This is a genomic window from Pseudomonas sp. C6002, assembly GCF_013385805.1.
Taxonomy (GTDB): domain Bacteria; phylum Pseudomonadota; class Gammaproteobacteria; order Pseudomonadales; family Pseudomonadaceae; genus Aquipseudomonas.
Genome location: NZ_JACAPH010000011.1, coordinates 1 through 57,098 on the forward strand (window position 1 = coordinate 1; position 57,098 = coordinate 57,098).

The following is a 57,098-nucleotide window of genomic DNA, read 5'->3' on the forward strand; positions in this document are numbered from 1 at the left end:
GTAAATCGGCAAGGATGCCGATTTAGCCGCGCCGGGCCATGGATGGCCCGTCGCGGCGGCCCGCGGAGCCGTGCCGGAGTGCGGGCATGCCGAGCCTAGGCGAGGCACCGAGTGGTGGGGCAAAGCGTTTTTTGGTTACTTTTTTAGGCGTTTGTAAAAAAGTGACCCGCTGTAAGAGCGGAACCATAAGTAGCCGTTACCGAAGAAACGGATATGTACTCAATCAATCAAACCACTCCCCCCGCTCAAGAAACGTATTCCGAATCATCTCCACCACCCACCCCACCTCCAGCGGATGCCGCACATCAGCACTCACCCCCATCCAGACCTGCCGCTGCATCCCCTCCAGAAACACCCCATCCAACGCCGTCAACCCACGATCAAAACAACTCATATACCGCGGCAACAACCCAATACACGCACTGCACCGAATCATCTCCAGCATCAGCGGATACGCTTCCACCCGCACCACCCCCGCCAGCCGCTGCTCCACCAGGCTATTCCACGGCCGCAGCGCCTCCACCTGCCGGTCCGGCTGCCACTGCACCAACATATAATCCGCAAGGTCTTCAATGCTGTCCGGCCGCACTGCCAACCGCGAATACCGCTTGGCAATATGCGGCGAATAATCCAACCGCGCCAACACCTCCGGCGCCCCAATGGCAAAACTCGGCCCCGCCCCCGGCGAATCCATCCCCGACAACCACACCACCACATCCGCATCCAGCGCCTGCAACCCCAACTCGCTGTCGATGGAAATGATCTCCAGCCGCACACTCGCATTGCGCCGCAACAGCGCAATCAGGTCCCGCCCCAGAATGTCATGCAGGATCGACTCGGCAACCGCCAGCCGAATCAACGGTTGCTCCAGCACCGGCAAGCGTCGCTCATGCGCCAGGGCAATCAACTGCGCCTGCAACTGCTGCCCTTCACGACTCAGGGCCAGGACATTGCCCTGATAGCTGAACAGCGAACGCCGCAGTTGCTCTTCCAGCTGCGCCAGGCGCTTGCGCAACTGCGTGGCCTTGATATTGAGGCTGCGAGCCGCCTGCATGAAACACCCACAGCGGGCGCTGATCAGGAAATACTGCGCCACCTCGGGCTCGATCGCGGCCGCCAGGGCCAGCCAGGCCTCGCGGGATTCGGTCGACGCACGATAAGGCGCGACGCCGTGGGGTACAGCCGGTTCAACAAATACCATGGGAGACTCCCTGTCTTGTGGGTACTGTGCATCCAATGCGGTGATACGGTTTTACTCCAGCACCTTGTTCAGCTCGGCGCCGTCGATACTCAAGGTCGCGGTATTGAGCATGCCTTCCAGGTAGGCCTTGGCAATCTGCTCCTGGCGTTGCGCACGCAAGGCCTCGGTCAGGCGGCCACGCAGTTCATCCAGCGTGGCCGTGCGCGCCGGTTGTTGCCCAGTGAGTTTGAGCACGTGAAAACCCGCCGCACTCTGCACCGGCTCCGACACCCCGCCCGTCTTGAGCCGCGCCACCACACCGCGCATTTCAGGCACCAATTGCTGCAATGGCTGCATCCCGGAATCGCCACCGCGCCGGGCGCTGTCGGGGTCCTGGGAATACTGGCTGGCCAGGGCGGCAAACTCGCCTGGCGAGGCCTGCGCCTTGCGGCTCAACTCCTGGGCCTGGCGGCGCACATTGTCGACGGTTTGCGGGTCGCTCACGGCCAGGAAAATCTGGCTGACCTGGTACAACGGCGGCGTCACCCATTGTGCCTTTCCGCTGTCATAGGCTTGCTGCAATTCAGCGGCGCTGGGGTAATCCGTCGGCACCTGGCTGACCGACAACATGTAGTCGCGAAACACGATCTGCTCGGTGGCGGCGCGGGTTTGCTGCTCCACCTCCGGGCGCTGCCGCCAGCCCTGGGCATCGGCCTGTTCAAGCACGGCCTTTTGCGCCAGGCGCGAACGCAGCCAGGTTTCCAGGGAGCCACGGTTGCCACGCAACTGCTCGCGGGTTTCCACCGGCAAGGCGGCCAACACCGACTTGAGTTCGGCGAGGTCGATCTGCTGGTTACCCAGGCGCGCCACCGCCGGCCCGTCCTTCACGGCCACCGGCGCCGGCTGCTGGGCTGCGACCGGGTCACTGCCCGGCCGCAGGCTCAACCCCACCGCGACCGCCAGCACCACCAGGGCGCCAGCGCCGACCACCAGGGTTGGTTTCTTCACAGGGCAGGCGCCTCTTCACGGGCATCGACGGCAGGCGCGGCGTCGGCCTGGGCTTGAAGCTGGGCGGCTTGCTGGCTGTATTCACGCAGGTAGACGATGAACTCCTGCAGCAGGCGGTCCCACAATTCCAGCTGATTGCGCAAGTACGGCGCACCCACGCCGGCGGCCACCACGTCCATCTCCATCAGCAGGAACTCACCCTGCAACGACAACCGCGCAAAACGTCGGGAAGCGTTCCAGACCTGGGCCAGCCCCTCGGGCAATTCGCCCTGCACCCGCAGCGCGCAGCTGTAGGTGAAGTCCACATAGCTGCCCTGCTCTGCCGCCGGGTTGCCGAAACGCACGGCGAAGCCGATGCCCTGGCTTGCGCTGAGCAATTGCACGATGCCGTTCTGCTCGGTCTGGTTGACTCGGTAGCCGGCTTCCTGCAGCAGCTCGGTCAAGGCTTGCGGGGTCACGCTGGTGATCAGTTGTACGTCGCTCATAGGGGTATCTTCTTTGTCGATCAATGATTAGTGACGGTCTGTGGAGCATCGAACCGATTAAGGTAAAGGCCGTCACCAAAACCCTGGGCGAGTTCCTCGAACTTGACCCGGGTGCTGCTGGCGAACGGTTGGCGGATGCTCATCACGTCGGCCACGTCGATTTTTTCGTAGGCCGTCAGCAACTGCTGGGCCACGTCGTACATCTGTTGATTCTTGACTGAACATTGCTGCACTTGTGTGTCACGTTCCGTGAGTTGCGCCTGCAAGCGTGCGCGCTCGGTTTCTTTGCCCCGGGCGATTACCAGCAAGTCTTCATAGGCTTTCTTGAACTTGCCCACCTGCTCATTGCTCGCGGCCACCTGGGCCTGGGCCTGGCTGTGCAGACTCTGTTGCTGGCCCACCAGTTGCTCGGCCACGCCACGGGTCTTTTCCAGTTCGGCGGTCAGTTGCTTGACCTGCGCCTGGGCCTGCTTGGCCTGGGTTTCGGCGGCGATGCGTGCGGCACTGGCCTGGGCCTGCTCGCTTTGCAGCGCCTGCAACTGCTGGGTGGTGCTGCGCAGCTGAGTGCGCAGGCGCTCCTCCATGCCTTCAGCCGAAGCGCCGGTGGTAACGAGCAGTAGAAGCAGGCCGCAAATTCGCGTGTTCATGAGCTTTCTCCGGCGCATCAGAAGCGCGTGTTGAGTTCCAGTTGCATGACATCCACTTCAAACGGCGCGCCATACACTTCGGAGGCGCTGAGCCAGCGGGCACTGGCGTAGATGTTCTTGTCGAGGCCGTAGTTGGCACCGATGAAATAGCCCTTGGCGTTGGTGCCGCCAAGGTGGAACGAGGAGTCGTTGAAGCCGTCCGGCAAGGCATCCGGCTGGATGTATTTGTAGCCGGCCAGCACGTTCCAGTCGCCCTTCTTGCGCATCTCCAGCGCACTGCCGAGGGTGAACTGCACCAGCAGCGCATTGCCGCCACTTTCAAACTGGCCGTCGCTGTTGAGGTTGTTGACGATCTGGCCTTCGCTGCGCTTGAGCATCTCGCCCTTGTCGTAGGCCAGGTTGTGGATGAAGTTGGTCTGGCTGCGCAGCTTGAGGTCTTCCGGCAGCTCGCTGTCCCACGCCAGGTTGAGGTCCAGCACATTGAACTTGGACGCCAGGCCGACGAATTGCGGTTGCGGGGTGAGGCCAGGCGTTGCCGGGTTGGGGGTGATGTCTCGCAGCAGGAACACGCTGTTGCCCTTCTGCATGAAGGCCAGGCGCGTGCCATCGGTATCGCACGCCGGCTGGCCGGCCCACGGCGAGCAAGGGCTGGAGCGTTCGCCCTGGATATCGCCGAAGTGGTAGTAGGCCATCGAGCCCTTCAGGCTGTTGCTGCGGTTGATCTTCCAGTCGGCGCCGATCTGCCCGCCGAACAGCCATTTGTTTTCGCTCTCGTCCTTGTCGAAGCCGTTGGTGGTGGCGGTGTCGGGGCTGTATTCCACCGGGAACGCGCCGAGGGTGCCGAACAGGCCCCAGTCGCTGTTGAGCTTGTGGTTGAAGATCGCCGCCACACCGTCGAAGTTGAGGTCGCCGGAATACATCATGTCGGTGGAATAGAACGGGTTGGCAAAACGTCCGGCGGTCAGGGTCATGTAGTCGGTGGTCTTCCAGGTGAGGTAGCCCTGGTCGAGCCAGATGTCTTTCTTGCCGAAGCCGCCGCCCAGGGTCTGGGTGGTGGACACCGGGTTGTTGTCGTTGCCGGTGCCGAGGCGGATGCCGGCGGTCCATTCCGGCGAGATAACGGCTTTCATGCCCAGGCGGGCGCGCAGGCGGAACAGGTTCTCGCGGTCTTCGCGGGTGTTGAGCAGCGGCGGCAATTTGGTGTTGGTGTTCTTGTTCACGTCGTAGGGGCCGCTGTCGTTGAGCTTGGCGTAATCGACGATTTCATTGCTGTTGTTGCCCGAGAAATAGCGCGACTCATCCCGCAGGCGAATATCGCCGTCGAAGCTGATGCGCGAGACCCACTCCGGGAACGTGTTGGGCTGGGCCCAGTTTTCCTGCTTGGCGGTGGCCATGACCTCGGCCTTGACCTGGTCGCGAATCTGGTCGCGCACCGCGGCCGGCACGTACTGCACCCGCACATCGCCGGGGGCCGCCTCTGGGCCTGTCGCTACCGCCGTGGCGGTGCTGGCCTGACGTGCCTGCTGAGCCTCTTTTTCAGCCTGGGCGATCAGCCCGTCGGCCTGTTCCTGCTTGAGCACACCTTGCTGCACCAGCAGGCGGATCAGGTTGATCGTGGCGTTTTCCGAAGGCGCGGCGGCGGCCGTCGCCTGGCCGACCAGGGTCGCGATGACCATGCCGACCGCCAGGGTCAATCGATTCACGTGGGAAATCATCTGCACACAACTCCTGTAGAAAACTGCAAAAAAGGGTTCGATCAATCCGGGCGCCGGCCCTTGAGGGACAGGCGTACCGGCAGGGTCATTGAGGCGGGTGTGCGTTCCTTCAGCCGCGGTGTGGCACGCAATGCGGCCAGCACCTGGGCGTCGGTGTCGGCGTCGCCGCTGGACTTGGCCAGCTCCACGCGCGTCACCTCGCCGTCTGCGCTCAGCCACAGGTCGGCCTGCACCGTGTAGGCCTTCTTGCGCAGCTCCGGGTCTTCCCGCAGCAGGCGCTGGAACACCCCGGCCAGGTACTGCTTGAACGTCCCGGTACCGAGCCCGCCACCACCGGAACCGGCCATGCCGCCGCCCTTGCCGGCACCGATGTTGAAACCGTCGGTACCGGACTGAGCGTCGCCGTCGATCTGCATCGGGTTGGCCAGGTCGTCTGCTGGCGAAGGCGGTGCCTCTTCCTCGGGCTTGACCTCGTCGGGGGTCGGCGTGGGTTCCGGCTCGGGGATTTTTTCCTGCACCTCGGGCTCCGGTTCCTTGGGTTTTTCCGGCGGCGGTGGTGGCGGTGGTGGCAACGGAATAATCGTCGGCACCTTGGGCGCTTCACGGCGCACGCCACTCATGTCATTGGCCCACTGCCAGAGAAACCAGGCAGCCACGGCGCCCAGCAGCAGGCCAATGCCCCACTTCAGCGGGCGCAATGGCGGCTTGTTCTTGAGGGGCGTCGGCGCGATCGGCATCTGTGCGGTCATGACTCAGCCCTGGCTCGGTTTGCCGGTGACCAGCCCGACCTGGGACAGCTCCAGGCGACGCAGCAGGTCGAGTACTTCGATGACCTTCTGGTACTGCACCATGGCGTCGCCGCGCACGATCACCGGGAAGTCCGGGTTCAGCGCTTTCTCGATGCGCAGGCGCTCTTCGAGTTCAGGCAAGGTCACCGGGTAAGCGTCGAGAAACACCTGGCCGCCATCGTTCACCGAGATGGCCTTGGTCTTGGCCTCGGACAGCGATACCGAAGCACTGGCCTTGGGCAGGTGGATCTGGATCCCCGAGACCTGGGCGGTGGCGGTGAGGATAAACATCACCAACACCACCATCAGCACGTCCACCAGGGGCGTGATGTTGATGCTGTCGACGGGTGCGTCATCGTCATCGTCGTGGGAGGCATTCACGGAAGCCATGCTGATTCTCCTCAGGCCGGGACGTGGGCGTGGTGGTCGCGACGGTGCGCCGCTTCACTGTGCTGGCTCTCGCCGTGCATCTCCGCCAGGCGGGTGATGAACTCGTCGACGAACACGCGCATGTCGGCGCTGACTTCCTTGTTGCGGGTAATCAGGCGGTTGTAGCCAAACAGCGCGGGGATCGCGACAAACAGGCCCATGGCCGTGGCCAGCAAGGCCGCCGCCATACCCGGGGCGATGGCGTTGATGTTCACGTCGCCGGCCATCGCCGTGCCGAGGAACACCACCATGATCCCCAGCACGGTGCCGAGCAGGCCGATATACGGGCCACCGGCAATCGCGTTGGAGAGGGTCGACAGCTTGGCGCCGAGTTGCTGGTTTTCCCGGGTACGCACGCCGTCCATGGAGCAGCGGATGGCTTCGATGGTGGCTGCCGAGACCGACGAGGTGTCGGCGCCCTGGGCGCGGCGAGTGCGGATTTCCTTGACCGCGACCCGGTACAGGCGCCACAGCGAGGAATGGGTCAGGCGCTCGGCCAGCAACGCGTCGTCGTAGTACATCTCCAGGCGCGTACCGATCTGTGCGAATTGCTCGCGGAAGATATCGTTGGCAGCACTCACGCGACTGACCTGGCGGTTCTTGCGGAGCATGATGAACCACGACTGGAACATCATCCCCACCAGCACCAGGATGATCACCCAGGCATCCACCGGCACCGCCTTGAGCAGGAACCCCAGGCTGCCGAAGCCGAAGCCCGACTGTTCTTCATCCACGCCATAGGCCACCAGTTTCGACTCGGCGCCCTGGGCCGTGGCATCAGCCAGCAACAGGGCTGCCGGGCGCGCGACCTTGGACAAGCGCAGTTCGTCCATGGCCCCGGTAAACGGCAGGTGCCCGCCGGCGGCTTCCGGCAAATCGGCACCGATGGCCAGTGGCGAATTGAACGCCGGCATCGCCACTGCGAGGGTCGCGGTCTCACGGCCGTTGACGTACAGCGAGACCTTGTCGCCCTCGGCGGTGAACGCCAGGTGCTGCCATTGGCCGGGGTTCAGCGGCTGGGTCGAGACGGCGCGCTGGCCGTCGATTTCAATAAACGGCATGCCCTGGTTCAAGCCCAGCAACAGGCTGTGGGCGCCCTCGCGACGGGCCACCACCACTTGCTCGCCGCTGGCCTGGTCGACCCGCAACCAGGCGCTGAAAGTGAAGGCGCCGCCCGCTGCGTGTTGCAGCGACGGGCTGGCTGGCAGCAGCAACGGCTGGCCACTGAACTGCAAGGCCCGGCCGATCACGCCGTCGATGCTCGCACCGGTGGCGTTCACGACAGTGTTGCCGTAGGCCGTGGTGTCCCGGGGCGGCGTGCCGTTGGCGCCGTCGAAGTGGTAGAGCGCGGTGTAGTTCGGGTCGAAGGTCAACTGGCCGTTGGCGGTGGCCGGCGCCTTCTGGTTGCCGTAGTACATCCACAGGTCCTGGCGCTGGCCGCCTTCGACCTTGGGCACATCGACCCAGATCAGCGCCATGCCCATCAGCGGGTCGAAGCTTTCGATCTGGTGGTTGAACACGGTCTTGTCATCGGCGCTGACAAAGCGCAGGTCGGCGCCGTCGTCCTTGACCCCGTCAAAGCTGAAGTTGCCGGTGTGCAGGCGCACCAGCAGCGCGGTGCGGCCCAGGGCCTGGCTGATGGCTGCGCCCTGGGAGGTGGTGTCCACCGTGATCTGTTTACGGTAGTGCCAATCGTCCTGCCACCAGGCATGGGCGGTGGCCGGGAGCGCGAAGCCCAGGCAGATCAACAGGCTCAGAAATAGGCGTTGCATGTCAGGAGTCTCCGAAAAAAGGGGTCAGAAAGTCGCCTGCACACTGAAGTGCAGTCGCGAGTCCTGTTTCTGGGTATTTGGGCCTTCAAGCAGCGGGTAGCCCCAATCCAGGCTGCCGGACAACCACTTGCTCAAACTGGCACGGGTGCCGAGGCCGACACTGGCCAGGCTGTATTCGTCTTCCTGCTCGGGCAGCGGGTCATGCAGGCGCAGGCGTGCGCCTTCGGCAAACGCATAGAAGCGCCACTCCTGCACGTAGCTGCCGAGGAACTTGGCCAGGGACGGCGTGCGCAGCTCCTGGGACAACAGGTAGCCTTCGTCGCCGGTGCGCTCGGCGGCGAGATACCCGCGTACCGACGTAGCGCCGCCAGCGGAATATTGCTCGTTGGACACCAGCGGCCCCGAGGCCAGCTGGAAGCCGGCCTTGGACGCCGACTGCCAGTCGTTGCCGAAGGTGTAGGTGTAATTCAGGTCACCCTTGAGCACCGCAAAACTCGGGCTGGCCTTGTCACGCTTGTACTGGAACTCCTCGGCGTCGCTGCCGTAGCCGAAGAACGCGCGGGTACCCACCACCAGGCTCAAGCCCAGCCCCAATTGCGACTGCTCGGTGTAGCGGTAGCCGTTGTAGCCGAAGGTCAGCGGTGCGTACTTCAGCGGGATATCGTCCGTGCTGCCGCCAAACTTCATCTGCTCCTTGAAGTCCTTGAAGTCGACCCCGGCAGAGAACGAATTGGCCCAATTGCCACTGGCCGGCAGGCTGTAGATCGCCGACACGCCGTAGGAATGGCCCTTGCCCAACACGTTGCTGCCGCCGATGGTGGCGATGTTGCTGTCGGACTGATAACCGGAGAACTGCAGGCTCCAGCGATCAGTCAGCGGCGCGGTGTAGGAGCCCGACCAGACCTTGGCGTTGTCGCTGTCCTGGGGCGCGGTGAAGTAGGTCAGGGAAATGCTGTGGCCCAGTTGCCAGAGGTTGTCGTAACCCAGGGTCGCGACGCTGCGCAGCTCCTTGGTGTCGGCGCTGTAGTCGTTGTTCAGGCCGAGGCTGGCGTGCCAGGGGTTCTGGTCTTCCACCTGCAGGTCGACGTCCATGGTGCCGGGGCGTTGGCCTTCGCGGACCAGCGGCGTGACCTGCCGCCCGGCGCTGCGATTGAGGCCGGCGAGTTGGGTTTGCACGCTGGTGAAATCCGGAACCGCGCCCTCCTTCAAGCCGGGTACTTCGTCGCGGATTTCCACCGGCGAATAGTGCTTGGCGCCGACCACGCGGACGCGCCCGACCTTGGTTTCGCTGACCTGCAGGTAGACGATTCCGTCATCGACCTTCTGCTCCGGCAGTTCGACGAACACCGACTGATAGCCGCGTGCCTGATAGATCTTCTGCAAGGCATCCCGGGCGCCTTCGATGTCGGCGAGGGTCTTTTGCGGGCCGAGAAACGGGTACACCGCCTCTTCGATCGCACGAGCGTCGAGCACGGTGTTGCCGCGCACGAAGTACTCGTTGACGTCCACCAGCCGTGCCGGAGGCTCGGGCTGGGTGCCCTGCTCTTCGGCCTGTAGCGGTTGCGCCAGTGCACCCAGCGTCAGCCAGCACAGCGCCAGCGTTGATTTGAACAGATGCTCCACACCGCCCCCTGGTCTACTAAGAATGATTGCCGTCGCCGTTTGCCCGGCGTTTGGCCTGTTCAATTGCTGGATATCGAGGTGTTGCCGTGCCGGGCGAGCCAGGTGTGCAGCAGGGCGAAGTTCAGGGAGAACTCCGGCATGTGCAGCAAGGCGCCACAGAACACTTCACCGATGATTTTCTGGATCAACTGCACCGCCTGCGGGTTGTTCAGGAACGTGGCGATGTCGCGTTGCAGGAGGTTGATGCCCCAGACTTTCTGGTTCAGGTCGAGGCCGACGAACCAGCGGAACAGCAGGTTGTAGTTGAGTTGTTCGTGCAGTTGCTGTTCGTTGGGGACTGAGTACAGGAGTTGCAGCAGCAGGATCTGCAAGACGGTCTGGGGGGCGATCTGGGTGCCGGGTTGGGCCTGGAGCAGGTCGCGGTGGAGGTCGAGGATGTCGTCGATCTGCGGGCGCAGCAAGACCAGTGAATGGCCTGCGGGGATGTAGCTGGAGACTTCCTTGAGCGCGCCTTGCCAGTCGTCCTGGGAGACGATCCATACCCACGGTGCGCCATAGCGGTAGACCGAGACCGGTTTTTTGCGTGCGGCTTCGACGATCTTTGACAGGCGCTGGTCGAGCTCCTGCATGCCGACTTTCGAGTAACGTTCCATAGTTCCCATTCGCCCCACTCCTGGCATCCTGCTTGCGGCTCTGACGTCGCCTTTTTTGGCGGTGTTGAGCGCGTTACATAGCCAAGACGGGGGTCGCTGGGGACTACCGAACTTTTGTCATAAAAGCTTCTTTTTTGGGGCGGGGTGAGGTGGGCATATCCGTTGCTGCGGTCAGGGCTGGTATTGGTTCCGCTCTTACAGCGGCTCACTTTTGGAGTGTTGTGAAGCAAAATCAAAAGTTAAAGCGGGCACGGTTCAAATGTGGGAGCTGGCTTGCCTGCGATGGCATCGCCTCGGTGTATCTGAAAAACCGAGTTGTCTGCATCGCAGGCAAGCCAGCTCCCACAGAAAAGCGGAACCACGGAGTGCGGGCATGCCGAGCCTAGGCGAGGCACCGAGTGGTGGAGCAGAGACCTTTTGGTTACTTTTGGCTGGGCCGGCATTCCGGGCGTTTGCCAAAAGTGACCCGCTGTAAGAGCGGAACCATAAGCGGCCGTTACCGAAGAAACGGATATGTACTCAAACCAAAGACCCCGGCAACGGCAGTTCATAAGACTTCTTAACCGTCCGCACCACCAAAGTAGACGAATAAGTACGAATCGGAATATCCCGATAAATCTCTAAAAACCGATAGATATAATCAGTGTACTCAGTGGCATCCCGAAACTTCGCCACCATCACAAAATCAAACTCCCCGGTCAGCAGATAACAGTCCTGAATCTCCGGATGACTCGCCAGGATATGCTGCATCTTGCGGTCGATATCATTGCTGTCCCTATCAAGCTTGATCAGGAAGAACGCCGTAACCTGAATCCCAAGCTTGCGCTCATCCAGCACCGCCACCTTGGCCTTGATAATCCCGACACTCTCCAACCGCCTGATACGCCGGTAACAACTGGTTGAAGACAGCCCGACACTGTCACTCAACAACTCCAGACTCTGACTGCAATCCCTTTGCAATTTCCCCAGAATCTTCAAATCCATGGCATCTGTCATTTTTTCCATATCTTCCTTGAAAAAACTGCAATGAATCCACCGTAAACACCCACCAATTTGCACAAATCCTGCGCGGTGGCGCACTAACATCAATCCAGCTTAGCAGCCCAGCCAAATCAGGCACCGGGGCCGCATGAGAGGGATCTTATGATAGTCGCGAAACCGACATGGGCCACCGATATCCACGGCCTATTCAGCGCCCCCTACTGGATCCCCCAAGAGCAACGCGCCGCCGTCGCCGCCTCCTGGGTGGGCTGCATGAACGCCTACTTCGTATTCCTCGAAGACCCCGCCTCCGTCAAGACCTGGTCCGAAACCATCTACCAGCACCTGGCCTCCCGCAGCATGCCGCTGACCCTCGACCAGCAGCAGTTCTGGCCCATCGACGCGCTGGAAACCTTCAGGCTGTGGGTCAACCAGGGCTGGCGCCTCACTCCCGCCTCACCGTTCGACGAGGCAGAACGCATCCCCCCACCCGACCTGCCTCACCCGGTCAAACGCGTGCGCCAGGACATTCGCGCACTGACACAGGAACAACTGAACCTATACCGCTCACGCCTCGATGACGTAATGCAGGTGGCCAACGCCGACAGCGGCTCCCCTTGGCAGCGTTACGCCTATATCCACACCAACTGGTGCCTGCATTACCAGGAAGCGTTTGCCCTGTGGCACCGGGCCTATCTGCTGTACCTGGAAGCGCTGATCGACTGCCCCATCCCCTACTGGGACTGGATGGCCGAAGACGCCAGTGTCGACGGCAGCCCCCAGGCCGGCTTGCCCCAGGCGTTTCTCGATGAAACCTACGTGCACCCGCACACCGGCGAGGTTCGCCCTAATCCGTTGCGCTACGCCGCTGCCAAGGACGGTTGTTCGAAGGTCTGTGAAAAAGCCAGGGTACCCGGTGTGGACTGCCGCTTCGTGCAACGCAACCCGCTGTTCTACACCCAGGGCGAGACGCAGCGCGTCGAACGCACCCAGTTGTACGGCATGAGCCGGATTTTCCAGCAACAGGTGGTCGATGCCCTGAAGTTCAACACCTTCAGCCAGCCCCAGGGCGTGCCAGGTTATCCCTGGGCGAACATCCCGGTGTTTGATCCCCCCCAGGAAGATGACCTGTACCCCAACCGCGCGCTGAATTTCGACGGGCTCTACGAGCAGCCCCACGACAACTATCACGGCTGGATCGGCGGCGACATGGCCGACAACGCCTACACCGCGTTCGACCCGGTGTTCAGCTCCTACCACGCCAATATCGACCGGATGCTGGAGGTCTGGATCCGCGCCCACCCGGCAGCGCAGTACACCACCCAGTGCCTGCTCCAGCCGTTTGCCGGCAGCAAGGCCGACGATGTCACCTTCACCAGTGCCGACGCCTGGCGCTACACCACCCTGGGGGACATGGCCCAGGACAGTCGGCATATCGGCTATGACTACGGTGTGCCCGTCGCACCGCCCTTTGGCACCCGCCGCCCGGCCGCAAAAGCCTGCTGCCAGCAAAGTTCGACGCCGATGCAAGCGCAGGAACAAACCGCAAGCCTGGGCCCGTGGGTGGTGTTCGACCATGTGCGCTGCACCCACGACACCTACCTGATCGACGTATTCCTCAACCAGCCCGACGCCACGCCGCAGCAGGTGAGCGCCGACAATCCGCACTATGTCGGGCGCTTCAGTCGCATCGGCATGGGCCTGGTGGATGACAAGGGCCGCTGCATCACCCATGGCGTGTCACGCGCGCTGAATGCCGCGCGCACTGCTGCCGCATTGAACCTTCGCCCCACTGACACCACGCAGTTATCCGTGGTGGTGACCCATCTCGATAGTGCCCGGGTGTTGACGCCGCAAGAGTACGCGCCGCTGCCTGGCTTTATCGCCCAACTGGTGTGGGACGACCCGCGCCAAACCGTCGCCGGCCCTGCTCCCAGTGCCGGTTGCTGCTCCGTTTCCACCACAACAACACCTGGAGAATCGACATGAGCACACCCTTCAAACAATTCACCTCTCCCGCCGGGCAAGCTCCCAAGGACTACAACAAGCTGGGCCTGGAAAACCAGTTGCCGCAGTTTGAAACCGACTGGAACAACGACCTCACCGGCTGGACCCAGTCCGCGATCATCGGCAACCCGTGGTCGGGCCTCAATGACGCGCCGCGCTCGGGCTATTACAACCCACTGGTGGAAGGCTACGGCCCCACCACGCCGCCGGCGATTACCTGGGCGCCCTTCCCCAATCGGCTGTGGACGTTTTTCTACAACAACGGCACGGCGGTGATTCCACAGTTGGGCGGCAAGGCCATGTCCATGCAACAGGTGATGGAGCTGACCGACAACGGCCAGATTACGATCAACAACACCCTGTACATGCTCTACGACCCGAACAAGCAAGGCACCCTGCTGCAACTGCCCGTCACTCGCTGCCCGAGCATCGACTGGCAAGGCAAGTACAAGGATTTCTCGCCCTCTGGCCCCCGTGGCTGGCTTGACGAATATTGCGAGTGGTCCATCGTGCGCGATGCCGACGGCAACATGCGCAAGATCACCTTCACTTGCGAAAACCCGGCGTATTTCCTGGCCATGTGGCGCATCGATCCGACTGCTGTACTGGGGCTGTATCGCGACTACATCGACCCACAGGTGCAACTCGAAGACCTGTACCTGCGCTACACCGCCGACTGCCCGACCGGTAAGGCCGGCGACCCGGTCATCGACCCCACCACCGGTCAACCGGCCTACGACACCGTCAACAAATGGAACGCCGGCACCGCCTGTGTGCCTGGCCAGTACGGCGGTGCGATGCACCTGACCTCCGGCCCCAACACCCTGAGCGCCGAGGTGTACCTGGCTGCCGCGGCGACCATCCTGCGGCCATTGAGCAGCAGCCAGAATTCCCAGGCGTTGATCTGCTGCGCGCAATACGGGCAGAACTACCGCAACTCCGATCCGCATATCGGTTTCTCGGCCAACAGCGTGGCAGTGAATAACCGGCTCTCCCTGACCAACCCCATCGGCCTGTACCTGCAACAACCCACCGACTTCTCGGCGTGGAAAGGCCCCCAGGGCCAGGACGTCAGCCAGTACTGGAAAATCACCCGTGGCACCGCCAAGTCCGCCGCCAACGGCTCCGACCAGATTCTGCAAGCGGTGTTTGAAGTGCCGGTCAGCGCCGGGTTTTCGATCAACGACATCACCATCAGCGGCCAGCCGATCGACTACGTGTGGGTGATTGCCCAGCAGTTGCTGGTGGGCCTGAGTGTGACAACCACGCCCATCAGCCCGACACCGGATTCCTGCCCGTGCGTGACGGACCGGGTCAACGGTGTGCAACCCTGGCCGGTACAGCTGCTGCCGCTGGACCTGTTCTACGGGCAGTCACCCACCGACCTGCCGGCCTGGCTGGCACCCGGCACCAGCGGGCAGTTTGCCCTGGTGGTGCAAGGCGCCGACCTCAAGACCACCGCCGAGACGGCGCGGGTGCAATTCTCCAATCCTGGGGTGACGGCGCAGGTCACAAAGTTCCTGCCGGATGCCTCGGCCATCCCCGGGCAAACCAACTCCGGTGGCACCCAGGGCTACCTGCTGACCATCACCGTAAGCCCCACTGCCGCACCGGGGCTGGTGACAGTGCGCGCCCTCAACCCGAGCGAAGCCGATAACCCCAGCGCGGCGGAACACCCATGGGAATCCGGATTGGCGCTGGTGCCTGGCGCCTGACTGATACAGCCCATCAGCCGCACCCACCCAGGGTGCGGCTTTACCTGCTTGCAAGGAGCGCGATGATGTCCAGGTTACGCTTGAGTGTTTTATCGCTGCTGACCAGTGTGGTGCTGAGCCTGTTCGCCATGCAGGCCGCCTACGCATCCCCCACTTCCGACGCCGACGCTTGCGTGCAGCAACAGTTGGTGTTCAACCCGAAAAGCGGCGGCTTCCTGCCGATCAACAACTTCAACGCCACCGGCCAGAGCTTCATGAATTGCTTTGGCTGGCAGTTGTTCATTGCCCTGAACTGGCCGGTGAATCCCGGTTGGCCAGCCACGCCTGCCCTCGCGGGTGAGCCGGACATGAACAGTACCCTGGCGCAATTCGGCGTACCGACTGCCTCCGGCCAGCCGATGAGCGTGGCGCCGGTATGGGCCAGCTACAAGGATGCCAACGATATCTTCCTGCCCGGCGCGCCCGCGCCCACCGGCTGGGGCGTGCAAACCCTGGTGCCGTCCAATTGCAGCACCCAGGGCAGCCTCAGGGCGATGTCGGTGGGGGCGCGCAAGTTCATGACCGCCACCTCCGAAAGCGCGATCAACGCGCGGCATGGGTTTCACCTGTCCAGCGGCACCCTGGCCTCGATTCCGGACCCGATCATGGAAGCCTCCGGCGGCTGGCTGACGGACCAGTCGCAGAACCTGGTGTTTTTTGAACGCAAGGTGGGCAAGGCCGAGTTCGACTACATCGTCAGCAAAGGGCTGTACGACGCGGCCAACCAGCTGAAAGTCGCGCAGAACCTCGACAACCAGAACCCCGGCGGGCTGTCCTTGCCCATCGGTGAACCCATGCGCTCGCTGCCGCCCAACCCGGTGCCGCAGGAGCAACTGGGAGCTCTGGAGGTCAAGGCAGCATGGCGAATCCTCACCGGCAAACCCGAGCTCTACGGGCGTTACCTGACCACCGTCGCCTGGCTCAAAAACCCGGCCACCTTGCAGTGCACCCAGCAAGTGGTGGGCCTGGTGGGCCTGCATATCATCAACAAGACCCAGGCCTCGCCCAACTTCATCTGGACCACCTTCGAGCAAGTGGACAACGTGCCGGAACCCGACCAGGTGCCGCCACAACAAACGCCGCCCGACAGCTTTGCCTTCAATAACCCGAACTGCGGCACCGGCCCCGAATGCACGCCGAACGTTGCGCGTATCCAGTGCAAGCAGCAGCATCCGGACCGCGACTGCACCGAGCCGTTTCCACGGGACCAACCCGTGCAGACCACCCGGGAACATCCGCTGCCCACTGAACTGCAGGCGCTTAACGGCGCGGTGCAGGCCAATTTTGCCCAGCAGAGCCAGGGCAAGTCGGTGTTCCAGTACTACAAACTGATCAACGTACTCTGGACCCTCACCCCCAACCCGCCCACCCAGCCGGAACCGGGTGTCAGTGCGCAAGTGCCGCTGTCCTACGGGCCGTTTATCAGCCAGGGCAACGTACCGGTGGCCAACACCACCCTGGAGACCTACGTCCAGGGCGATAACTGCAATGCCTGTCATCAGTACGCGACCATCGCCGGCAGCTCGACCCTGGCCTCGGACTTTTCGTTCCTGTTCAACAGTGCCGATTCGGCCAGCAAGAAAAGCCTGGTCAAGCGCGTAAAAGCCTTCCAGACCCTCAAGGACGGTTCACCCTGAACTCGACTGTTCAGACCACTGCTCAAGGTTTCTCGGTGCTGTAAGGCCTTGAGCATTTGGTCCTTGCGCTAGCTCCTGCTGGTTAAAAGAGGCGCCCCTTATCAAGTAACGCCCGAAATGTCCGACAGCCCCCCGCATCTACCCGGTAAGACCGCTCTCGAGGGATATCGTGTGACCACCCGCCGGCCACTCATGACTTTTGGTAAAGAGTCCTTTTCGGATTCAGCGGTTTTTCCGAAGGAACGAGAGGCCGATACTCGACTCCATTGTTCACATCACTTCAGGAGTCACTCATGTCCATTCCCGCATTCGGCCTCGGCACGTTCCGCCTGCAAGGCCAGGTCGTCATCGACTCCGTCAGCACCGGCCTGGAGCTGGGCTATCGCGTCATCGACACCGCACAAATCTACGAAAACGAAGCCGACGTCGGCCAGGCCATCGCCGACAGCGGCATCCCAAGGGACGAGCTGTTCATCACCAGCAAGATCTGGATCGCCAACTTCGCCGAAGGCCAGCTGATTCCCAGCCTCAAGGAAAGCCTGCGCAAACTCCAGACCGACTACCTGGACCTGACCCTGATCCACTGGCCATCGCCGGAAGACCAGGTACCGGTCGCCGAGTTCATGGGCCAGTTGCTGGAAGCCAAGCGCCAGGGCCTGACCCGTCAGATCGGTATTTCCAACTTCACCGTCGACCTGATGAAGCAGGCAATTGCCGCCGTCGGTGCCGAGCACATCGCGACCAACCAGGTGGAACTGCACCCGTACCTGCAAAACCGCACCGTGGCGGAGTTTGCCAAGGCCCATGGCATCCAGATCACTTCCTACATGACCCTGGCCTACGGCGAAGTGCTGAAGGACCCAGTGATCCAGCAGATCGCCGAACGTCATCAGGCAACCCCGGCGCAAGTGACCCTGGCGTGGGCCATGCAACTGGGTTACGCGGTGATCCCGTCCTCGACCAAGCGCGCCAACCTGGCCAGCAACCTCAAGGCTCTGGACCTGACCCTGAGTGACGCTGACATGGCGCAGATCGCCGCCCTGGAGCGTGGCCATCGGCTGACCAGCCCCAAAGGCATCGCGCCGAACTGGGACTAAGCCGCAGGGCTGCCGGACAACTCCCGCAGCCACGGCAACACCCGCAACCCGTCGGTGGCTGACGGCGGGTCGATGATGTCCATGAAGTGTTCGAGGTTGATGCTGTCCGGCGTACCCGGCAGGCGCACCAGCAGGGTTGGTGCGGCGGCCGGCGTGCCCAGTTCGCGGATATCGTAGACCAGCACATGGCGAATCTGCGGGTGCTGTTCCTGGAAGGCAAGCACCCCGCCGTCGCTGTCTGCCAGCCCGGCGTTGATGATCAGCACATCGAACGGCCTGGCCGGAATCGCCGTGAGGATCCGCACTTCTTCGAACGTCTGCACCGGAACGATGCGGTAGTAGCCCAGTTGGTTGAGCATTTTTTCGATGTACAGTCGTTGCAGATGCTGTTCATCGGCGATCAGGAGGGTCAGTGCTTTGTTTGGCATGGCGAACACCTGAGCAAGAAGCGCTCGTGAAGGACTGGACGCACTATTTTCCAGACATATTCCGAAGACTAAATAAGGCTTGTTCCACCTTCACGTAGGAGTTGTCCCAAACAGCTCAATACCCCTCCGCACCGGTCAAGTCTGATTGCAATACCCCGACAGCGCGTGGTGCAGGTGCGCGAGCGCTTCATCCATGCCATCGACGGCACTGGCCAATTCGTCGCGGGCCTGACGTTCACAAACGCTTTCCAATACCTCGCAGCAAACCATCAGTGCATGGGCCTTGACCATCTTTGCCCCGCCCTTGGTGCGATGGGCCAGGTCATGCAGGCCGGCAAAGTCTGCCTTGCGTTGCAGGTTCACCAGCTGCCCATGGTCTGCCTCAAGGCTGTCGAGCAAGGGCGCCAGCAGCTCCTTCACCGCGTCGATATCCCCGCCGGTCAGTTTCTCAAGGTGGCTCAAGTCAAAGTCTGCCGCCAGTTCATCCGTGGTGCCGGGCGCCACCGAAGGTGTGGCCGTGCGCCGCGCCAGGGCCGAATGCAAATCCTCAAGCCCGGTGGGTTTGAACAGGCAGCCATCCATGCCCGCCTGCCGGCAGCGCTCGGCTTCCTCGGGCTGGGCGTTGGCGGTAAACCCCAGCAACAGGCACGGCGCCAGGCCACGCTCGCTCTCCAGGGTGCGGATATCCCGCGCCAACTCATAACCGTCCTTGAACGGCATATTGCAGTCGGTAATCACCCCGTCAAAATGCCCGGACAGCCACAACTCAAGCCCCTCGACGCCATCTTCGGCGGTGGTGATCCGGTGCCCCAGGAAGCTCAATTGCCGGGCCAGCAGCAGCCGGTTGGCCGGGTAGTCATCCACCACCAGAATGTTCAGCGCGTGGGCCGGCGGAGTTTCCACGGCAACCGGTACGGGCGGCATCAGCGTGGTGTCGGCGACTGCCAGCTCCAGGGTGACATCCACCCGAGTGCCCTGCCCCAGCAGGCTGCTCAATTGCAATTGTCCCCCCATCATCTCGCACAGGTTGCGGCTGATGACCAGGCCCAGGCCCGAACCGCTGCGCGCCGATTGCGCAGTGTTGCTGCCCTGGATAAACGGGTTGAACAGGCGCTTCTGGTCTTCGACACTGATGCCGATGCCGGTGTCTTCCACCCACAGCCTGAGGTTCAAGTAGCCGCTGGCAATCGCCGACGAGCCGGACGCGCCAAGCCGCACCCGGCCGTGAGGGGTGAACTTGATCGCGTTGCTCAAAAGGTTCGACACCACTTGCTTGAAGCGCATCGGGTCCACCAGCACGTACCGATCAATCAGCGGGTCGAGCTCCACCTGCAGTACCAGGCCCCTGGCCCGCGCCAGCCCCTCGAAAACCCGCGCCACCGACGCCAGCAACTCGTGCAGGTTCGAAGGCTCGAGGGTCAGGGACAGGTGGCCCGATTCTATACGCGCGATATCGAGGATATCGCCGATCAATTCCAGCATGCCCCGTGACGCATCGGCGGCCACCTCCAGCGCATCGCGGTCGGCCCGGTTCTGCTCGGCGGCTTTCAGGGCCAGTTCGATCATGCCGATCACGGCGTTCATGGGCGTGCGAATTTCATGGCTCATGGTCGCGAGAAACGTGGTCTTGGCGCGGTTGGCCGCGTCGGCATCCTCCTTGGCCTCCTGCAACTGGCCGAGCAGTTGCTGCCTTTCGCTGACATCCACCCAGCCGGCGATCATGCCCACCACCTGCTCATTACCGTCGCGGTACGGCAGCATCCAGTGGTAGATGGTCAGGACCGCACCGCCCGGCACCTTGAGCACGCGGTCCTGGATCTGTGGCTCGCCCCGCTCCATCAAGCGCAGGTAATCCTGATGAAAAGACTCGGCCTGGGGGCGATTGCCGGTGTCGGTCTCGACCACGGTTTTACCGGTCACGTCCTCCAGCTTGAAACCGAACACATCAAGGTAAGCGCTATTGCATGCCATCAGCCGGCCCAGGCGATCACGCACATAAATCGGATGGGGCGTGCCGTCGATCAGCACGCCCATAAAGCGCATCTGATCACTCAGCGCCCGTTCGGCCTCGACGCGCTTGCGTATCAGCTGACGCAGATAAATCGCCCAGCCGAGGGTGATCAGCAACAGCAGCGCCGCCAGGCTGAAACCTTGAATAATCGCATTGCGGTGCCGCGCCCAGTAGCTGTCTTCAACCAATACCTCGCTACGCCAGTGGCCAGCCAATTCGTCCATTTCCTGGGGCGTAATACTCAGCAGCGCCTTGTCGAGGATCGAATACAACTCCAGTTGGCTGCGGTTGACGCCAAAGGCTATGCGGGCCGGCTCGGACCCGACCGTGCTGGTGATCCGCAACCGGTCACGGTACTCGCGGGCAATCATGTAGCGGGCGCTGATCAAGGTATTGACGGCGGCATCGGCACCGCCATCGGCCACCAGCTCCATGCCGTGCTCGGGGTTCTCGACGTCCACGAACTTGATGCTCGGATAGTCCTGGGCGATGCCCTCCTGCAGGCTATTGCTGCCAATCAGCGCCAGGCGCTTGCCGGCCATGTCTTCCAGGGTAAGGGGGCTGCCGTCATCAATGCGACTGACCAACACAAACGGATTGGTCAGGTAAGGCCGGGTAATGCGTACCTTGTCCGTGCGCTCGACGCTGGGGGTGACCACCGCGATCATGTCTGCACCACCGGTGTTGACCCTGTCGATTTGCCGGAGCATCGAGGTGCCGGGAATGAAGTCAAACTTCAATCCCGTGCGCAAGCTGATGCGGGCCAGCACCTCGGCGCTCAACCCTTCGAACGCGCCCTGCTTGTCGATAAATGAAACCGGCAGAAACTTGTCGAGTACCGCGACCTTTATTCTCGGGTTCTTGTCCAGCCAACGCTGTTCACTGGCACTCAAGCGCAGCCGGTCCGCCCCCAGGAACCCCAGGTTGCCGGCACTCCAGCGCCGAAGGATTTCCATCTGCTCGCTGACCGGGATCACCGCCAGTGCCGCATTGATGATCGACAGCAAGCGCGCGTTGTCCCGGGAAAATGCAAACGCGAAGGGATTGACCTCAAGTGACGAGAAATCGGCCATGCGGACGTTGTTCAGGTGGTTCCTGTTGATCAAGTAGTTGGTGCTGATTGCATCGCCGAGGTAAACATCTGCATGGCCGAACGCAACCGCGCCGATGGCCTCGAAGGTTGAAGGGAACAGCTGGATCCGGGCATTGGGGTAAAACGCCTGCACCGCGTCAGGCTGCATGTAGTGATAAAACATCGCCACACGTTTATCGGCCAGGTCGCTGCTCAGGCCCTGGCTGTCACCCGTGCGGGTGACAAGGGTCGGTTGATCCATGGCATAGGAGCGCGAGAGTACCAGCTGCGGGTCTGCCGCCTCGTAGCCGTTGGCAGATCCCACAAAATCCACCTCGCCACGCTTGAGCGCGGTGATGACTTCATCGCGATTGTCGTAGCGGCGCACTTCTATCGTGATGTTCAGCGCATCGGCGATCAGCGACGCGTAATCCGCCGTAATCCCCTCGAGTTCATCGCTGGTGCTCAACTCGAATGGTGCGTAGTCGGGCCCAGAGATGCCCATCAACAACCGGCGCCGTTCGCGCAGCCAGCTCCACTGCGTTTCATGCAACCGTACGGCGGGCGTTTCAATGACGGAATGCCCCAACAGATACAGGGTGCGCGGCTCGCCAAGCGCCAGGCCTTGTGTGCAGAGCGCGCCCAGCAGCACACTTGCGCTGAGCCACAAGACCCGAAAGTTGATCATTTCAGATCAGATGATTGCGCTGGGCGAACTTGGACAAATGCACCACCGACGACATCCGCAGCTTCTCCTTCAGTCGGGTTTTATAAGTGCTGATGGTCTTGTGGCTGAGCAACATGTCCTCGGCAACTTCCTTGTTACCCAACCCCAGCGCCAGCTTCTGCAGTACGGTCAGCTCGCGGTCGGAAAGCTCTGCCACCAGGTCCTGCTCGGTGGATTGCAAATCGTCGCGGCGCACCGAGCTGGTGGGCAGGCTCGGAAAGCAGCTGTAGTTGGACATCACGGCCTTGATCGCTTTTTGCAGCTCATCCAGCTCGCCGGTCTTGGCGACAAACCCCATCGCGCCGGCACGCATGCAGCGGGTGGAAAAAAACACCGCCAGGTAGGACGTCAGCACCAGGATCTTGCACGGCAGGCCCAGCGCCTTGATCCGGCTGATCACCTCCAGGCCACCCAGCTTCGGCATCGCCAGGTCGAGGATGATCAGCTCGGGGCGCTCCTCCCGGGCAATCTGCATGGCATCGGCGCCGTTGCCGGCCTCGAAGATCGTGTCGAAGCCTTCCTGCTTCAGCAAGTAGCGGACGGTTGCGCGGATAAATGGATGGTCATCCACGATTAAAGCTTTGCTCATAAGGCTCCCCTGGGAGGATTCAGTACCGTTACACATCACACGGGACCTATCTACCTGTGAGAAATGACAGTTCCGACGAACGGAACTGAACAGTCCTACAAGCAGCAGTCGGGTCCCTCCATTTGAACAGCGCATAACCCTAGGTAGGCGGCACCTGCGTGCCTGGCTAGTCGCAAGCGCGCAACCTTACCAATGGAACGGCGTAACAACTGAAGGGATAGTCCCAGCTGAATGTAGGATTTTTCCTCACCACAAGCATAGTAAAGAGCCGGTCCCGGGGGCGCCAAGGCGGCCTAGTCGGTGGTACTCGGACTCCAGAACGCTTGCACCACGAGGGCTGAAGTGGAAATACGCGCCACCAGCGCATCCAGTTCGTCACCGTCTACCGAGGTCACGGCCAGCGTCGCCTCGATTTCCACCTCTTCAGGACCAAAGGGACGTACGTCCACATCACTGGCCGGGTAGTTGCAGCGAGCAAGTTCGGCTTCGAGCAAGGCCAATACCGCCTTCTGCTGGGTACGCCGGGCCACCACATACAGAATGTTGGTCACCTCGGCCGACACCACGTCCAGTGGCTGGCGGTTGATGTTATTGACGATCGGGCGCAGCAGCGTGTTGGCCGCCAGCACAAACAGTGTACCGAGCAGCGCTTCGAGGATCAGGTCGGCACCGGCACAGGCACCCACCGCCGCCGACGCCCAGAGCGTGGCCGCAGTATTCAGGCCGCGCACGTTGCCTTCTTCACGCATGATCACACCGGCACCGAGAAAACCGATGCCCGAGACCACATAGGCCACGACCCGCACCGCCCCTTCGGCGCCGCCCAGGCGGTTGGCCATGTCGACGAAAATCGCCGCTCCCACCGCCACCAGCACGTTGGTGCGCAGCCCCGCCGTGCGCTGGCGGTACTGACGCTCAAACCCGATCAGGCCACCGAGAATGAAGGCCGCGGTGAGGCTGACCAGCGTGTCGATCAGCGAGTTGAGGTTGATGTTGTTGATTGCTTGCATAGGCGTCTTCCCTATTCATTACCAGCCAAACTTACGCGAGGAAACCTTCGGCCAGGTACGACCATCCTGGGCCGTGATTGAGTCACGGGCACGACAGGACAGGCCCGCCCGTCGCAAACGACAGGCGCGTCCGCAGTACCGCGATGCAAGGCATCACGTACTGTTAAGCGTCGATGAGAGGGAATTCGGAATCGGGCCAGGACTGGCCGCCATCGAAATGCCGCTTCTCGCTTCTGGGCGAGACAACGGCATCGGAAAAATGCGCGTTATCTTGCCAAGTATGTGCCGGTTATCGAGACCGGCCGACGACTGTCACTCGAACAAGTACCCACTGAGGGTCTCCGCTATTGATGAAAACGCGCGAAGCTTACGCTCCGAATTAATGAGAGTAAACCGTAGGAAAATTTACCCGATGGGTTTGGGCAGGTTCTTCAGGGAGGGTTCAGGTACGCACCACTGCGCAGCTCTCCCCTCCGTAGCAGCTGTCGAGCCCAAGCGAGGCTGCGTCGGCCACACTGCGATCATCAAGCCAGACACTCCACCGAGTCGCCGAACGCAGCCTCTCCCAGGCTCGACAGCTGCTACGCAGAAGACGGTCGATCACGCTCCACCAGCGCCAAATACTCATTGATCGCCCCACCCGCCAACGCCTTCACCTGAATGGAAACCCGATTCACCTGCCGCCCCATCTCGACGCCATCCCGAGTCCGCACCTGAACATACCCAAGCCGGGGCCAGAACCGCTCAGCCTTGACGTTCCCCACCACCACCGTCAACCGCAACCAGCGTGCGCCCAGGCTCACTACCCAATCCTGGAAATCGGCATGCAACTGCCGCGCAAAACCGCTGCCATGCAACGGCGTGGCCACCAACAGCAACCCGATATGCCAAACCCCGACCGCCAACAGATCCGACGCCACATTCACCACCGCAACCAACTGCCCTTCGGCATTGCGGTAGCCAATCCAATACATCCGCGTGTAGCTCCAGGTGTCGGGCAGTTCAAGAGTCAACTCATCCCGAGCCTCCGTGGGTGTGGCTGGCTCACCGTTGACCGCGAGAAAATATTCCGGGGCTGCTTCGAAAAAGCGCTGCAACTCGGCTTCACCCTCAAGGGTCAGCTCAACTACCCGAATGCCCGCTATCGAACTGCGCGGCAACTCCCCTGCTTCAACAACATCCATGTTCACCGCCCCTCAATCATCCCGCGTCAGTACTTCCAGCAACTCAATCTCAAACCGCAAATTACTGTTGGGCGTGATATGCGCCCCCATCGAGCGCTCGCCGTAGGCCAGGTGCGCCGGCACGAACAACGTGCGAATGCCGCCAACTTTCATGCCCATCAGCCCCTGGTCCCAGCCCTTGATCACGCGACCGGTGCCGATCACGCATTGAAACGGCTTGCCGCGTTCCCATGAGGAGTCGAACACCGTGCCGTCTTCCAGAGTGCCGGTGTATTGCGTGGTGATCAGGGCGCCTTTGACCACGGTTTTGCCGTCGCCGAGGCGGATGTCGGTGATTTCCAGTTCGGTGCTCATTTTTTCTCGTTTTGTGTAATGCGCGGATCGCGCCAAATGGGCGTTTTCCCAGAGTCAAACGCATTTGGCAAGCCCACATACCTCGTTTTCTCCAATAGCCTGCCAGTTCGAATGCACCAACCTACAAAAAATCACGAAAACGTACGTAAAAAAAATACAAACCACCTATTTATCTTCTTCGATACAACGAGCAGCCTAACTATCCAGAAACATAGAACATCAAGGATGACTTGTATGACCATAGGATCAGACTTCAATTACCCGGCTGATATTGCTGCCCGCGCTTCCAGAGAGAAGAGATCCACCAGAAATAAATGGCGGGGCCGTTTTCCTGGCCCACCAGACTTATGCTTCGATTATCGAGCCTTAGTAGAGCAAAAAGGCGGAATTGCAAAGGCGCCTCATTTGGACCACAAAATATGTATCATCGGGGCAGGCATCACAGGCCTTACTGCAGCAAGAGAACTGTATCGCTGCGGCTTTAAAGACATATCCCTGATCGAGAAATCCAAAAGAATCGGAGGCAGACACCTTACCGTTCTTGGTGGACAGCGCTCCAACAATACAGGACGACCGCCCTTTGAAATGGGCGCGATGCGTATGCCCTTTTTTAATCGATCTGATGAAAACCCCACTGAAGGCCGATCCATGATGGCCTATTACACCAAAGCGTTTGATCTTGTTCATTCAAACTTCCCAAATCCGGGAAGCCCGTGGGTCACATCAACCGGGATCTACTTACGCGAAGGGAGTATAGATAATAGTAGTCAGCCCACCATGCTGATCTGGAAAAACAAAGATGGTATAACGCCTCCACCTGGCGAGACCCTGAGTGCAGTGTCTGCAAAATGGCGAAACTTTGCGAACCGTATGACTCAGAAAGTTGCGGAATTATACGGAAGCGAGCAATGGGAATTATTTTGGACCAGGGTAGTTGAAAAGTACGAAAGCATCTCGTTTAGGGATTTAGTGAAAATGCCGGTTATTGAGTCTTGGCACAAGGAACGCCCCGGTGACTTCGGTGGCATGGGCATGACGACGCAAGAGTCGGCTGTGTTCTATGCAATTGGAATAGGCGATGGCAGTTGGGGAGCATTTTATGACATTTGCTCGCTTTATCCCCTGCGGACTGCGATTTTTGGTTTCAGCAGTCACCTCCAGCTAATTCATGGCCGGGTCAAACTGGATGGCGAGGCAGTCGACTCGCCGCACCTGAGAAGCCCGGCCGTTTTTGACTCTCGGGGACTAGAGTTTAATAAGCCCAGCTACAAAGGTCTCGGGGCCTTGGCAGAATGTCTGCTCTTTATGAGTACTCCTGAAATAAGCGACTCCGTGTATGACCTCAGCCTCAAGAAGACGGATGGATTACTGACCGACTCTCCAGTAAAAAAACTGGAAAAGCTGAGAAATGGGAAAACGCGCGTTTATTATCATTGGAATGCTAGTAACCCCAAAAAAACTGAAGTCTGCCATGCCGACTTCGACTCGGTCATCATCACGCTCCCCTCCTGGATAATCGAAACACAAATACTGCTTGAGGGTTTCGATGAAGAGATGCTCCCTTACGACACGATAAATGCCTATAAAACTGCTCACTGGGAAACCAGCTGCAAAGTGTACGCCCCGTTAAAAAAAACCTTCCTGTCCAAAAACACGAAGATCCCGCAAGCCATCGTTACCGACAGTTTCATACATGATGTATATACCTATCGCTATAACGAGCATCACACCTATGACTGCATACTCTTGAGCTACACCTGGGAAGATGACGCAACAAAGTTATCTTCACTAAGTGACAAAGAGTTAATAACCAAGTGCATAGAAGAGCTGGATAGAATCCTGGTCAAATCCACTAACATCCAAGAAAAAATCTCTCCATACATCGGCCACGAGCAGGCCATCGTGCAACGCTGGATGAATGACCAAAACTCATTGGGATGCGCAAAATTGTACAGACCAGGAACCTACTATGAGGCTGTCAGCTTAATGAAATACAATAAGGACTACTCATTCAAGTCTGGACTTTACCTCTGCGGCGAATCTTTTTCAGTAGATGCCGGATGGACAGAGCCTTGTTTCAGGGGCGCAATAGATACCGTCATAAATATCTGCAATAGAACTGGCGCCCTCTTCAATGGAGGATTCTCAATGCAAGACTATCCAGAATACAAAACAGAGTATTCACTCCCAGCAAAATAAACACACCATGCAAAAGCCTTGGCAGAAGCAAACTACATTGCTATCGGACGCGTCCGACTTTCATTTAAACATCAGGTCGCCTCTTATAAACATCCAGCCACTTCTGGCTGAATAAAAATAAGAGGTCACCCGCAATGAGCGATCCAACAAGCCCTGTTCGCATAGCTGTCGTACAGTTTGATCCCCAGGTCGGAATGGAAAACCGGGAGCGCAACCTGCGTCATAGCCTTGAGCTGGCGACGGAAGCAGTGAGCGGCGGTGCCAATCTGATCGTGCTGCCAGAGCTTTCTAACTGTGGCTATTTCTTCTCCAGCCGTCAGGACGCGTTTGATCATGCCGAGGCCATTCCGGGTGGGCCAAGTGTGCAGGCCTGGACAGATTTTGCCTGTAAACATCAGGTGTACCTGGTGGCAGGCCTCAGCGAAATTTCCGCTATGCAGCTGTTCAATACGGCTGTATTGCTGGGGCCGGATGGCTTTATTGGCAAGTACCGCAAGGCCCATCTGTGGAACCTGGAGAAGCTCTGGTTCACTCCCGGCGATACAGGATTCCCCGTTTTCGAAACACCCATAGGCCGTATTGGCCTGTTGATCTGCTGGGACATTTGGTTTCCCGAGGTGCCACGCATCCTCAGCCAGCAAGGCGCCGATATTATTTGCAGCCTCAACAACTGGGTGTGGACCCCGCCGCCGTTGTTCGACGACGCGGGGAAGTGCATGGCGTCGTATCTCACGATGACCGCCGCCCACGTCAATAACGTGTTTATCGCTGCCGCCAGTCGTATCGACGAGGAGCGCGATGCGCGTTACCTGGGATGTTCGCTCATTGCCGGTACCAATGGATGGCCCATCGGTACGGTGGCGTCGGCGAATCGGCAGGAGATCCTTTTCGCCGATGTCGATCTCACCAGTGCCCGCAGCGCGCCTATCTGGAACAGTCTTAACGACTTGCAGCGGGACCGGCGTGCTGATCTTTACGACCAGATGCTCGGGTACACCCAGCACCCTGCCCTGCCACGCTGATCGGAGGGTGCATCATGGAAAGCCTCTTTGAAAAGCCGCGTGCAGGGCGCTCCCGGGCCGATAACACCGTCATAGTTCTGGGTCTTGCCAGTGCTTTGCTGATTCTATGGATAGCCCTTATTTACCCTTGGCCTGGATATGCCGATATGGTGACCAGCCTTCCACATCCCAGTGCGTGGCTGCGCTGGGTGTTGGGTGATATCAGCGAGGTCGCGTTCTACAAACACGAACTGGCGTCACTGGGCCTGCTGGGCGGTGCGTATCTGGCGTGGTGGGCCAGCCGCACGGGCAAGTCCTGGCAGGGCTTTGCTATCTCGTACGGCACAGGGCTGTGGCCGTGGCTGATAACCAGCTCCTTACTCGGCTTGCTGCTAAGCAACGCGTTATGGGGCTGGACGGTGACCGCTGACACTTGGCAACCGACGTTTGCAGCGTTTGTTTCGCTGCCGGCGGCAATGGTGCTGATGTTCGGAGGTGGCTGGAAAGTGACGCTCAACGGCGCCGTACTGGGAGGTTTACTGGTCACGCCGATGTGTTTGTTGATCGTTAATTACGTCTGCATACCGCTGGGCTTGCCGGTGGTGATCGGAAATGTGCTTGGGATGGCGGTTGGCAGTGTGATTGCCTTTGTATTGTGCCGTCACGTGCCGGTCCTGGTACGAAGCGATTACACAGCGCCGCAAAGGCCCGCCCCGCTGAAGCCACCGACTTATGGTGTGGTGTGGAGCGTGCGGAGGGTATTGGCTGACTTTTCCGAAGCGCCGTTCTTCGGCAATGAGCTGGCCAGCCTTGGCTTGCTGGCGGGTGTGTTACTGGCTTACGCGCTGAACCCGATGAGCCCGGCCTATGGATCCGGCCTGATACTGCACCTGATCGGCGCGCAAGCGCTGACATCAGCGCTTGGCGTGGTGATCTGGCGACATCAGTGGATAAAACGAGGCTGGTATCCCACGTATGTCCCGCTGGTATCGGTAGTCCCGGCAGCCGTATTGACCCATGGCGGCAGCTGGATGGTGATGGGGTCCAGTGCGTTGCTCGGCGCGCTGATGGCGCCGCCACTGGCCTGCGCGATTGCAGGACGGTTACCACCGCACTTTCATCCTTATATCGGCAACGTAATCTCAATGGCGCTGAGCACGTTGGCGGTAGTGCCATTGGTGGGATGGTTAGCCGTTTAGCTCCGCTCTCCTACGCCGGGCAAAGGACTGCCCGAGCACTTAAAGCCAATGCCAGAACCGGCTCCAGAACCCACGCCCCAGATCATTCTTGCAGCCCGCATATTGCGCCGCATACATCTGCGAACGCGCCTGAACCTTGCCTGCCACCGGCATCAGCCAGGCTTTGCTCGCGTAGGTACGCTGCCGGTAACCGCCCCAGCCTTCGTGGTAATTCAGGTACTGGCCGTAGGCATCGTATTTGTATACGCCGTTGATGGTGTAGGTCTTATCCATGTACCAGCCGACAAAGTCGATGGCGTCGTCAAAGTCCTGCCGGCTGGCGCCGTAGCGTCCGGTGCTTTTCTGGTAGTCGCTCCACACTTCGTCCTTGGCCTGGGCGTAGCCGGAGGCCGTAGACACACGACCCCAGGGGATGATCCACAGCAGGTACTTGCGTGGGGTCTTGGCGTCCTGCCGGAAGCCCGATTCCTGATACATGATCGCGAACGGCACCTGGATCGGCACGCCCCAGCGCGCCTGGGTCACCTTGGCGGCGTCGTACCAATCGTCTTTTTCGCGGAAGATGCCGCAGATGTCGTTGGGGGTGCGGGGTGGCGAGGTGCCGCATCCCGCCAATAAGGCGGTGAGCAGCAACAGCCCTGCGGTTTTTCCTGCGTTCAAAAGCTCACCGTCTCGTCGTGAGAATAAAAGGCGGGCAGTTTACTCGTTCGCCGGGGTTCCTGCAGAGGTGAAAGCAACACGAATCCTGTGGCGAGGGAGCTTGCTCCCGCTGGAGTGCGAAGCGCTCCCGGACCGGTTGACGCGGTATGCCCGAGGCACTGCGATCATCGGTTTTGGGGCTGCTGCGCAGCCCAGCGGGAGCAAACTCCCTCGCCACATTTTGGTGGGTGGTTCAGGCAGTGACGACCGCCGTCAGTTCCAGTTCCAGCAGGCCGTTGCTGGGTAATCCCGCCACGCCCACCGCCGAACGCGCATGCCGGCCGTGCTCGCCAAACAGCTCAATCAACAGTTGCGACGCGCCGTCGACAACCTTGGAGAAGCCCTGGAAACCTTCCCCGCCAAACACAAACCCGCGAACGAACAGGATGCGCTCGACGTTCTCCAGCCCTACCGCCTGGTCCAGCACGCTCAAGGCCCGCAGCACACAGGTCCGCCCTGCTTCGTTGACCAACTCCGTAGAGGTCTGGTCCGTCACCGGCCCGGTAATCACGCTGTCACCCTGCCGACAAACCTGCCCGCTGACATACGCCACGCCTCCATGAATCGTCACCGGCACGTAGTCCCCCTTGGGGCTCGGCGCTTCGGGTAACTCCAGCCCGAGGGCTTGCAGTTTTTCGCGCACGCTCATGCCGGTTCCTCGACAAATTCCACATGCCCACCCAGCCAGCAGCCTTGCACCTGCCCCGCTGCATCCCGGCGAAACCGCAGGGAGATTTGCGAAGGTCGGCCCATGGCCCGGCCCTGGCGGATGTGCACCGGGCGATCATCTGCCGTCACCAGGCCATTCTCCAACAAGCCAAACGCCAACGCGGCAGCCGCGATGCCGGTGGCGGCGTCTTCCGGGTAACCCGAGGACTTGGGAAACTGCCGCGCATCAAACTGTCGCCCGTCCAGATCCGATGGCGCATAGGGGTACAAACCGGTGGAGCCGATGCGCTCGCACAGTTGCTGCATCCGCCGGTAATCCGGTTTCAGGCTATCCAGTACCGCCACGCTTTTCAGCGCGATCAGGGTTTTCACCCGGCTGGTGCAAGCGTTTTGGATCGGCAGCGGTGCCAGTTCGTTGGAAGTGATGCCGAGCACCGACAGAATCTCGGCCTCGACTTCGGCATCGTTCAACGCCTCGACCTGGCCCTTGGGCTGGCTGATTTCCACCTGGATATCCGGGGTGCCCGCAGCGGTGATCCGCGCATCCACCGGACCGCTCAGGGTCGATAACGTCAGGCGGTCCTTGTGCAGCATGCCCAAGCGATCCAGCAGCCACACCGCTCCCACGGTGGCGTGGCCGCACATTTCCATCTCGTGGTTGGGCACCCAGAAGCGCAAGGCAAAATCGAACTCGCTGCCAACCGGTGCGGCGAACACGAAGCCGCACTCATGGCCATAGTCGCGGGCGACTTGCTGCATGTCGGCATCGCTCATGCCATCGGCGACGGCCACGGTTGGCGCGGGGTTGCCGCCACGGGCGGTGGCGGGAAAAACATTGACCAGGTGAACCTCGGGCGTCATTTCGCCTCTCCCTGAAGGGTGGAAACAGTCGGCGCCACGGCGTCGACGATGGAGTTGGTGTAAACCTGCTGCGGGTCGAGTTCGACCGGGTCGCTCTCCACAGCGTTCATGAAGCGGATGTTTTTCTCAACGCCGTCTTTCTCGATGCGCGGCGTGGCCGGGTAGGACGGCAGCGAAGCGGTCCAGGCTGCATTGAAGATGGCGGCGTCGGTGTGGGCGAAATACGGGCGCACCGACTCGCGAGCCTTGTCCGGGTCGCTGGCAATCAGGTGTTCGGCACGCCACAGGGCGCGGACCATTTTTTCGGCCGTGACCTTGTTGCTGGCCAGCCAGTCTTCACGGGCAATCATCGCAGTGAAGAGGAAGCCGTCCAGGGGTTTGTATTCGCCCTTGGCCAGGTCCATCAACACAAAGCCGCCTTGCTTCTCGGCGGTGGTGATGGTGGGTGGCGACAGCGAGAAGCCGTTGATGCTGCCCTGGGAAAACGCCGCGAGCATGTTTGGCGCGCCGCCGATGGGCATGATGGTGAAGTCTTTGTCCGGGTTGAGCCCCGCATCCTTGGCCAGGTAGCGCACCAGCATGTCGGTGGTGCTGCCAGGGCCGGTGACACCGATCTTCAAGCCCTTGAGGGCCTGGGCACGGGCGGCCAGGGATGAGGTGGCCGACACGCCGGCCTTTTGCGCCGAGGCACCGTCGATCACCACGGTGCTGCCGAACTGAGTCTGCACGGCGGCGAACGCCTGGACATTCTGGCCTTTGGTGCGGGCGCGCACCGCGACGGCGGGCAGGCCGACGTACGCATCCGCATCACGCCCCAGCACGGCGGTGAGTGCTGCCGAGCCGCCTTTCTGGAATACGATGACGTCCACATTCAGGCCTTCATCGGCGAAGTAGCCTTGCTTCTGCGCGACGTAGATCGGCACATAGAGGAAGCCTTCGCTGGGGAACGCCAGGGTGACTTTGGTCAGGTCCCGGGCCTGCGCGGCGGGCAGGCATGAAGCGAGTAAAACGCTGGCGATGAACAGTGGTTTGAACATGATCAAGCTCCACAAAAATAAGGGGTTAAACCGCAACTTCACGTTCCGCTTCGTTGGCCTTCCACGGCATCAACTTGCGTTCGGCCAGCTTCACCGCCGTGTTCAGGATCAGCGCGAGGGCGATGATCCCCACCAGTGCGGCAAATACACCGGCGGTATCGAACTGCGAGGCTGCATCCGAGAGCAGGTAGCCCAGGCCCCGGTTGGCGGCGATGATCTCGCCCACCAGCGCGCCGATCAGCGCATAGGGCACCGACAGGCGCAGGCCGGTGAATACCCAGGTGAAAGCGGACGGGATGACCACCATGGTCAGCAGGTCGCGCTCCTTGGCGCCCATCAGGCGCAGGATGGTCAGTTGCTCGCGGGACACGTTGCGCACGCCGCTGTAGGTGTTGAGGAACACCAGGAAGAACACCACGGCCGCGGTCAGGATGACTTTCATCGGCAAGCCGATGCCGAACCAGAGGATGAACAGCGGCGCCAGCGCGACTTTCGGCAAGCTGTAGAAGGCGGTCAGGAACGGATCGAGAATATCCGCCAGCAGCTTGGCGCGGCCCAGCACCAAACCGGCGATCAAGCCTGCGAGGGAGCCGAAGAAGAAGCCCAGCACGGCTTCCAGGGTGGTGATGCCGGCGTGATAGAAGAACACCCCGTTCATGAGGATTTTCCACAGGCTTTGCGCCACCGCCGAAGGCCGGCTGATGAAAAATTCCACGCCGAACCAGCGGGACACACACTCCCAGAACACCAGCAGGAAAATCAGGAACAGCAAGCGATAGACCTGGATCATACGACCTCCAGCGAGTGAGCCAATGAGGCGGGATCGGCAGCACCGGCGACGTCGGGCGCCAAGCGTTTCCAGAGGGCGGCGCAGAGTTCCACGTAGCGTGGGTCGGAGCGCAATTGCACCAGGTTGCGTTCACCGCCCAAGGGAATATCGAGCACATGGTCGATGGTGCCCGGGCGACCGGCGAACACCACGCAGCGGTCCGCCAGCGCGATGGCTTCATCGACATCGTGGGTGACGAACAGCACGGTCTTGTTGAGCTTGCGGCACAGGCGCAAGAGTTCGGTCTGCAGGGTCAGGCGCATCTGCGCATCAAGGGCGCCGAAGGGTTCGTCCATCAGCAGGGTTTCCGGGTCGCTGGCCATCAAGCGCGCCATGGCCGCGCGTTTGCGCATGCCGCCGGAAAGCTGGTTGGGGTAGCTTTCGCCAAAACCGGTGAGGCCCACCAGCGCCATCAGCTCCTCGACGCGACTGTCGATCCGGGCCTTGGGCATGCGGCGGATTTGCAGCGGCACGGCGATGTTGCCGGCCACGGTGCGCCACGGCAGCAAGTGGTCGGCCTGGGTCATGTAGCCGACACGGGTGTTGACGCCCTTGACCTCGGCGCCGTCGTAATGCACCTGGCCCTCCGTGGGGCCGAAGAGCCCGGCGGTCATGTTAAGCAAGGTGGACTTGCCGCACCCCGAAGGGCCGACCAGGGTGATGATTTCGCCCCGCTGAACTTCAAGCGATACGTTGCGCACGGCCACAAACTGGCGGCCCTCGACTTTGAAGCTTTTTTGCACCCCTGCGAAACTGATAAAGGGTTTTGCACTCACCGCCCCTCCTCGTCCGGTAGGCCGGACTTGTTTGTTGTTGACGGGGTGAGGATGAACGGATGACGGATTTGCGGCGCACGGGATCGGGCCGGATCATGCGCGGGATCGGGACATCAAAAACGTTGAGGCGGTATCAGCCGCGGCGCCACTCATCCGGCGATACGCCCAGCACCCGGCGAAACACATGGGCCAGGTGTGACGGTGACTCATAGCCGACGTTATTGGCGATCTCCAGCACCGACATGCGGGTGTGCCGCAACAACGTCTGCGCGCGCTCCAGGCGCAGGCGCTGGACGTACGCCAGCACCGTCTCGCCGGTGTGCAGCGCGAACAGCCGGGTCAGATGGCGGCGCGACATGTGAAACGTCTCGGCGATTTCATCCAGCCCCGGCGCATGTTCGAGGTTGCCTTCCACGTACGCCTTGACGTCACGCACCAGCATGGCGCCGTGGCGCTCGGTAGATGAGCGTTGCAGGCTCGGCTGGCTGAGGGAAATCGCCAGGCATTCGAGCAGCAGCAAGTGATCGGCCTGGGCCACCTGGCGGCGGCGGTCGATGTACAGGTCGGGCTGGCTGAAGGCTTTTTTTGCCAGGAGCAGATGGTGCAACGGCGCGGAGGTTTGCCAGATGCCCAGGGTGGGCACGCGCAGCAAGCGGTTGGCGTCACCGGACAGGTCACGCAAGGCGTAGTGCATGTAGTCGGGATCGACGTAGAACGCCACGTGGCCCTGGCTGGCGGTGAGTGACGAGGAGGAATGGCTGGATTGCGGCGGCACCAGTACGAACTGGCGGTCGATCACCGAGGTGGTGCGCCCGCTTTCTTCATCCTTGAAACGCAACAGGCCGTGCTCGGGCACCATCAGCATGAATTCGTCGTGGGCATGGGCCCCGGTTTCATAGGCGCCGTTGGAGTTGAAGACGCTGTAGATGTCGCGCATCGCCAGGCACTGCCAGTGGATGTTGGAGTGCTGACACTAGCATGTTTGGTGCCAGCGAAGCATTGTGGCGAGGGAGCTTGCTCCCGCTGGACCGGGCTGGCGCTCCAGTGCGTAGCGCGCCCCTCTTTTTGGGGCCGCTTCGCAGCCCAGCGGGAGCAAGCTCCCTCGCCACATAGATCACCTCAGGTCATGATCAGGCCAACGGTACACGACGGGTGGAAATCGCCAGGCGACCCACACCGAAGCTCAACGCTGCGCCCAGCAGCAACATCAACAAGGTGCTCCACGCAGCACGGGACAGTTGCTTGGCCGCGACTTCACCGGCTTCACGGGCTTTCTGTTCAGCCTGTTGCTTCAGTTCGTCGACCTTCTGCACGGCCTGCTGGTAGGCCTGGGCGTAGTTGTCGACAATCTGGGTGGCCTCAGCCTGGCTCTTGCCGGTACGGGCCGCAACAATGTTGACCAGTGCCTGCTTGTCCGCCGCGTTCAACGCCGGCTCACCGGAAGCCTTGACCCGCTCGAACCACTGCTTCAATTCATCACCAGCCTGGGCTGGGTTGGTCGCGGCATCGTTGGCCGACTGCTTGCCGTCCGCAGCCGCCTGATCGGCTTTTTGCTCAACGTTGGCCGGGTCCAGTTCAGGTTTGCCGCTCTGCTTGAGCAGTGTGTCGAGCTGACCTTGCAGGCTGTTCCAGTCCAGCTTGATGCCCTGCTCATTCAGTTGCTGCTTGACGCTGTCGCTGATACCCGGCGCCACGGCGGCGATCCCGCTGCCGGCAGCCGACAGGCCCTTGCCGACGACATTGCCCGCCGCTCCCACAACGCTGGTGGCCAGCGCGGCCAGCAGCCAGGTGGTGAGCAAGGTGGTGATGGTCCAGCTCAGCACGCCGTGCAGGCCGCCGCGATCCGGCGCGGTGCGCCCGGCCACGAATGCACCGGCACCGATTGCCAGCAGCGTCGAGACAAACAGCCAGATCCCGGCACCGGTGCCGAAACCGCTCAGCGGGTTACCCGCGGCCATCGGGTCTACCGCGCTGGCGCCAATCGCGGTGCCAAGTACGCTCAATACCAGATAGGTCACCAGGGCAATTGCACTACCGGCCAATACCGAGCCCCAGGACACACGAAACAGCGAACGGTTGGTTTCATAGACAGTGGTCATGTTAAATCCTTTGAACAGTGGGTAGGTGGCCAGTTTGGCGAGGCACCTGCCCTGCGGTCTCGACACAATTGCACTAGGCGCACTGGTGCATTCGCACCCCGCGCCGGGCACTTTCTCTGCACTATCCTGAGCCTCAGGTGTCGTACTTCCCATGCGACTTACCCCAGGAGAAACCATGAGCCAGGCCGTCCTCGCCAAAGAAACCAACCGCCGCCAACTGCAGCAGATCATCTCCGGCTTGTCCGATGGGGTGATCCTCGCCGAGGCCGACCAGACCATACTCTGGGCCAATGAAGCCGCGCTGCTGATGCATGGCGTGGATAAAGTCGAAGACCTGGGTGCCAACACCAAGGAATACGCCGCGCGCTTTGCCTTGCGGTATCGCAACAACCACCCGTTGGTGCTGGAGAATTATCCTCTGAGCCGGGTGGCAGACGGTGAAGAGTTCAGCGATGTGGTGGTGGAAGTCACCCCTACCGGCGACGAGGAAAAAGTCTGGGTGCATCGCCTGCGCAGCCTGGTGCTCGACGACGCGTCGGGCGAGCCGGAATTGCTGGTGTTGATCCTGAGCGACGCCACCGAATGGGCCAGCGCCGAACAGCGCTTCGAAAAGACCTTCAATGCCAACCCGGCGCCGGCGGTGATTTGCCGCCTGAGCGACCTGCGCTACATCAAGGTCAACCAGGGCTTCCTGGAGATGACCGGCTACAACCGCGACCAGGTGATCGGCCACTCGGTGTATGAACTGGACGTGCTGGAACAGGCCGAAAACAAGGACCTGGCCGTCAAGCGCCTGGGCGAAGGCGCGACCATTCCACAGATGCAAGCCGAACTGAAACTGCCCGAAGGCGGCAGCAAACTGGTGATCGTGGCCGGCCAGCCGCTGGACATGAATGAGGAAGACTGCATGCTGTTTTCCTTCACCGACCTGGAGCCTCGCCGCAAGGCCGAAACCGCCCTGCGTCAGAGCGAGGAACGCTTCGCCAAGTCGTTCCGCCTGACGCCGGTGCCGACCCTGGTGTGCAACGCCGCCAACCGCCAGGTGGTGGATATCAACGAAGCCTTCATGACCATCACCGGCTATACCAGTGAAGAACTGATCGGCAAATCCATCGAAGACATCGACTTTATCGACAGCCCCCAGGCCTGCACGCAACTGTTCACCACCCTGGAAAAAGCCGGCAACCTCGACGGCCTCGACCTGAAGATTCGCAAGAAAGGCAATGAGCTGATCGACTGTGTGCTGTCTGCCGACACCGTCAGTATCCAGGATGTGCCCTGCTACCTGCTGGTGCTGATGAACATCACCGAACGCAAGCGCTCCGAGCTGGAACTGGTGGCCGCGATCGAGGAAGTGATGCAGGACGCCTCATGGTTCAGCCAGACGCTGATTGAAAAACTGGCCAACGCCAAGAGCGTCAACAGCCCCAATGTACCGAACATTTCCTTCACCGACCTGACCGCCCGGGAGCGCGATGTACTGGGCTTGATTTGCGAAGGCCTGGCCGACAAGGAAATCGCTTCGCGCCTGAAACTGGCACCCAACACCGTGCGTAACCATGTGGCCACGGTGTACTCCAAACTGGGGGTGCATAGCCGTAGTGCAGCCATCGTGTGGGCCCGTGAGCGCGGGCTGTTTGCCGGTGAGTTGCGGGTTAAAAAGCCGAAATAGAGTGCAAATGCACTAGTGCGACCGGTGCAAATTCGCCTTATTGCGCGGGGGTGCACTGCTTAACCTTGAAGGGTGGGCACAGGGCTTCGGGTCCTGTGCCGTTGAGATGTCATGCCCTTTAAGGAATCCATCATGAAAAGCGAACAAGTCAAAGGCGCCGTCGAAAAAGTGGCCGGCAAGGCTCAAGGTTTTCTGGGTGATCTGACCGGTGACGAACGTCTCCAGGCCGAGGGTGTAGCTCGCCAGGCCGCTGGCCAGTTGCAGCAAACCTACGGTGACGCGCTGGACACCGTTGGCGATTTCGCCAAGCAAAAACCCCTGGCAACGGTTGCGATCGTCGCCGGTGTCGGCCTGCTGCTGGGCCTGTTGCTGCGTCGTCGCTGAGGAGAACCCTGATGTTTACGCTCTCCCAACTGCGCAACTGCATCGAAGAGGCCCTGTCGCCCCTGACCTGCGAATTCACCCTGTGCCGTGACGCGTCGTTGACGCTCAAGGTCTTCGACGCCGAAAGCGGCCGGGTGGATTTGGTGGTCACCGGGATCAGCGCCAACAAGCTGCAGACCCCGCAGGAAGTGGAAAAGATGGTCGACGAGTTGCGGTACGAATTGCAGAGCAACACCGTCGGTAAACTCAGGCTGGATGACCTGCCGCTGCGCCCTTTGTAGGAGCGGGCTTGCTCGCGAAAAACGCCCAGGCACCGCGTTCATTCAGGCGTGGCGCGTTATCGTTAACGACCTTCACGAGCAAGCGTGCTCCTACAGTAGGTCGCGGGCTTTCAACGACGCCCCGATAAAATAGAACACCCCTCCCCCGACAATGAACGCTGCCAACATGTAGAACATGTAGTGGGCCGGCAGGTTGGCCAGCACCAGCCCGCACAGCACCGGCCCCAACGCAGCGCCGAGGTTGGAGAGGTTTTGCGCCCCGTAGTACATGCCCCGCAGGTTGTCCGGGGCGATGCGGTCGATGAACATGTACTCGGCCGGAAACACCACGATTTCGCCCACGGTGAAAATCGCCATCGCCAGGATCCACCACCACACGTTGCTCGCCAGGGCAAAGCCAATCACCCCCAGCATGAACATGCCCAGGCCGAAGATCAGCCACTGGCTCAGGTAGCGGTGGGAAATGCGCCGGCCAATCGCGTATTGCAGGGCAATCACCAACACCGCGTTGGTGGTGAGTACCGCGCTGATGATGGTGTAGGTGTATTCGGCGGTAGTGGTGGTCACCAGGTACTGCGACAGGTACGCGGTGAACTGGCCGAACACCACGGCACTGAGCAGGCCGCCGACGGTGAAGCACACCAGTCGGTGATCCCGCAGCAATACACGCCCCACCGCGAGGAACGACACCGGCTTTTGCGTGGTGTCTACCGTGGCCAGCGTGCGGTCGCCCCAACGCCAGTACAGCAGGAAAAAACCGAAGCCCAGGACCGCCGACAGGATAAACGGCAAGCTGATATCGAGCTTGGCCACCATCGCGCCAAAAAACGGCCCTACGGCATAGCCGATATTGGTCAGGGTGTACTTGATGGAAAACGCTTCGCTGCGCTCATCTTCCGGCAACAGGCTGGCAAACCCGGACTTGATCGCGATGTCGATCACCGCGTACGCCAGGTTGATCAGGATCAGGCAACTGTAGAACGACCAGATTTCCCGGGCCAGCACCGTGCCGACAAACCCCAGGGCAAACACCACACTCAAGCTGAGCAATAGCCTGTAGCTGTTGATGCGGTCTACCAGGAAACCGCCGTAGACACTCAGCAGCGAGCCGACGATCAACGAGCTGCCGATCACCAGGCCGACCTGGCTGATGTCGAGGGCAAAGTGGTTGGTGAGGTAGATCACCAGGTACGGAAAGGTGATGGCCTTGGCCAGGGTGAGGATCAGCGTGGCCGACAACAACAGGTTCACGGTACGCGGGTAATTTCTTATTGTGGCAAGCATCCTGCTCTCATTCCGGTCAAGGTAAAGGGACCATTGCGGCCCGCAGCGGACGTACCTTAACGCAAAACAAGAAGAAAAAAATGCTGATTTATGCATTTATGCAAAAATCAAATCCAGCGGGATGAAGCGCGATCACCCATCCCGCCGAACGCTTTATTTTTTAACGGGGGTGATGTCGAGAATCGTGCCGTTGGTGGTTTTGAGCAATACGTACTTGTCGTTCACTCGGGCCCACTGGCTGTCTTCTTCCGGCTGCTTCAGGCCACGTTTCTTCCAGTCGGCAATGGCCGACTCCTTACGCATCAGAATGTCTGGCGCGCGGTCTCCCGTCTTGAGGTCGCGGGTATTGATATTCGAAGGCTGCACGGTTTTTTGCGGGGTATCCGCGGCCTGGACGGTGAGACTCGCGGCGGACAGGCTCGCGGCAACCAGCAGGCAGGCAACAAGGGATTTGGACTTCATGGGCACTTCCTTCAATGAATGACGCGTAAAGATTCCGACCGCAGCGGCGTGGAATCATTCAGCGCCGTGATGGAAGCGGCAGATGGATGGACGGCCAGCGACCGGGCCGGCGATTAATCAGATAAGATTGGTTCCTTTTTCCAGCCGCTCAGGAATTCCAATGACTGGTACCCACGTCATCATCATTTTCGTGACCGTTGTCACCTTGCTCGCGCTCTACGTGTTCGGCACCTACAGGGAACTGGTGGCCCTGCTCGATCGCTGCAAAAAAGCCTTCGGCCAATTCAAGGAGGCCGAACAACAATTGGCGGCGGCGCAAAATGCCTCGTCACCCACCGCAGAAATCGCCAGCCTGGAAAGCCGTGTCGCGTTCACCCGCCAGCTCTTCCACGACTCGGTCAACAACTACAACACCTACAAGCACAAGTCGCCGACCTCGGTGGTGGCCGAGCTGCTCGGGCATCGTGATGATGTCAGCCTGTCGGGGTTCGAGGCCAAGCGTACGGCCTGACCTGCCGGCGCTTACACAGGTGCACGCTGACGTGTTGGCGTGCCCTGATGAAACACCATCTGCCACTGCCCGCCGCTTTCGCGCCACACCGAACTGCGCAACGACTCCCCCGCCGCATTTGCATCCGTCGCCGCGCGCTGGCAGCGATACGTCACCAACGCCACGCCTTCGGCCAGCACCCTCATTGCAAAGTCACTGATGCTACGGACTGAAAACACCTCATCCTGCAGCCCTTCGATCACCTCGGCCTTGCTGCCCCACACATTGCCACTGGCACCAAATTCGACGAAATCATCCGCCAGCAGCACCGACAACCGCGCCGCATCTGCACGGGTGGTGCATTGGTGCAGCTCCTGTTCCAGGCGGCGTAAATGCTCTGCCAACTCCATACCCATTGCCCTCGTGAAATTAATCCTGTAATTTTTCATGAAATTTCCTGATAAGAATTTCACGAAGCGCCCATGGACAAGCAAGAAGAACTCGACGCCCTGGCGATCCTGATCCACGACCTGCGCAAGCACAAGAAGCTCACCCTGGCGCAACTGGCGCAAAAGATCGAGCGTTCCGTGGGTTTCCTGTCCCAGGTTGAACGCGGCCTGTCGCGCCCGACCGTGGCCGACCTCACGGCCATCAGCCACGCCCTCGGTGTGCCCACCACCTATTTCTACAGCCTGTCCAAACCCAAGGCGGTGGACTGGGTCACCCGCCCCAACGAACGGCGCACGGTGTATTACGCCAATGGCATCACCGACATCCTGGTGTCGCCGAGCATGCACGGCGCGTTCTCGATCCTCGACAGCCTGCTGGCCCCCGGTGCCAACAGCGGCGAACAAACCATGAGCGACCGTGCCGAACAGGCCGGTTACGTGCTGGAGGGCGAGTTGACGCTGTGGGTCGAGGGCGAGCCGGACTCGGTCACCCTGGGCCCCGGCGACAGCTTCCACCTGGCCAGTTTTGCCCACTGCCGCTACGGCAACCTGACCGACCTGCCAGCCCGCGTGCTGTGGGTCTACAACTAGGAGCAACACCCGTGAAAAGCCATGCTTCCACGCTTTTGGCCGAAGTCCGGACCTTTCGCCAGAACCATCCCGATGTGCGCTACGTCGACCTGATTGCCCTGGACATTCCCGGGCATTTCTACGGCAAGCGCTACCCGGTGGAGATGCTGGAAAAGGTCGCCGCCGGCAGCCCGTTGAAACTGCCGCAGAACGCGGTGCTGCTGGGTGCCCAGGGCGGCCTGTTCAAGATCGGCGACTATTGCTTCCACGACGGCGACCCGGACGCCAACCGCCGCCTGGTGCCCGGCACCCTCAAGCCGGTGAGCTGGGAGGCGCAGCCGCTGGGGCAGATGTTGATCACCTCCGACGGCACCGAAGCGCCCATCGAATTCGAACCCCGGGAAGTACTGGCCAAGGTGCTGGAACGCCTGCAGCGCAAAGGCATTCACCCGGTGGTCGCGTTCGAGCTGGAGTTCTACCTGTTCGACAAAAAGCTCAGCGACGGCCTGCCGCAATTTGCCCGCGACCCGCTGAGTGATGACGCGGACGACCAGCCCAACTTGCACATCGAGCGCCTGTCACGCTTTGCGCCGGTGTTGGACGATATGGTCGAGACGGCCAAGGCCCAGGGCATCGACATCACGGTGATCACCGCCGAACTCGGCCCCGGCCAGTTCGAAATCAATTTCGGCCACCTGGAAGACGGCCTGCGCGCCGCCGACTGGGCCGCCCTGTTCTGCCGCAGCACCCGTGGCGTGGCCCTCAAGCACGGCTATCGCGCCAGCTTCATGGCCAAGCCTTACCTGCAACACCCCGGCAGCGGCATGCATGTGCACGTCAGCCTGTACGATGCGGCGGGCAATAACCTGCTGGCGGCCCACCAGCAGCAACCGTTGCGCCACGCGGTGGCGGGTTGCCTGGAACTGCTGCCGCACTGCATGCCGATCTTCTCGCCCAACCACAACGCCTTCCGCCGCCTTGGTGGCACGGTCAACGCGGCAACCCGCGCGTGCTGGGGCTTTGAAGACCGTGACGCGTGCGTGCGAATCCCTGAATCCGACCCGCGCAACCTGCGCATCGAACATCGCCTGGCGAGTGCCGATGCCAACCCGTATCTGGTATTGGCGGCGATTCTGGTGGGGCTTGAGCATGGTCTTGAAGCAGCGAAGGAGCCCATCGCCCCGCTGAACGAAGACCGCAACAGCGGCGCGGACTTCCCCCTGGAAATGCTGGAGGCGGTGCGCGCCATGCAGCATCAGCCGACGTTGCGCGAAGGCCTGGGCGCGGAGTTTGTCGACGTGTATTGCGAAAACAAACGCCAGGACCACCTGGCATTCCAGCAGGAAATTCATGCGCGGGAATATCGCTGGTATCTCTAGGCACTGATGGTTAGCCTCGTGGGCATCTCTGGCTAACCGCGGACTTGCCCATGACCGACCAAAGCGCACCGGCCCTGAAGGAAATCTTCAACGCCGAACGCCTGCAACACATCGCCAGCGAAATGACCGCGGTGTATCCGGCGTTCGACGCCAAGGGTTTTCTCAAACACGCCAAGGCCGGGTTGGCAGACCTGTCGGTGATGCAGCGCATGGCGCGGGTCAGCGAAAGCCTGAACGCTGTGATCCCGCTGGATTATCCGCAAACCCTGAAGTTGCTGTATGCCCTTGCCCCTCGGCTGAACAGCGCCTTTGTCAGCCTGTTCCTGCCCCACTACGTTGCCAGCTACGGCGGCGATGATTTCAAGCGCTCCATGGCTGCCCTCAAGTATTTCACCACCTTCGGCTCCGCCGAGTTTGCCGTACGGCATTTCCTGCTGAGGGATTTCAAGCGCACCCTGGCCGTAATGCAGCAATGGTCGCTGGATGACAACGAACACGTGCGGCGCCTCGCCAGCGAAGGTTCACGGCCACGGCTGCCATGGTCGTTTCGCCTGGCCGAGGTGCAGGCCGATCCGAACCTGTGCGCTTCGATCCTCGACAATCTCAAGGCCGACAGCAGCCTCTACGTGCGCAAGTCGGTGGCCAACCACCTCAACGACATCACCAAGGACCATCCGGATTGGGTGCTGGGCCTGATCGAAGGCTGGTCCCTGGATAACCCCCACACCGCGTGGATCGCCCGCCACGCGCTGCGCAGCCTGATCAAGCAAGGCAACACCCGGGCGCTGACGATCATGGGCGCCGGGGCCAGGGCCGAAGTGAAGATCCATCAACTCAAGGTCGAGCCGGCGGCGATCAAGTTGGGGGAGCGGATCAACCTGTCCTTCAGCCTGGAGTCCACTGCCGATTCGTCGCAAAAGCTGGTGGTCGACTACGCCATCGACTATGTGAAAAGCGCCGGTCACAGCGCGTCCAAGGTGTTCAAGCTCAAGGCATTTACCCTGGGTGCCGGAGAACATCACGCCATCAGCCGTGGCCAACATATCCGTGAATTGACCACGCGCAAGCACTATCCCGGCAAGCATGCGGTTCACGTGCTGGTGAACGGTGAGCGGCTGGGCAGCGTCGAGTTTCAACTCGAAAAATAATCCTTAAAACATTAACGAAGGCTCTAGATCGGGCCTTACAGCGAAATTAATTGTCGGACAATGCTAGGCATTCGTGTTGCGATCCATTATCATCCGGCGCCTTCTCGGTACCCCTAGGGTACTTGTGTCAATGTTCCACCTGAGGCGCCCATGCTCCGTTTTTCGTTTTACCGTCCCCTGATCTGCATCAGCTGGGGGCTTGCCAGCCACAGCGCGTTTGCCGCCCTGCAACCAATGGCCGAAGCCCCGCTGGCCAGCGACACCGAGCTGCATTGCCACTTCAACCGCGACGCCAGCGTCGACTGCACTACCCGCTTTCACTACACCATCCTCAAGCCAAGCGGCCGCGAAATGCTCTCGCGGATCGACTTCAGCTACCAGGAAGAAGACGGCTTCGAACTGATCAAGGCCGAGTCCACCCAGCCCGGCGGCAAACCTGTGCCCCTGGACCCGACGCAAATCGACACCCGCACCGCCCCCAACCCGGACCAGGGTTTCTCCCGGGAAAAACAGACCTCGCTGGCGTTTCCCAACCTGCGGGTCGGCACGCAAATCCGCTACACGGTGCGCGAACATCACCCGGCCAAACCGCTGATGACCGAGTTCTACTACGCCTTGCAGTTCGGCCCCAACGCCGCACGGCGCGACCACTTCAAGGCACGCTTCACCGCCGAGCGGCCGATCGAGTGGCGCAGCGAATTGATGGAGGGTTTCAACATTACGCCATCGGCCAATCGCAAGACCCTGGACGTGGTGCAAAAGGCCCCGACCTACCTCAGCTATATCAACGAATCCGCCAACGCCTACATACGCCACGCCCCGCGTATCGAAGTCGGCAGCTCCCTGGATCGCCAGCAGTACTTCGGCGGCTTTGCCGAACGCTACAACCAGATCCTCGGCGCCAAGCTGCCGCCCCAGGGCGCCGCCGCCGTGGCCGCCGTTCGCGGCTTGCCACCGGCACAACAGGTGGCCGGCCTGATGCAGCACATCAACGACCACTACCGTTACCTGGGCGACTGGCGCGCCTCGGATCGCGGCTATGTACCCTTCAGCCTGGCGGAGATCGAACAGCACGGCTACGGCGACTGCAAAGACCTTTCGACGCTGCTGGCGGCCATGCTCAAGGCCAGCGGAATCAAGGCCGAGCCCGCCTGGGTCAGCCGTGGCGATGTGGTTAACCCGCTGCTGATTCCCGGCACCGGCGCACCGAACCACGCCATCGTCCGCGCCGAAGTCGATGGCCAGGTGTGGTGGCTGGACCCGACCAACCCGATCTTCGCCCCCGGCCAGACCCTGCCCGACATCCAGGACCGCTGGGTGCTGGTGACCAACGCCGAGGGCCAGGTACGTGAAGAACACATCCCGCTGCAACCCGCCGCCCCCACGTTGATCCTCGACAAACAGGAGCGCTTCGACGCCCAGGGCACCGCCCGGGTCTCGGCCACCGTTGATTTTCGCGGCATGCCGCTGATGCAACTGAGCGTCGCCGACCGCCAGCAAGGCGCCACCGCCAGCGACCAGAACATCTGCGACAACTTCGGCAAACAGATCACCGACTGCCAGGTCGAGCGCCCCGCCACCGCCTTCTTGATCCCGGCCAGCTACAAGGTCAGCGCCACCCTGACGGACATGCGGCCCCTGGAACCGCTGGGCAACGACCACGTCTACAACGATGCCTTGCTGCAAGAGAAATGGGACGGTCTGCTCAACTACCGCCGCAATGGGCAACTGGCCGACTTGTACATAGGCAACCCCGAGACGCTGGACTACACCATCACACTGTCGGGTGGGCAGATCGACAAGGACATCAAGGCTTGCCAGGTACGCTCGCCGTGGTACGACCTGGACCTGACGGGTGAGCGCGTCAAGGGCGACTGGCGTTATCACTACGTCCTGACGCAGAAAATACGCTGGCTGACCCACGATGAAATTGTCAGCGCGCCGTTTGAAAAAATGATCAAGGAGATCCGTGCCTGTGGTGAGCAGGTGCATCAGGTGGTGAAGCTCTAACCCTCCCCCAGCAAAACCCCTTGCTCCCGCGCGCAGAGTTCCACCAGGTAATCCCACAACACCCGCAACCTGACCGACTTGTGCAACTCGCGCCGAGAGCTGATCCAGTAGCTGCGCTGGATGCTCTCCGCCGGCAGCAGCGGCACCAGGTCGGGGTCGCTCGCCGCCATGAAGCACGGCAATACGGCAATTCCCAACCCCGAGCGCGCCGCCTGGTGCTGGGCGATCACGCTGGTGCTGTGGAACACCACCTTGGGGTTGCGGCAGAAACTGCTGAGGAATTTCAGTTCCTGGCTGAACAGCAAATCATCGACGTAATCGATCCAGGCGTGCACCGCCAGGTCCTCGCGTTTTTCAATCGGCGGTGTGCGGTCCAGGTAGCTGCGGCTGGCGTAGAGCGCCAGGCGGTAGTCGGTGAGTTTGCGGGTCACCAGTTGGTCGACGCTGGGGCGTTCGAGGTGGATGCTGATTTCCGCTTCGCGGTTGAGGATGCTGACAAACCGTGGCACTGCCAGCAGTTCCACTTCCAGGCCCGGGTAGCGTTCGAACAGGCCGCCCATGCGACTGGCCAGGAACATCACGCCCAAACCCTCGGCCACCCCCAGGCGGATCTTGCCCAGGGGCGCGGCGGAATGAGTCAGTTCTTCTTCGGCCAGCAGCGCCACGTTTTCCATGGCTTCGGCATGTTTGAGCAGGGCTTCGCCGGAGGGCGTGAGTTCGTAACCCTGGGCGTGCTGCACGAACAGCGCAGTGCCCAGGCTTTTCTCGATGGCCTCGATGTGCCGGGCCACAGTGGCGTGGGTGGTTTTCAGGCGTTGCGCCGCCGTGAGCAAGCGTCCGCTACGCTGTAACTCAAGAAAGAACCGCAGATCATTCCAGTCGAACATGCCTTCCCCTTCTTCCCCTGAACAGCAGCGTTGTCTAAAAACGCACAGCAGCTGGGTAAAAACTAACATTTTTAAGACGAAAACTAACAACTAGGATGGGACCAATAAGAAAAACAAGCGAGGTCACAGATGCATTCTGCAGCTGCTGAATACGATTACGTGGTGGTAGGCGCCGGCCCGGCGGGCTGCCTGCTGGCCAATCGACTGTCTGCCAACCCTGCCCATCGCGTGTTGCTGCTTGAAGCAGGCGGTCGCGATAACTACCCCTGGATCCACATTCCCGTCGGCTACCTGTTCTGCATCGGCAACCCACGCACCGACTGGTGCTTCAAGACCGAAGCCCAGGAAGGCCTGCAAGGCCGTGCGCTGAGCTACCCGCGCGGCAAGGTGCTGGGCGGGTGCTCGTCCATCAACGGCATGATCTACATGCGCGGCCAGGCCCGGGATTACGACGGCTGGGCCGAGGACAATCCCGGCTGGGCCTGGAAGGATGTGCTGCCGCTGTTCAAGCAGAGCGAAAACCATTTTGCCGGTGCCTCGCAATTTCACAGTGACGGCGGTGAATGGCGGGTTGAGCAACAGCGCCTGCACTGGCCGATCCTCGATGCGTTTCGTGACGCGGCGCAGCAAAGCGGTATCGACAGCATCAGCGACTTCAACCAGGGCGACAACGAAGGCTGTGGCTATTTCCAGGTCAATCAGAAATCCGGCGTGCGCTGGAATGCGGCCAAGGCGTTTCTCAAACCGATCCGCCAGCGGCCCAACCTGACGGTGATGACCGAGGTTGAAGTCGACCGCGTACTCCTGGAGAACGGCCGTGCGGCGGCGGTGGTTGCTCGCCAGCATGGCCAGCCAGTCACGTGGCGGGCGCGCAAGGAAATCATCCTGTGCGCCGGCTCCGTCGGTTCGCCCGGCATCCTGCAACGCTCCGGTATCGGCCCCTCCAGCGTGCTCAAGCCTTTGGGCATCGATGTGCTGCACGAGTTACCCGGCGTGGGCGGCAACCTGCAGGATCACCTGCAACTGCGCCTGATCTACAAGCTGGAAAACGCCCGCACCCTGAACCAGATCGCCGGCACCGTGTGGGGCAAGATGGGCATGGGCCTGCGCTACCTGTACGACCGCAGCGGCCCGTTGTCCATGGCCCCCAGCCAGCTTGGCGCGTTCGCCCGTTCCGGGCCGGAGCAGACGTCGGCCAACCTCGAATACCACGTGCAACCGCTGTCCCTGGAGCGCTTTGGCGAACCACTGCACGGGTTCCCGGCCTTCACCGCTTCGGTGTGCGACTTGCGCCCGCAAAGCCGTGGCCGCATCGACATTCGCTCGGCCAACCCGGCAGACGCACCGCTGATCCGCCCCAACTACCTCAGCCATCCGGAAGACCTGCGGGTGGCCGCCGACGCCATTCGCCTGACCCGACGCATCGTCTCGGCGCCGGCCCTGAAGCAATTCAACCCGGTGGAGTACCTGCCCGGCACAGAACTGCAGACGGACGAACAGCTGCAGGAAGCCGCCGCCCGCATTGGCACCACGATTTTCCATCCAGTGGGCACCTGCCGCATGGGCAGCGACAAGGACGCGGTGGTCGACGCCCAACTGCGAGTGCACGGGGTTCCCGGCCTGCGCATCGCCGACGCGTCGGTCATGCCCCGCATCACTTCAGGCAACACCTGCTCACCGACGCTGATGATCGCGGAAAAAGCCGCGCAGCTTATCCTTTCGCCGAACACAAGGAGCCTCGCCCCGGAGAAAGAACTGACCTTACCGGCTTGACCTGCAGGAGCCCGGCTTGCCGGCGGTGGCGTTTTCAAGTGTTGTGCACAGCTTGAGAGCGCCATCGCCGGCAAGCCGGGCTCCTACAGGGGAATAGCGGCGCCGATGTGGCGCCGACAGTGGAACAACAATAAATAATCACTGTGAGGGCTACCCAAATGTCAGAACACGCTCAACCCCTGGGCTCCGCCACCAAGGCGCGAGACAGCAACGACACACAGAAAGTCATCTTCGCCTCCTCCCTCGGGACGGTGTTCGAGTGGTATGACTTCTTCCTCTATGGCGCACTCGCGGCGGTAATCAGCAAGCAGTTCTTTGCCGGGGTCAACGACACCACGGCGTTTATCTTTGCCCTGATGGCCTTCGCCGCCGGCTTTGTGGTGCGCCCGTTCGGCGCGCTGGTGTTCGGTCGGCTGGGTGACATGATCGGGCGCAAGTACACCTTCCTCGCCACCATCATCCTGATGGGCCTGGCGACTTTCTGCGTCGGCCTGCTGCCTACCTATTCGAGCATCGGCATTGCCGCACCGATCATCCTCGTGGCACTGCGCATGCTCCAGGGCCTGGCGCTGGGCGGCGAGTACGGCGGCGCAGCCACCTATGTGGCCGAGCACGCCCCGGCGGGCAAACGCGGCTTCCACACCAGCTGGATTCAATCCACCGCGACCCTCGGCCTGCTGCTGTCGCTGCTGGTGGTGCTGGCCTGCCGTTACTTCACCGGTGACCAATTCGAAGTGTGGGGCTGGCGCCTGCCGTTCCTGCTGTCGATCGTGCTGCTGGGTATCTCCACCTGGATCCGCCTGAGCCTGCACGAGTCGCCGGCGTTCCTGAAAATGAAAGAGGAAGGCAAGGCCAGCAAGTCGCCGATCCGCGAGTCGTTCGGCAAATGGGAAAACCTCAAGATCGTGCTGATTGCGCTGTTCAGCATCAACGCCGGCCAGGCAGTGACGTTCTATGCCGCGCAGTTTTATGTGCTGTTCTTCCTCACACAGTTTTTGAAGATGGATCCGGCACTGGCCAACATGCTGCTGATCATCAGCGTGGTGATTGGTGCACCGTTCTTCATCTTCTTCGGCTGGCTTTCGGACAAGCTGGGGCGCAAGCCGGTGTTGATGGTCGGCCTGCTGCTGGCCACCGCGCTGTACTTCCCGATCTTCAAGGGCCTGGCGCACTACACCAACCCGGCGATGGACCACGCCAGCCGCCAGTCGCCGATCACCGTATTGGCAGACCCGGCCACCTGCACCTTCCAGTTCGACCCGGTGGGCAAGGCGCGTTTTGACAGCCCGTGCGACAAGGTCAAGACCTTCCTGGTGAAACAGGGCCTGCCGTATGAAAGCGCGGCCGCCCCGGCGGGCAGCGCAGTGCAGGTGAGCGTGGGTGATGTGCGTATCGACGGTTACGACGAAGCCGCCCTGAAAGGCGCGGTGACCCTGGCGGGTTATCCGCAATCGGCTGATGTGGCCCAGGTCAACAAAACCATGGTGGTGGTGCTGATCGTCGCGCTGATCCTGATCGCCGCCATGTGCTACGGCCCGCTGGCAGCGCTGATGGTGGAGCTGTTCCCGACACGCATCCGCTACACCTCGCTGTCGCTGCCATACCACATCGGGAATGGCTGGTTTGGTGGCTTCCTGCCGACGGTGTCGTTTGCGCTGGTGGTGTACACCGGGGATATTTTCTATGGGCTGTGGTACCCGGTGGTCATTACCGGGGTGAGCCTGATCGTGGGGCTGATTTGCCTGAAAGAGACCAAGAACGTCGATATCGACAATAACTAAACGTCGATCCGGCCGACGCTGGAGTTTCAGTGTGGGAGCGGGCTTGCTCGCGAAAGCGGGGTGTCAGTCGCCGGATAGGTTGACTGATACACCGCATTCGCGAGCAAGCCCGCTCCCACATTGGGTTTAGCACCAGACACACAAATTGCTGTATATCCATCCAGATAAAAGTTGCCCAATTCTGATTTATTGCTCATCCTGCTCCCCATTCAATTGCGTAGCGAATGTGGTGACCATGCGGCTGTTCCTCTGTGAAAAACCGTCCCAGGCCAAGGATATCGCCGCCGTGCTCGGCGCGACCCGGCGTGGCGACGGTTGTTGGCTGGGTTCAGGCGTGACGGTGACCTGGTGCATCGGCCACCTGCTGGAAACCGCCCCGCCCGACAGCTACGACGCCAAGTACAAGCGCTGGGCGCTGGCCGACCTGCCGATCATCCCCGAAAAATGGAAGATGCTGGTCAAGCCCAAGACTGCCAGCCAGTTCAAGGCGGTCAAGCGTCTGCTGGGGGAAGCCCAGGAACTGGTGATCGCCACCGATGCCGACCGTGAGGGCGAGATGATCGCCCGTGAGCTGGTGGAGCATTGCCGTTATCGCGGCCCCATCCAGCGGCTGTGGCTCTCGGCACTCGATGACGCATCCATCCGCAAGGCCCTGGCCTCGTTGAAGCCCGGTGCTGAAACCTTCAGCCTCTACCATTCGGCCCTTGGCCGCTCCCGTGCCGACTGGCTGATCGGGATGAACATGAGCCGGCTGTTTACCCTGCTGGGCCAACAGTCCGGCTACCAGGGCGTGTTGCCGGTCGGCCGTGTGCAAACCCCGACCTTGCGCCTGGTAGTGGACCGGGACCGCAGCATTGCCGACTTTGTACCCGTCGCTTATTGGGCCATCGATGTGGATCTGCTCCACGACGACATCACCTTTACGGCGCAGTGGCGCGCAACAGAAGACGCCTGTGACGATCAGGGCCGGTGCCTCAATCCGCAGCTTGCCCGGGACGCCGCCAATGCCATGAGCAACGCCGCCAGCGCCCGGCTGGTCAAACTGCGTACCGAGCGCATGCGCGACGTCGCGCCCCTGCCCTTCGACCTCGGCACCCTGCAGGAAATCTGCTCGAAAAAGCTTGGCCTCGGCGCCCAGGAAACCCTGGATGTTGCCCAGTCGCTCTACGAAACCCACAAGGTCATCACTTACCCACGCAGCGATTGCGGCTACCTGCCCCTGAGCCAGCACGGCGACGCGTCGAAAATCCTCGCGGCGCTGGGGCGGGCCGATCCGGCGGTGAATGAATTGATGCCACACATCGACCCGAAGCGGCGCTCCCGAGCCTGGAACGACGCCAAGGTCAGCGCTCACCACGGCATCATTCCCACCGGCGCCGGCAAGGATGTCGGGCAATTGACGGGCAAGCATCGCGCGGTATACACCCTGATTCGCGCCCGCTATCTCGCGCAGTTCCTGCCCAATCACGAATACGACCGCACCCAGGCAGACTTCGACTGCGCCGGGGAAGCCCTGCGGGCAGTTGGCAAAGTCATCGTCGAGCCTGGCTGGAAACGCGCATTGCCGGAAGCATTGGCGCCGGCCAAGGGCCGTGAAGCACCTGCGCCGCAGTCCTTGCCAAAACTGATTCAGGGGCAGGACTACGCCGTGGCCAAGGTCAACCTCAAGGACCTGTGGACCCAGCCACCCAAACCCTTCACCGAAGGCGACCTGATCAAGGCGATGAAAAACGTCGCCAAGCTGGTGGAAGACCCGCTGCTCAAGCAAAAGCTAAAGGACACCACCGGGATCGGCACCGAAGCCACCCGCGCCGGGATCATCCAGGGCCTGCTGGACCGCGGCTACCTGGTGAAAAACGGCAAGGCGCTGTCGGCAACACCCGCCGCTTTCAGCCTGATTGATGCAGTGCCACGGGCAATTGCCGACCCCGGTACCACCGCTATCTGGGAGCAGGCACTGGACATGGTACAAAGCGGCGAGATGAGCCTGGAAGAGTTCGTCGCCAAACAGGCGGCATGGATGAGCAAACAGGTGACCCGCTGCACTGGCATGCGCCTGACCATCAGCGGCCCGGCCAGCCCGGCCGGCCGTGGCGCCACACCGTGGAAAAACAAACGCAAACCGGCCAAGCGCAAGACGGCCACCAGCCCGAAGCGGGCGGCGAAACCGGCAAACAAAGGCTGAGAAGCACTAAGAAATCGCGACAATGACGTTTTTCGACGGGATGTATGCCGCTTTGGACCTTGCCCTGCTGCAGGCCATCCAGGATTCTGTAGGGCCTGCTAACCTCCCAACAATAACAACACCGGAGTGGCCTCCATGAAAACCGTTGCCCAAGTGCTGAAGTCCAAAGACCAGCATAACCATCAAGTCCACACCATCCCCCACGACCATACGGTATTTGAGGCCTTGATCGTGATGGCTTCGAAAAACGTCGGGGCCTTGCCAGTGCTCCAGGACGGCAAGGTGGTGGGCATCATCAGTGAACGAGACTATGCCCGTAAGGTCATCCTCCATGGATTGTCTTCGCTGACGACCAAAGCCCACGAGATCATGAATTCACCGGTGATCACCGTCGACACTCACCAGACTGTCGAGACTTGCATGACGATCATGACTGACCGACATCTGCGGCACCTGCCTGTGGTGGAGAACGGCGAGCTCCTTGGCCTGCTGTCCATCGGCGACCTGGTCAAGGAAGCGATTGCCGAACAGGCCGACCTGATCAAACAGCTGGAGCAGTACATTCGCGGCGAATAATCATTGGGGACCCCATGCTCGATACCCTGCAACATCAAGTCGATAACCAACTCGACAGCCTGCACCGGGCCATGTCCCAACGGCGCTTCCTGGTGCTGACCGGTGCGGGTATCAGCACCTCTTCGGGGATTCCCGATTATCGCGACAGCGAAGGCGTGCGCCGGGGCAAGGCGCCGATGATGTACCAGGAGTTCCTGGCAACCCCGCAGGCGCGCCGCCGCTACTGGGCGCGGGCTATGCTCGGCTGGCCGAGGGTGCGTGTCGCGCAGCCGAACGCGGCGCATATCGCCCTGGCCACTCTGCAGCAACGCCAGCGCATTACCGGGCTGATCACCCAGAACGTCGACACCCTGCACGATCAGGCTGGCAGCCATGATGTGATCGAACTCCACGGCAGCCTGCACCGGGTGCTGTGCCTGGATTGCCAGCAGACCAGCGAGCGGGATCTGATCCAGCGCCAGATGGAAGCGGAGAACCCGTACCTGGCGGGTGTGGATGCCGTCCAAGCCCCCGACGGTGACACCTTGCTGGACCCGGCCTTTGAAGGACGCTTCCAGGTGCCCCGCTGCCCCCATTGCGGTGGGCAACGGTTGAAGCCGGATGTGGTGTTTTTCGGTGAGAACGTCGCCCAGGGCACGGCAGCCAAGGCGATGGCGGCGGTGGATGACGCAGAAGGATTGCTGGTGGTGGGTTCGTCGCTGATGGCGTATTCAGCGTTTCGGTTGTGCAAGGCGATGGTCGAGCAAGGCAAGCCCGTGATTGCCATCAATCTGGGCAAGACACGGGGCGATGAGTTGCTGCAACTCAAGATCGAAGCCTCCTGCGAACGTTTGTTGCCGTTGCTGGCAGAACGCCTGGGATAGCCCAATCCTGCTTTTCTGTGGCGAGGGAGCTTGCTCCCGCTGGGCTGCGCAGCGGCCCCAAAACCGACAACCGAATGATTCCTGCAGAACCGCAGTCAGCCTGGTGGGGGCGTTTCGCACCCCAGCGGGAGCAAGCTCCCTCGCCACAAAAAGCCCCCGGATCCCGCGACCTGCCCGCACGAAAAGTGACGCCCAAGTCACGTTTTCCGCTCACACCCCCGCCCTGCAAGGATTTATGTAGTGCTCAAAAATAATCACTACATAATCGTTGACGTAACCGTTTTGTAATTGCATGATTCAAGCGTCTCCCGGATCGGGAGCGTTGGTAACACGCGTTTTGAACAAGCTCGTCTGACCGCCGAGCTGTTTTTTCCGGATGTGCACTGCCCACAAGGCAGATTGATGAAGCTGACCGGCCCGAAAGGATCGGTACAAGTAGCTCAAACGCTGCTTGTCTTCGTTATGAAACCATTGCGTAGCAGGTCATCAGCAAGACTACATGCATCGGTTCAAGACCCTGCCCGTATTCGGCAGACAGTCGCTGACGCCCGGTTTTCTGAGCCGGAGACAACTGAGTAGTTTTAACGGATCAACTAGAGATCGCCAACTGGTCAAGGGGCTTACACATGAATCTGAACAACCAACCAACTATCGATGAATTGGCTGAGATGTTCGCAGCGCAGAAAGACACGCTCGACGACCATATCCTCTGGATTGGTAAATCGGGCCAGGTCCATATTGACTGCCTGGCGCCCCACACCGTGGAAGAAGAGTTCGACAGGAATAACCGTGAACTGGCAGCGCGCCTGAAGATGTACCGCCGCGGCCAGGGTTATGTCGGCAAGAAAGCCGCCGCCGATCGCAACTTTATCGAGCAGGTCTTTCATACACTTAATACCGAGTGGCAGAACCTTAAAGGCCATTCGCAAGTTAAGGTGATCGACAGATACTGCTGATAACTACGCACTTATCACTTAAGCCTGCTCGCTTAAAACGAGCAGGCTTTTTTATGGCCGACGGTTATTGCAACAACGCCGGAAAACGCCCCTTCCCCGCTTCATCGCAAAAAATATCAAACATGGCCTGGGCCGCCGCTGAAAGTTCGTGGCCGGGCTTGGTCAGTACACCAATTGGCCGTTCGATCACCGGATCGCTCAATGTGATGCAATGGGCGCCTGCCTCCTGCATTTGGCGTGCACACAACGCCGGCACTGCACTCACGCCCAAGCCACTGGCAACCATCTTGCCCACCGTCGCCAGTTGATGGCTCTCCAGGGCTACGGGCAGCTTCAGGTCCAGCACCTTCAGGTGTTCTTCAAGCATCACTCGTACCGTGGACGGGCGCTGCAAGGTGATGAAGGGTTGTTCCAGCAGGGTGTGCCAGGCGATATCGGAGCGGCGTGCCAATGGCGAGTCACCGGGCACCACCGCCACAAAGCGGTCCACATACAGCGGGGTGAACACCAGCGATGAGCTTTCCGACGGTTCAAACGCCACGCCCAACTCCACTTGGCGATCGCGGACCATTTCCAGCACCTGCTCGTTGATCACGTCATTCACCGTTACGTTGACCTGAGGATAGCGCGCGCGAAAAATCTTCAGGATCGGTGGCAGCAGGTTTCCGGCAAACGACGGCATCGCCGCCACTGTTACCCGCCCGCGCTGCAAGGTGAAACGCTGGCGCAACTCATCCTCGGCATTGTCCCAGTCGGCGATCAAGCGCCGGGCCAGGGGCAGCAGGGATTCGCCTTCAGGGGTCAGCGCGACATTGCGCGTATTGCGGCTGAACAGGCGCCCGCCCAGGCCTTCTTCCAGGCCTTTGATGGTCAGGCTCAAGGCCGACTGGGAAAGATGCAAACGCTCACAGGCGGCCGCAAAGCTCAAGGTCTGGGCCACGGCAAGAAAGGCGCGCATCTGTTTAACTGTCATGAAGCTTCTCTCGATGGCTGAGGACTATGCTGTTTTTTAAATCAATCAACCTTAAAAAACAACTTAACAAATCAATCCGTCGGCGCAACACTCGGTTCATATGGCTGGCCCACAAACAATAAAAGAGGTGCATATGGCAGGTTTTGATAAACGCGTAGCGTCCTATGAAGAGGCGCTGGCAGGCCTGGAAGATGGCATGACGGTTCTTGCCGGAGGTTTTGGCCTGTGCGGCATCCCGGAAAACCTCATTGCCGAAATCAAGCGCAAAGGCACCCGCAACCTGACCGTGGTCTCCAACAACTGCGGCGTCGACGGCTTCGGCCTGGGCCTGCTGCTGGAAGGCAAGCAGATCAGCAAGGTCTTCGCGTCCTACGTCGGTGAAAACGCCCTGTTCGAGAAGCAACTGCTCAGCGGCGAAATCGAAGTGGTCCTGACGCCCCAAGGCACCCTCGCCG

52 protein-coding genes (1 of these 52 running past the window's edge) are annotated in these 57,098 nt (G+C 61.0%); 22 read left to right on the plus strand and 30 right to left on the minus strand.

Translation table 11 applies throughout. The annotated features are described in order from the left end of the window. Nucleotides 1-223: 223 nt before the first annotated feature. The 11 genes from HX817_RS06590 to HX817_RS06640 all read right to left on the minus strand — a co-directional run bounded on the left by HX817_RS06590 (nt 224) and on the right by HX817_RS06640 (nt 11,284). Nucleotides 224-1,201 (minus strand): LysR family transcriptional regulator, encoded by a 978-nt coding sequence (locus HX817_RS06590; RefSeq protein WP_003211527.1) that lies wholly within the window; start codon nt 1,199-1,201, stop codon nt 224-226. Between the two features lie 51 nt (nt 1,202-1,252). After that, entirely contained in the window at nt 1,253-2,188 is a 936-nt protein-coding gene (locus tag HX817_RS06595; RefSeq protein ID WP_177040000.1) for a peptidylprolyl isomerase, read from the minus strand. Further along, nucleotides 2,185-2,673, minus strand: coding sequence for a YbjN domain-containing protein (locus tag HX817_RS06600; protein WP_008430320.1), 489 nt, complete (start codon nt 2,671-2,673; stop codon nt 2,185-2,187). Before HX817_RS06600 ends, HX817_RS06595 begins: the two co-directional genes overlap by 4 nt. A 20-nt stretch (nt 2,674-2,693) precedes the next feature. Continuing rightward, a complete protein-coding gene (locus HX817_RS06605; protein WP_008430322.1) occupies nt 2,694-3,320 on the minus strand; it encodes a hypothetical protein in 627 nt (208 codons plus the stop codon). 17 nt (nt 3,321-3,337) lie between these two features. After that, nucleotides 3,338-5,035 carry a putative porin gene (locus HX817_RS06610; RefSeq protein ID WP_177040001.1) on the minus strand — a complete coding sequence of 566 codons (1,698 nt, stop codon included), beginning with the start codon at nt 5,033-5,035 and terminating at the stop codon, nt 3,338-3,340. A 41-nt stretch (nt 5,036-5,076) separates the two neighbouring features. Then, nucleotides 5,077-5,784, minus strand: a complete 708-nt coding sequence (locus tag HX817_RS06615; protein ID WP_177021673.1) for an energy transducer TonB — start codon at nt 5,782-5,784, stop codon at nt 5,077-5,079. 3 nt (nt 5,785-5,787) lie between these two features. Next, complete coding sequence (locus tag HX817_RS06620; protein ID WP_003211540.1) at nt 5,788-6,213, minus strand: biopolymer transporter ExbD; 426 nt, start codon at nt 6,211-6,213, stop codon at nt 5,788-5,790. A gap of 11 nt (nt 6,214-6,224) precedes the next feature. Continuing rightward, the gene (locus HX817_RS06625; RefSeq protein WP_177040002.1) at nt 6,225-8,024 is read right to left on the minus strand and encodes a DUF2341 domain-containing protein; all 1,800 of its coding nucleotides are present in this window, start codon (nt 8,022-8,024) and stop codon (nt 6,225-6,227) included. A gap of 24 nt (nt 8,025-8,048) precedes the next feature. Then, nucleotides 8,049-9,647, minus strand: a complete 1,599-nt coding sequence (locus tag HX817_RS06630) for a ShlB/FhaC/HecB family hemolysin secretion/activation protein (protein ID WP_008430334.1) — start codon at nt 9,645-9,647, stop codon at nt 8,049-8,051. Between the two features lie 59 nt (nt 9,648-9,706). Next, the gene (locus tag HX817_RS06635; protein WP_087694077.1) at nt 9,707-10,300 is read right to left on the minus strand and encodes a transposase; all 594 of its coding nucleotides are present in this window, start codon (nt 10,298-10,300) and stop codon (nt 9,707-9,709) included. 519 nt (nt 10,301-10,819) lie between these two features. Continuing rightward, complete coding sequence (locus HX817_RS06640; RefSeq protein WP_032899475.1) at nt 10,820-11,284, minus strand: Lrp/AsnC family transcriptional regulator; 465 nt, start codon at nt 11,282-11,284, stop codon at nt 10,820-10,822. Nucleotides 11,285-11,443: 159 nt separating this feature from the next. Here HX817_RS06640 and HX817_RS06645 point away from each other — a divergent pair, with 159 nt between their 5' ends. The 4 genes from HX817_RS06645 (at nt 11,444) to dkgB (ending at nt 17,776) form a co-directional block, all read left to right on the plus strand. After that, complete coding sequence (locus tag HX817_RS06645; protein WP_177040003.1) at nt 11,444-13,270, plus strand: tyrosinase family protein; 1,827 nt, start codon at nt 11,444-11,446, stop codon at nt 13,268-13,270. Then, a complete protein-coding gene (locus HX817_RS06650) occupies nt 13,267-15,003 on the plus strand; it encodes a hypothetical protein (RefSeq protein ID WP_177040004.1) in 1,737 nt (578 codons plus the stop codon). Before HX817_RS06645 ends, HX817_RS06650 begins: the two co-directional genes overlap by 4 nt. 65 nt (nt 15,004-15,068) lie before the next feature. Beyond that, complete coding sequence (locus HX817_RS06655; protein ID WP_008435854.1) at nt 15,069-16,679, plus strand: hypothetical protein; 1,611 nt, start codon at nt 15,069-15,071, stop codon at nt 16,677-16,679. A gap of 293 nt (nt 16,680-16,972) precedes the next feature. Then, nucleotides 16,973-17,776, plus strand: coding sequence for a 2,5-didehydrogluconate reductase DkgB (gene dkgB, locus HX817_RS06660; RefSeq protein ID WP_003211554.1), 804 nt, complete (start codon nt 16,973-16,975; stop codon nt 17,774-17,776). Here the strand turns inward: dkgB and HX817_RS06665 are convergent. From HX817_RS06665 to HX817_RS06690, 6 genes are all read right to left on the minus strand, one after another. Beyond that, nucleotides 17,773-18,204: a hypothetical protein gene (locus HX817_RS06665; RefSeq protein WP_003211555.1), complete on the minus strand. Its 432-nt coding sequence runs from the start codon at nt 18,202-18,204 to the stop codon at nt 17,773-17,775. The genes dkgB and HX817_RS06665 overlap by 4 nt on opposite strands. Before the next feature lie 135 nt (nt 18,205-18,339). Continuing rightward, on the minus strand, nt 18,340-21,975 hold the full coding sequence (locus HX817_RS06670; protein WP_177040005.1) for a transporter substrate-binding domain-containing protein: 3,636 nt from the start codon (nt 21,973-21,975) through the stop codon (nt 18,340-18,342). Between the two features lies 1 nt (nt 21,976). Next, on the minus strand, nt 21,977-22,603 hold the full coding sequence (locus HX817_RS06675; RefSeq protein ID WP_177040006.1) for a response regulator transcription factor: 627 nt from the start codon (nt 22,601-22,603) through the stop codon (nt 21,977-21,979). 293 nt (nt 22,604-22,896) lie between these two features. Further along, nucleotides 22,897-23,613, minus strand: a complete 717-nt coding sequence (locus tag HX817_RS06680; RefSeq protein WP_003211562.1) for an MgtC/SapB family protein — start codon at nt 23,611-23,613, stop codon at nt 22,897-22,899. Nucleotides 23,614-24,194: 581 nt separating this feature from the next. After that, complete coding sequence (locus HX817_RS06685) at nt 24,195-24,797, minus strand: N-acetyltransferase (RefSeq protein WP_177040007.1); 603 nt, start codon at nt 24,795-24,797, stop codon at nt 24,195-24,197. A 12-nt stretch (nt 24,798-24,809) separates the two neighbouring features. Beyond that, nucleotides 24,810-25,151 carry an FKBP-type peptidyl-prolyl cis-trans isomerase gene (locus tag HX817_RS06690; protein WP_003211564.1) on the minus strand — a complete coding sequence of 114 codons (342 nt, stop codon included), beginning with the start codon at nt 25,149-25,151 and terminating at the stop codon, nt 24,810-24,812. 234 nt (nt 25,152-25,385) lie between these two features. Between HX817_RS06690 and HX817_RS06695 the strand changes: the two genes are divergently transcribed. From HX817_RS06695 to HX817_RS06705, 3 genes are all read left to right on the plus strand, one after another. Then, nucleotides 25,386-27,350 (plus strand): FAD-dependent oxidoreductase, encoded by a 1,965-nt coding sequence (locus tag HX817_RS06695; RefSeq protein ID WP_177040008.1) that lies wholly within the window; start codon nt 25,386-25,388, stop codon nt 27,348-27,350. 134 nt (nt 27,351-27,484) lie between these two features. Continuing rightward, nucleotides 27,485-28,372, plus strand: a complete 888-nt coding sequence (locus HX817_RS06700; protein ID WP_177040009.1) for a nitrilase family protein — start codon at nt 27,485-27,487, stop codon at nt 28,370-28,372. A gap of 14 nt (nt 28,373-28,386) precedes the next feature. Continuing rightward, nucleotides 28,387-29,550 carry a hypothetical protein gene (locus HX817_RS06705; RefSeq protein ID WP_166742172.1) on the plus strand — a complete coding sequence of 388 codons (1,164 nt, stop codon included), beginning with the start codon at nt 28,387-28,389 and terminating at the stop codon, nt 29,548-29,550. A gap of 39 nt (nt 29,551-29,589) precedes the next feature. On the opposite strand, the gene HX817_RS06710 is transcribed toward HX817_RS06705, so the two are convergent. The 8 genes from HX817_RS06710 to HX817_RS06745 form a co-directional block, all read right to left on the minus strand. Beyond that, a complete protein-coding gene (locus HX817_RS06710; RefSeq protein WP_023658938.1) occupies nt 29,590-30,210 on the minus strand; it encodes a hypothetical protein in 621 nt (206 codons plus the stop codon). A 232-nt stretch (nt 30,211-30,442) separates the two neighbouring features. After that, nucleotides 30,443-30,898 carry a RidA family protein gene (locus HX817_RS06715; RefSeq protein WP_003211568.1) on the minus strand — a complete coding sequence of 152 codons (456 nt, stop codon included), beginning with the start codon at nt 30,896-30,898 and terminating at the stop codon, nt 30,443-30,445. Next, entirely contained in the window at nt 30,895-31,779 is an 885-nt protein-coding gene (locus tag HX817_RS06720) for a PhzF family phenazine biosynthesis protein (RefSeq protein ID WP_003211571.1), read from the minus strand. Before HX817_RS06720 ends, HX817_RS06715 begins: the two co-directional genes overlap by 4 nt. Continuing rightward, nucleotides 31,776-32,816: an ABC transporter substrate-binding protein gene (locus HX817_RS06725; RefSeq protein WP_102369372.1), complete on the minus strand. Its 1,041-nt coding sequence runs from the start codon at nt 32,814-32,816 to the stop codon at nt 31,776-31,778. Before HX817_RS06725 ends, HX817_RS06720 begins: the two co-directional genes overlap by 4 nt. A 25-nt stretch (nt 32,817-32,841) precedes the next feature. Further along, on the minus strand, nt 32,842-33,606 hold the full coding sequence (locus HX817_RS06730) for an ABC transporter permease (protein ID WP_008435867.1): 765 nt from the start codon (nt 33,604-33,606) through the stop codon (nt 32,842-32,844). Further along, entirely contained in the window at nt 33,603-34,421 is an 819-nt protein-coding gene (locus tag HX817_RS06735) for an ABC transporter ATP-binding protein (RefSeq protein WP_003211576.1), read from the minus strand. The genes HX817_RS06730 and HX817_RS06735 overlap by 4 nt, the downstream gene beginning before the upstream one ends. A 133-nt stretch (nt 34,422-34,554) precedes the next feature. Further along, nucleotides 34,555-35,358: an AraC family transcriptional regulator gene (locus HX817_RS06740; RefSeq protein ID WP_003211578.1), complete on the minus strand. Its 804-nt coding sequence runs from the start codon at nt 35,356-35,358 to the stop codon at nt 34,555-34,557. A 193-nt stretch (nt 35,359-35,551) separates the two neighbouring features. Further along, the gene (locus HX817_RS06745; RefSeq protein WP_177009748.1) at nt 35,552-36,520 is read right to left on the minus strand and encodes a hypothetical protein; all 969 of its coding nucleotides are present in this window, start codon (nt 36,518-36,520) and stop codon (nt 35,552-35,554) included. 175 nt (nt 36,521-36,695) lie between these two features. Here HX817_RS06745 and HX817_RS06750 point away from each other — a divergent pair, with 175 nt between their 5' ends. The 3 genes from HX817_RS06750 to HX817_RS06760 all read left to right on the plus strand — a co-directional run bounded on the left by HX817_RS06750 (nt 36,696) and on the right by HX817_RS06760 (nt 38,857). Further along, nucleotides 36,696-38,192, plus strand: a complete 1,497-nt coding sequence (locus tag HX817_RS06750) for a PAS domain S-box protein (protein WP_003211582.1) — start codon at nt 36,696-36,698, stop codon at nt 38,190-38,192. A 132-nt stretch (nt 38,193-38,324) separates the two neighbouring features. After that, nucleotides 38,325-38,576, plus strand: a complete 252-nt coding sequence (locus HX817_RS06755; protein ID WP_003211583.1) for a CsbD family protein — start codon at nt 38,325-38,327, stop codon at nt 38,574-38,576. An 11-nt stretch (nt 38,577-38,587) separates the two neighbouring features. Beyond that, entirely contained in the window at nt 38,588-38,857 is a 270-nt protein-coding gene (locus HX817_RS06760; RefSeq protein WP_177040010.1) for a DUF1652 domain-containing protein, read from the plus strand. A 90-nt stretch (nt 38,858-38,947) separates the two neighbouring features. On the opposite strand, the gene HX817_RS06765 is transcribed toward HX817_RS06760, so the two are convergent. Beyond that, nucleotides 38,948-40,141, minus strand: coding sequence for an MFS transporter (locus HX817_RS06765; protein WP_177040011.1), 1,194 nt, complete (start codon nt 40,139-40,141; stop codon nt 38,948-38,950). A 153-nt stretch (nt 40,142-40,294) separates the two neighbouring features. Beyond that, nucleotides 40,295-40,603: an RcnB family protein gene (locus HX817_RS06770; RefSeq protein WP_003211589.1), complete on the minus strand. Its 309-nt coding sequence runs from the start codon at nt 40,601-40,603 to the stop codon at nt 40,295-40,297. Nucleotides 40,604-40,763: 160 nt separating this feature from the next. Here HX817_RS06770 and HX817_RS06775 point away from each other — a divergent pair, with 160 nt between their 5' ends. Then, complete coding sequence (locus tag HX817_RS06775; RefSeq protein WP_087694086.1) at nt 40,764-41,114, plus strand: LemA family protein; 351 nt, start codon at nt 40,764-40,766, stop codon at nt 41,112-41,114. Nucleotides 41,115-41,125: 11 nt separating this feature from the next. Here HX817_RS06775 and HX817_RS06780 read toward each other — a convergent pair whose 3' ends face one another. After that, complete coding sequence (locus HX817_RS06780) at nt 41,126-41,509, minus strand: DUF4440 domain-containing protein (RefSeq protein ID WP_177040012.1); 384 nt, start codon at nt 41,507-41,509, stop codon at nt 41,126-41,128. Nucleotides 41,510-41,575: 66 nt separating this feature from the next. Here HX817_RS06780 and HX817_RS06785 point away from each other — a divergent pair, with 66 nt between their 5' ends. The 4 genes from HX817_RS06785 to HX817_RS06800 all read left to right on the plus strand — a co-directional run bounded on the left by HX817_RS06785 (nt 41,576) and on the right by HX817_RS06800 (nt 46,649). After that, nucleotides 41,576-42,133, plus strand: coding sequence for a helix-turn-helix domain-containing protein (locus HX817_RS06785; protein WP_003211595.1), 558 nt, complete (start codon nt 41,576-41,578; stop codon nt 42,131-42,133). A gap of 11 nt (nt 42,134-42,144) precedes the next feature. Next, nucleotides 42,145-43,491, plus strand: coding sequence for a glutamine synthetase family protein (locus tag HX817_RS06790; RefSeq protein WP_008435874.1), 1,347 nt, complete (start codon nt 42,145-42,147; stop codon nt 43,489-43,491). A 50-nt stretch (nt 43,492-43,541) separates the two neighbouring features. After that, on the plus strand, nt 43,542-44,639 hold the full coding sequence (locus HX817_RS06795) for a DNA alkylation repair protein (RefSeq protein ID WP_177040013.1): 1,098 nt from the start codon (nt 43,542-43,544) through the stop codon (nt 44,637-44,639). A gap of 150 nt (nt 44,640-44,789) precedes the next feature. Then, on the plus strand, nt 44,790-46,649 hold the full coding sequence (locus HX817_RS06800) for a DUF3857 domain-containing transglutaminase family protein (RefSeq protein ID WP_177040014.1): 1,860 nt from the start codon (nt 44,790-44,792) through the stop codon (nt 46,647-46,649). On the opposite strand, the gene HX817_RS06805 is transcribed toward HX817_RS06800, so the two are convergent. Then, on the minus strand, nt 46,646-47,536 hold the full coding sequence (locus HX817_RS06805; RefSeq protein WP_003211603.1) for a LysR family transcriptional regulator: 891 nt from the start codon (nt 47,534-47,536) through the stop codon (nt 46,646-46,648). The two genes, HX817_RS06800 and HX817_RS06805, sit on opposite strands and share 4 nt — an antisense overlap. 129 nt (nt 47,537-47,665) lie before the next feature. On the opposite strand from HX817_RS06805, the gene HX817_RS06810 reads away from it, so the two are divergent. From HX817_RS06810 to HX817_RS06835, 6 genes are all read left to right on the plus strand, one after another. After that, the gene (locus tag HX817_RS06810) at nt 47,666-49,309 is read left to right on the plus strand and encodes a GMC family oxidoreductase (protein ID WP_177040015.1); all 1,644 of its coding nucleotides are present in this window, start codon (nt 47,666-47,668) and stop codon (nt 49,307-49,309) included. A 158-nt stretch (nt 49,310-49,467) separates the two neighbouring features. Continuing rightward, the gene (locus HX817_RS06815) at nt 49,468-51,090 is read left to right on the plus strand and encodes an MFS transporter (protein WP_177035716.1); all 1,623 of its coding nucleotides are present in this window, start codon (nt 49,468-49,470) and stop codon (nt 51,088-51,090) included. A 235-nt stretch (nt 51,091-51,325) separates the two neighbouring features. Further along, nucleotides 51,326-53,275, plus strand: a complete 1,950-nt coding sequence (locus HX817_RS06820) for a DNA topoisomerase III (protein ID WP_177040016.1) — start codon at nt 51,326-51,328, stop codon at nt 53,273-53,275. Between the two features lie 135 nt (nt 53,276-53,410). After that, nucleotides 53,411-53,851 (plus strand): CBS domain-containing protein, encoded by a 441-nt coding sequence (locus tag HX817_RS06825; RefSeq protein WP_177040017.1) that lies wholly within the window; start codon nt 53,411-53,413, stop codon nt 53,849-53,851. A gap of 14 nt (nt 53,852-53,865) precedes the next feature. Next, the gene (locus HX817_RS06830; protein ID WP_087694094.1) at nt 53,866-54,714 is read left to right on the plus strand and encodes an NAD-dependent protein deacetylase; all 849 of its coding nucleotides are present in this window, start codon (nt 53,866-53,868) and stop codon (nt 54,712-54,714) included. Nucleotides 54,715-55,340: 626 nt separating this feature from the next. Then, nucleotides 55,341-55,670: a hypothetical protein gene (locus HX817_RS06835; RefSeq protein ID WP_003211618.1), complete on the plus strand. Its 330-nt coding sequence runs from the start codon at nt 55,341-55,343 to the stop codon at nt 55,668-55,670. Between the two features lie 64 nt (nt 55,671-55,734). Here HX817_RS06835 and HX817_RS06840 read toward each other — a convergent pair whose 3' ends face one another. Beyond that, complete coding sequence (locus HX817_RS06840) at nt 55,735-56,643, minus strand: LysR family transcriptional regulator (protein WP_177019730.1); 909 nt, start codon at nt 56,641-56,643, stop codon at nt 55,735-55,737. 133 nt (nt 56,644-56,776) lie between these two features. Between HX817_RS06840 and HX817_RS06845 the strand changes: the two genes are divergently transcribed. Next, on the plus strand, nt 56,777-57,098 hold the beginning of the coding sequence (locus tag HX817_RS06845; protein ID WP_008435892.1) for a CoA transferase subunit A. It continues 377 nt past the right edge of the window; only the first 322 of its 699 coding nucleotides appear in the window; it begins with the start codon at nt 56,777-56,779; the stop codon falls past the right edge of the window.

Excerpts from the sequence above, each read along its gene's own strand:
- HX817_RS06590 (WP_003211527.1), bottom strand. The coding sequence starts at position 1,201 with ATGGTATTTGTTGAACCGGCTGTACCCCACGGCGTCGCGCCTTATCGT.
- HX817_RS06600 (WP_008430320.1), bottom strand. The coding sequence starts at position 2,673 with ATGAGCGACGTACAACTGATCACCAGCGTGACCCCGCAAGCCTTGACC.
- HX817_RS06605 (WP_008430322.1), bottom strand. The coding sequence starts at position 3,320 with ATGAACACGCGAATTTGCGGCCTGCTTCTACTGCTCGTTACCACCGGC.
- HX817_RS06610 (WP_177040001.1), bottom strand. The coding sequence starts at position 5,035 with ATGATTTCCCACGTGAATCGATTGACCCTGGCGGTCGGCATGGTCATC.
- HX817_RS06615 (WP_177021673.1), bottom strand. The coding sequence starts at position 5,784 with ATGACCGCACAGATGCCGATCGCGCCGACGCCCCTCAAGAACAAGCCG.
- HX817_RS06620 (WP_003211540.1), bottom strand. The coding sequence starts at position 6,213 with ATGGCTTCCGTGAATGCCTCCCACGACGATGACGATGACGCACCCGTC.
- HX817_RS06625 (WP_177040002.1), bottom strand. The coding sequence starts at position 8,024 with ATGCAACGCCTATTTCTGAGCCTGTTGATCTGCCTGGGCTTCGCGCTC.
- HX817_RS06635 (WP_087694077.1), bottom strand. The coding sequence starts at position 10,300 with ATGGAACGTTACTCGAAAGTCGGCATGCAGGAGCTCGACCAGCGCCTG.
- HX817_RS06640 (WP_032899475.1), bottom strand. The coding sequence starts at position 11,284 with ATGGATTTGAAGATTCTGGGGAAATTGCAAAGGGATTGCAGTCAGAGT.
- HX817_RS06645 (WP_177040003.1), top strand. The coding sequence starts at position 11,444 with ATGATAGTCGCGAAACCGACATGGGCCACCGATATCCACGGCCTATTC.
- HX817_RS06650 (WP_177040004.1), top strand. The coding sequence starts at position 13,267 with ATGAGCACACCCTTCAAACAATTCACCTCTCCCGCCGGGCAAGCTCCC.
- HX817_RS06655 (WP_008435854.1), top strand. The coding sequence starts at position 15,069 with ATGTCCAGGTTACGCTTGAGTGTTTTATCGCTGCTGACCAGTGTGGTG.
- dkgB (WP_003211554.1), top strand. The coding sequence starts at position 16,973 with ATGTCCATTCCCGCATTCGGCCTCGGCACGTTCCGCCTGCAAGGCCAG.
- HX817_RS06665 (WP_003211555.1), bottom strand. The coding sequence starts at position 18,204 with ATGCCAAACAAAGCACTGACCCTCCTGATCGCCGATGAACAGCATCTG.
- HX817_RS06670 (WP_177040005.1), bottom strand. The coding sequence starts at position 21,975 with ATGATCAACTTTCGGGTCTTGTGGCTCAGCGCAAGTGTGCTGCTGGGC.
- HX817_RS06675 (WP_177040006.1), bottom strand. The coding sequence starts at position 22,603 with ATGAGCAAAGCTTTAATCGTGGATGACCATCCATTTATCCGCGCAACC.
- HX817_RS06680 (WP_003211562.1), bottom strand. The coding sequence starts at position 23,613 with ATGCAAGCAATCAACAACATCAACCTCAACTCGCTGATCGACACGCTG.
- HX817_RS06685 (WP_177040007.1), bottom strand. The coding sequence starts at position 24,797 with ATGGATGTTGTTGAAGCAGGGGAGTTGCCGCGCAGTTCGATAGCGGGC.
- HX817_RS06690 (WP_003211564.1), bottom strand. The coding sequence starts at position 25,151 with ATGAGCACCGAACTGGAAATCACCGACATCCGCCTCGGCGACGGCAAA.
- HX817_RS06695 (WP_177040008.1), top strand. The coding sequence starts at position 25,386 with ATGACCATAGGATCAGACTTCAATTACCCGGCTGATATTGCTGCCCGC.
- HX817_RS06700 (WP_177040009.1), top strand. The coding sequence starts at position 27,485 with ATGAGCGATCCAACAAGCCCTGTTCGCATAGCTGTCGTACAGTTTGAT.
- HX817_RS06705 (WP_166742172.1), top strand. The coding sequence starts at position 28,387 with ATGGAAAGCCTCTTTGAAAAGCCGCGTGCAGGGCGCTCCCGGGCCGAT.
- HX817_RS06715 (WP_003211568.1), bottom strand. The coding sequence starts at position 30,898 with ATGAGCGTGCGCGAAAAACTGCAAGCCCTCGGGCTGGAGTTACCCGAA.
- HX817_RS06720 (WP_003211571.1), bottom strand. The coding sequence starts at position 31,779 with ATGACGCCCGAGGTTCACCTGGTCAATGTTTTTCCCGCCACCGCCCGT.
- HX817_RS06725 (WP_102369372.1), bottom strand. The coding sequence starts at position 32,816 with ATGTTCAAACCACTGTTCATCGCCAGCGTTTTACTCGCTTCATGCCTG.
- HX817_RS06730 (WP_008435867.1), bottom strand. The coding sequence starts at position 33,606 with ATGATCCAGGTCTATCGCTTGCTGTTCCTGATTTTCCTGCTGGTGTTC.
- HX817_RS06740 (WP_003211578.1), bottom strand. The coding sequence starts at position 35,358 with ATGCGCGACATCTACAGCGTCTTCAACTCCAACGGCGCCTATGAAACC.
- HX817_RS06745 (WP_177009748.1), bottom strand. The coding sequence starts at position 36,520 with ATGACCACTGTCTATGAAACCAACCGTTCGCTGTTTCGTGTGTCCTGG.
- HX817_RS06750 (WP_003211582.1), top strand. The coding sequence starts at position 36,696 with ATGAGCCAGGCCGTCCTCGCCAAAGAAACCAACCGCCGCCAACTGCAG.
- HX817_RS06755 (WP_003211583.1), top strand. The coding sequence starts at position 38,325 with ATGAAAAGCGAACAAGTCAAAGGCGCCGTCGAAAAAGTGGCCGGCAAG.
- HX817_RS06760 (WP_177040010.1), top strand. The coding sequence starts at position 38,588 with ATGTTTACGCTCTCCCAACTGCGCAACTGCATCGAAGAGGCCCTGTCG.
- HX817_RS06765 (WP_177040011.1), bottom strand. The coding sequence starts at position 40,141 with ATGCTTGCCACAATAAGAAATTACCCGCGTACCGTGAACCTGTTGTTG.
- HX817_RS06770 (WP_003211589.1), bottom strand. The coding sequence starts at position 40,603 with ATGAAGTCCAAATCCCTTGTTGCCTGCCTGCTGGTTGCCGCGAGCCTG.
- HX817_RS06775 (WP_087694086.1), top strand. The coding sequence starts at position 40,764 with ATGACTGGTACCCACGTCATCATCATTTTCGTGACCGTTGTCACCTTG.
- HX817_RS06780 (WP_177040012.1), bottom strand. The coding sequence starts at position 41,509 with ATGGGTATGGAGTTGGCAGAGCATTTACGCCGCCTGGAACAGGAGCTG.
- HX817_RS06785 (WP_003211595.1), top strand. The coding sequence starts at position 41,576 with ATGGACAAGCAAGAAGAACTCGACGCCCTGGCGATCCTGATCCACGAC.
- HX817_RS06795 (WP_177040013.1), top strand. The coding sequence starts at position 43,542 with ATGACCGACCAAAGCGCACCGGCCCTGAAGGAAATCTTCAACGCCGAA.
- HX817_RS06800 (WP_177040014.1), top strand. The coding sequence starts at position 44,790 with ATGCTCCGTTTTTCGTTTTACCGTCCCCTGATCTGCATCAGCTGGGGG.
- HX817_RS06805 (WP_003211603.1), bottom strand. The coding sequence starts at position 47,536 with ATGTTCGACTGGAATGATCTGCGGTTCTTTCTTGAGTTACAGCGTAGC.
- HX817_RS06810 (WP_177040015.1), top strand. The coding sequence starts at position 47,666 with ATGCATTCTGCAGCTGCTGAATACGATTACGTGGTGGTAGGCGCCGGC.
- HX817_RS06815 (WP_177035716.1), top strand. The coding sequence starts at position 49,468 with ATGTCAGAACACGCTCAACCCCTGGGCTCCGCCACCAAGGCGCGAGAC.
- HX817_RS06820 (WP_177040016.1), top strand. The coding sequence starts at position 51,326 with ATGCGGCTGTTCCTCTGTGAAAAACCGTCCCAGGCCAAGGATATCGCC.
- HX817_RS06825 (WP_177040017.1), top strand. The coding sequence starts at position 53,411 with ATGAAAACCGTTGCCCAAGTGCTGAAGTCCAAAGACCAGCATAACCAT.
- HX817_RS06830 (WP_087694094.1), top strand. The coding sequence starts at position 53,866 with ATGCTCGATACCCTGCAACATCAAGTCGATAACCAACTCGACAGCCTG.
- HX817_RS06835 (WP_003211618.1), top strand. The coding sequence starts at position 55,341 with ATGAATCTGAACAACCAACCAACTATCGATGAATTGGCTGAGATGTTC.
- HX817_RS06840 (WP_177019730.1), bottom strand. The coding sequence starts at position 56,643 with ATGACAGTTAAACAGATGCGCGCCTTTCTTGCCGTGGCCCAGACCTTG.